Consider the following 57671-nt stretch of genomic DNA (forward strand, 5'->3'; position numbering starts at 1 on the left):
CTTTTCCTGTCTTGTTTTTGTTTATGAAAGGATACACCACCTCTATTTACTTTTTACACTCTTTTTGAGTATAGCTCTGAATTCATTTGGCGCATGGTAGAATAAATGCTAAGTATTACGCTTTAAGGTGATTGGATATTGCAAATGTTATTTGGTTTTTAACATTTCTGTGTTAGTATTTAATCAAATATGAAAAACGCTAAACAAAAGAACTCTAAAATCATAAATAAGATAAAGCATGTTTTCCTGTCTCATCCTGAAATAAAGCTGGTATATCTTTTTGGCTCGCAGGTGAATGGAAAAACAGGGCCAATAAGCGATATTGACTTTGCTTTTTATGCAGATGAGGAGGACAAGAAAAAATTATACGAGCTGAAATTTGTTTTGATGGATAAAATAAGCCGTGCATTAAAAACTGATAATATCGATATAGTTATCCTTAATTTAACTGAAAGCCCAGAGCTTAAATACAATATCATTAAGGATGGAGATTTAATTTATGAGAAGGAGCCTTTCAAGGTTATAGCAGAGCCGAAGATTCTTAACGAGTACTTTGATTTTTATGATATCCTGGCAAGATACAATTTAACCAAATCTTAATAACAAAAAATGACCAATTTAACAGTAATAGAAAATAAAATAAGTGCAATCAGGAAGTATTTAAAAATTCTTGGAAGATATAAAAAATATACCCAGAAAGAAATTGAAAACAATCTTGACCTTAAAGGCGCAGTTGAAAGGTATCTTTATCTTGCAGTACAGGCAACAATTGATTTAGCAGAAGCAGTTATAGCCTATAAGAAACTCCGAAAACCATCAACTCTGAGCGAGTCTTTCTATATTTTAAAAGAAGAAAATATTATCTCCGATAAACTCTCAGAAAAATTGGTGAAGATGACCGGTTTCCGGAATGTAATAGCACACGATTATGACAGATTGGATTACAGCATTGTTTTTGATGTTTTGAAAAACAAACTGAAAGATGTTGAGGATTTTTTAAAGAAAATTTCCAAACTGTAATTTTTCTTATCTTTTTCCTTCCAACATTTATCAAGCAAAACCCGACTGCGGTTTAAAATCTTACAATTTAAAGTTAGATGACTGAACTCTTCATGGAGTTGACATCTTGCTCAATAGTTATCAGCTTGTCTTTTCCCAAATATGCTTTTCCCTGCCGGTTTCAGGGTGGATGTAGAGGTAAATAATTTTTTCTGGCTCAATTTTTAGCAGGCAGAAAGCCTTTAAATATTTCTGAGTCGCTTCTTCCTCAGTTCCTTTCTGGATTATCCCCTGCTTAATCCTGTCTTTAACCATATTGGAAAGGGTGTCATACATTCCCCATTTTTTCATCTTGCTCACATACTCATCAGGGTTGTTTGCCATGCTTACTATGGAAGCCTTTCCAAAATATTGTATGCTTTTATTAACCACACTATGGTCAACCGGCCTGAAGATGCCAACTGAGACATTGGGATTTTCCTTTATATTAACAATCTTTCCTCCAGGTTCTGCCCCAATCCAGATAGTGATTCCTTCATTGAAGAAATCCACAGGAGTGGCTCTTGGAATATTGTTTCGGCTTGTTGCAAGGACACTGGCAATGCCATGCTTTAAAGCGCATTTTGCATTCATATCTCCCTTTTTAGTGCTTCCTTCATCAAGAAACTGAATTATTTCCTTTTCAAGCTCTTCCCTGCTTTTACCCATAATTGATTTCTCCTTTTCTGCTTTCAGCCTTCTAATTTTAACTTGTAATTTCCTGTGGTCTTGCTACAGGGTTAATGCTTTGTCGTCATTCCCGCCGCCTGTCGGCAGACAGGCGAAAGCGGGAATCCATGGTTCGGCAGGCTCACCATGCTGCATCCTGAGCTTGTCGAAGGACTGGATTCCACATCAAGTGCCTGCCTACCGCAGGCAGGCGGAATGACAAAAATCGGTATATAAATTATATTAGATACCCTGCAGTCTTGCTGCAGGGAAATTCATTCAACCCATTAAATAAAATTACTCAGGATGATGAGCAATTGTCAAGCAGCAAAACTTCTAAACGCCTCATCACTTCTTTTCTACTTTGTTCTTGACCGCAACCCGCCATTTTGTTATTAAAAAAACAGAAAGCCGGGTTCTTTGCTTACAGAGTATTTTTTTCTTATAAGCAGGAGACACGCAGGAAAAATAAATTCTTCAATGGCAGGGATTGCTAATCTGACAGTGGTTCTCTTTGCCCTGATATTCTGGAAAAGAATAATGGCAGAAGAGGCTATGACAAATTGCTATTCACTTAATACCTTTCAAGTTTTCCACTCTGTAATATATGTCTGCTTCAAGGGCTTTTGCAATCTTTGCGCCAAGGCAGGGTTTTACATATTTGGCTTTGAATTCTTTTCCAACGATATTAAAAAGTTCAATACAGCAGCTGCTCGTATGGTTTGTGTCTGCTATTGTATAGGGGATAGTGTTTGTGCCTTCTTTGACTGAAAACCGCCCTTCAAGGAAATTGGAGTGAACCGCTGACCAGACTTCAAAAATCTCTTCTAATGGCTCATCAACCCCAACAACATTTTTAAACCCTTGAGCAAGTTTTTCTGCTGTTTCCTTTGGAAACTCAACCCAGCCTTCAGGTTTTTTTCTGTTAAAGATTTCAGAATTTGCAAGAGCTTTTATTTCTTCTTTTGAAGGATATCCCTGAGGCTGGAAGTCTGATTTTGTAATAGTTGTCTCAAGGTATTTTTCAAATTCAGGAGAAAGTGGTTTTGAAGAGAGGACAAGGAATTTTCCGTTTTTGTCTGATGTATTATACCAAGGCGCAGCGTCGTGTTTGCAGGTAACCTTCCAGACTTCAGGTGCAGAATATCCGATTTCTACCCTGAACAATTCACAGGGTACTCTTTGCGCGCAGTAGATTTCTGTTCCCTCTTTTTTAAACATACTTTTAAGGGCTTCAAGCGCTTCTTTATCCATCCAGTAACAGTATTTCTTGAAAACAGGGTTTTCCATATGCTTCTCCTTTCCTGACTATTACCTGTCAGCATGAGTGTTGATTTATTTAAATCCAAATATTCTCTGATTTTTTACTTCAGGACTGCTTCTGTCAACTGCCAAAGCCTTATTATAATATTTTAATGATTCCTGAAAATTTCCTTTTGCAAGATAAATATCTCTCAATATTATAAGGGCTTTTATATTCTTAGCGTCAAGGTTAATTGCTTTATCAAGTTCTTCTATTGCCAAATCAGCCTTTCCTGTATTGTTGTATATGATTCCAAGAATAAAATATGGACTGCTTAAATAGGGGTTAATTTTAATTGCCTTATTCAACTCAATAACAGCTTTATCATATGCCTTGAGGTTTAGATAGGCATTTCCAAGATTGACGTGAGGGCTTGCATATTCCGGGTTCAGTTCAGATGCTGTTTCAAATTCTTTTATTGCTCCTTTTGAATTTCCGGTTTTTGCATATGCAACTCCAAGGTTGTTATGCACACTGGATTCTGTGGGATTAATTCCAATTGCCTTCTTATAATTTTCTATGGCAGGAATCATATTCCCCGAATCAAAAAAAAGATTCCCAAGGTTTACATAGGAACTCTGTGTTTTTGGGTTAATTTTTTGCGCAAATAAGAATTCATTTCTTGCAAGTTCGGGCTTTCCTGAGGCTTTGTATGCAAGTCCGAGGTTGTTATGGGCTATGTAAGATAGAGGAGACTTCAAAACCTGGTCTTCAAAAAGAGTTATCTCATCCTTCCATACATAATTTCTCTTTGCAGCCTGAACACTGAAGAAAATTATTATAAGAACTATTAGCGACACAGGAATTATTTTTATTCTGCCAATCTTGTCTGAGAAAAAATTATTTGTACCTGATAGAACAATCCCTGCCACAATCGAGAAACCTATTGATGGCAGGTACAGGAAATGCTCTGTTTTTATTATTGATGAAAAGGGAATTATATTTGAAACCGGAAGCAGAGATATAAAAAACCACGAAGTGCCAAAGAAGAATTTTTTGGAAATGTTCTTTGATTTTATAAGTAAAACAAAAATTGCAGTTAAAGTTAAGATTGAAAGCATGGTTTTGAAATCAGCAGGATTAGAAACAGTTTTAACCACATACAAGGAATTGAGAGTTACAGGGAAAAACAGGAGTTTGATGTAATCAGAAATAACAGTTAGGATTGTAAGAATTCTTTCCGGTAGTGAGGCTTTGGTTAATAAGGGATAAAAATTATTTTTCAAGGCAACTGTTCTCAGAGTCAGGTAAAGGATTACTGGAAGCATGAAGAGAAAGTTTTTTCTGATAAAAATTTTTATAGCGGAGATAACAGGGATATTTTCTGATAAAAAAAATATTTCATAGAACAGGATTATCAAAGGAAGAACAATTGCTGTTTCTTTTGAGAAAATGCTGAGAGTGAAGTAAAAAACAGAGAGGAGGGAATTGAAAGAATGAGCTTTTCCTGCGCTTTTCAGACAATTCAAATAGGCATTGAAAGAGAGGAGAAGCAGGAGAGTGCAAAGCACATCGGTTCTGCCGGATATCCATGTAACTGATTCTGTATGCACTGGGTGGACTGCAAAGATGAGGCTTGAGAGAAGAGAAAAATTAAAATCAGAAAAAATTTTAAGAAGTATTAAGAAAATCAAAACTGATGAAAGAGTATGTAAAATTATGTTAGATAAATGATAACCAGCGGGATTTGTGTTCCATAGCTTATAGTCAACCATATATGAAAAGAATATAAGAGGGCGGTAAAAAAGAGGGTTTTCCTTGAACTGTACCGGATTGCCAAATGGTGATAGAAAGAGTTCAGGGAGTTTTTTGAAACTTTTTATATCCGGGTTATTTCTCACTAAATCCGTATCATCCCAAACAAAATCATTGTTTAATGAGTTCAGATAGGGAGTAAATGATAAAGCCGCTATTAAGAAAATTGAATATAGTTTTTTCAAGATGAAGTTTAAATTTTTAAAAATTATAATGCCAGCCAAGCAAAAGTTATTATATAATGTTTTAAAAAACAAGAAAAGAAGGGTAATTTTAATTTCCTCTTGCTTTTTTATTTTGCAAGAGGTAATTTTTCCAAAATTTTGAAAATGCACGTCAAGCGAAATTCCCACATTTAGGATGATTGCATGTATGAATGAGAAGCGAGGAGAATAAATTTTGCCAAAACGAACTGATATAAAGAGAATACTTTTAATAGGTTCAGGCCCAATAGTAATAGGGCAGGCGTGCGAGTTTGACTACTCAGGAACTCAAGCATGCAAGGCATTATTAGAGGAAGGTTTTGAAATAGTGCTTGTCAACAGCAATCCTGCCACAATTATGACAGACCCCGATATGGCTCAGAGAACATATGTTGAGCCATTAACACTGGAGGTTCTTGAAAAGATTATAGCCAGAGAAAAACCAGATGCGCTTCTCCCAACAATCGGAGGCCAAACAGGCTTAAACTTAGCAGTGAAACTTGCGGAAAAAGGGGTGCTTGATAAATATAATGTTGAGCTTATAGGGGCAAAGATTGAAGCAATAAAAAAGGCTGAAGACAGGGAGCTTTTTAAAATTGCAATACAGAATATAGGCCTTAGGATTCCAAAAAGCGGTTGTGTGCAAACAGAAGAAAAGGCTTTTGAGATTGCAAAAGAAATAGGGTTTCCTGTAATAATAAGGCCTTCTTTTACCCTTGGAGGCACAGGTGGAAACATTGCATACAACATGGAAGAATTTCAGGAACATATAAGGTGGGGTCTTGATGCCAGCCCGTATCACCAGATACTCATTGAAGAGTCATTGATTGGATGGAAAGAATACGAGCTTGAGGTGATGAGAGACTCAAAGGACAATGTTGTTATTATCTGCTCCATTGAAAACTTTGACCCTATGGGAGTTCATACAGGTGACAGCATTACAGTTGCGCCTGCCCAGACCCTTACAGATAAGGAATACCAGATTATGAGGGATGGGGCAATCAAGATAATAAGGGAGATAGGGGTTGATACAGGAGGTTCAAATATTCAGTTTGCAGTGAATCCAAGAAACGGGGAAATGATGGTGATTGAAATGAATCCCAGAGTGTCCCGTTCATCAGCCCTTGCATCAAAAGCCACAGGATTTCCAATTGCAAAAATTGCAGCAAAGCTGGCTGTTGGATTTACCCTTGATGAGATTCCGAACGACATAACAAAAGTCACTCCTTCATCCTTTGAACCAACAATAGATTACTGTGTTGTAAAATTCCCAAGGTTTACATTTGAGAAGTTTCCAACAGCAGATGCAACGCTTACAACTCAGATGAAATCAGTTGGTGAAGCAATGGCTATAGGAAGGAATTTTAAGGAGGCATTGCAAAAGGCAATCCGTTCTTTGGAAATAAATATGTGGAGCGTAAGCCTGAAGGAAGATGCGTCTGTGAGCGCATCAGATGAAACGGTAAGGGATAAATTAAAAACACCGAACTGGGAGAGGGTTTGGTACATAGGGGAAGCTCTGAGGAGGGGGTTTAAGACTGAGGAGATATACGAGCTTTCAAAAATAGACCCATGGTTTATTAACAATATAAAAGAGATAGTGGAATTTGATAAAGAGATTAAAAGTAAAAGCGAGAATTTTTTCAGTAAAAAGAATAAGGAATTATCTTCTTTTCTGCGAAAGGCAAAGGAGAATGGATTTTCAGATAAATACATATCTCAGATAATGCATGTTGATGAGGCTACATTCAGGAGTTTGAGAAAAAGTTTAAATATTAATCCAGTTTTTAAAAGGGTTGATACCTGCGGTGCAGAATTTGAAGCCCATACGCCATATCTTTACTCAACCTATGAAAACGAGTGCGAATCACTCCCTACAAAAAAGAAAAAAATTGCAATTCTTGGAGGAGGACCAAACCGCGTAGGACAGGGTATTGAATTTGATTACTGCTGTGTCCATGGTGCTTTTGCCCTTAAGGAAGACGGCTTTGAAACCATAATGATAAACTGCAATCCTGAAACAGTAAGCACTGACTATGATACCTCTGACCGCCTCTATTTTGAGCCACTCACGCTTGAAGAGGTGATGAACATCATTGATATTGAGAATCCCGACGGAGTTATTGTTCAGTTTGGAGGACAGACACCTTTAAAGCTGGCTGTTCCTCTTGAAAAAATGGGGGTTAAAATAATTGGAACCTCCCCTAGAGACATTGACATTGCTGAAGACAGGGAAAAATTTAAGGTGCTCCTTGAAAAACTGAAACTTAGTCAGCCATCTAACGGGACAGTAACTGATTTGGATGGGGCGCTCCGGGTAGCCAAGAGAATAAGTTATCCTGTGGTTGTAAGACCTTCCTATGTGCTTGGAGGCAGGGCAATGGAGATTGTCTATGATGATGACAGCCTTAAAAACTATATGCGCAATGCAATCAAGGAATCTCCTGACCACCCTATTCTGATTGACAAGTTTCTTGATGATGCAATTGAAATTGATGTGGATGCTATTTCAGATGGTGAAATATGTGTCATAGGCGGGGTTATGGAACACATTGAGGAGGCAGGGGTGCATTCAGGAGACAGCGCCTGTTCAATACCTCCGTATTCATTAAAAAAAGAGATAATTGAAGAAGTCAAGCGCCAGACAAAGGCTATTGCCTTTGAACTGAAGGTAATAGGTCTGATAAACATTCAGTTTGCTGTTAAGAAAGATGAAATTTATATACTTGAAGTAAATCCAAGGGCTTCAAGAACAATTCCGTTTGTAAGCAAGGCAATAGGGATACCTCTGGCAAAGCTTGCAGCAAGGGTTATGTCTGGGAAAAAACTTAAAGAATTAGGCTTTACAAAAGAAAAGGATATTACACACATAGCAGTCAAGGAAGCGGTTTTTCCATTTATAAAATTTCCCGGTGTGGATACAATTTTAGGACCTGAAATGAAGTCAACAGGTGAAGTGATGGGTATTGATTATTCCTTTGGCAAGGCATATGCCAAAGCACAGATTGCTGCTGGTTCAACTCTTCCAGTCTCAGGTACAGCCTTTATAAGCGTAAAAGACAAAGATAAACCTGCGGTAATGCCAATTGCAAAGAAACTGGCTGAAATGGGTTTTAATCTGGTTGCAACTGAAGGGACAAAGAATGCTCTGGAGAAAAGTGGTATTCCGGTCAGATATGTAAAAAAAGTAAAGGAAGGAAGGCCTCATATTGTTGACCTTTTAAAAAATGGTGAAATTGATTTAGTCATAAACACAACACTTGGAAAGCAATCAGCCGAGGATTCCTATTCTTTAAGAAGGACCACTCTTGTCAATAATATTCCCTACTGCACAACAGTTTCAGGTGCATTTGCAGCAGTAACAGGAATTGAGGAATTAAGGCGGGGTTCGCTTGATGTAATGCCTCTTCAGGAATATTACAAAAAGTGACAAAATTCGTCAATTCATTGCCCAAAACCGTCATTTTTATTGATTGAATTTTTGTTTCTCAAATCAATCTATTTATTCTTTTTCTTTTCGACAAGCTAACAAATTGAAAATTAATGATAAATAAGCATAAGCAATTTTTTCCATTTTTTTAATCATTGGCATACCTTTTGCTACTGCATAAAATAGAAATTCTACAAAGGCTTTATTAGGAGAAAAAAAAGGATTTACTCTGATAGAGCTTATGGTCGTTCATAAGCAACGACGTGTCACAAGGTTAGTAGAACAATTAGTTCTGGCGAACAATATTTAGTGAAAGGAGGTGGAAAAAATATGTTTAGAAAAATGATGGAGAAGAAAGGATTTACTCTGATAGAGCTTATGATTGTTGTTGCTATTATTGGTATTCTTGCAGCTATTGCAATACCAAACTTCCTGAAATTTCAGGCAAAGGCAAAACAGTCAGAAGCAAAGAATAACCTTTCTGCTATATTTACTTCTGAGACAGCCTATTTTGGTGAAAACAACACTTTTGGCAACACATTTGATCTCATTAACTGGGCACCATCAGGAACAACAAAGTATTGGTACTATTTATCTGCTACTGCAACCACTGGTAGCAGTGCCGTGACTGGAACGAGTATGCCTACAGGTGTTGCTGTTACTGCCACTGGTTTTACAGCAGGAGCAATGGGAAACATAGATACTGAGACAGCAGTGTTAGACACATGGACAATCGATGATGCAAAAAACCTTTCAAACACAAACAACGACGTGTCACAAGGTTAATAGTTTCTGCTAGATTTAAAGAAAAGAGGATGCCTTGTAATCAAGGTATCCTCTTTTTATTTTTGGCTCTTTTGAAAAAATGTGTTATAATTGAATATCAATTGGACCCTATCGAATGATAAACCCTGATAGAAAATGTCTGAAAGTAAAAAAGTAAATAAAATTAACATTTTCCTTTTATCTTTTTTGATTCTATTTTCTCCTCTGATTGAAGGCGGGACCACATATTTCCCTGTTACTGTTATTAGAATTCTCTCTCTTATTCTTCTTTCATCTTTTTTTTACAGCTCATTTAAAGAAGGTTCTTTAAGATTAAAGAGAACAGGTTTTGATATTTGTATAGTTTTATTTTTTTTGATTTCAGTCATATCTGTATTTGTTTCTTCGTATAAAAACATAAGTATTCAGTGGATTGTAAGCATTTCTACCTATCTGCTGATATTTTACCTTACCATTAATATTGTAAAAAGTGGAAATGATGAAAAAATTGTTCTTGGTGTGCTGATTGCGGTTCTTGCTTTTCAGTCTGTCTACGGCATTTCCCAGCGTCTTATTCTTGGGGTTGAGAGAGTGAATGGGACATTTTTTAATCCTAATTTTTACGGGTCATATCTTGGTGCAGGAATTTTATCTTTAACAGGTTTTCTGTTTCATCAAAAAGAAAATGCGAGTAAATTTTCAAAAAAGACTGAAATGTTTTTTTTCTCAAAAGTCTTTCTTTCATCAGTTTTAATACTGGCTTTTTTAGCCATATTCCTTTCACAGTCCCGTGGAGCTTTTCTCTCCTTTTTAGCAGGATTATCCTTCATGTTTTTTTATCTTTTTAAATTTAATAAAAAAACAACCCTTGCCTTGCTTTTGGTAGTTTTACTAATTTTGCTCTTGCCGAATCCTCTAAAGACAAGAATCACAAATCTTCAGAAAACAGATATCTATGCGTTTTCCCGCGTAAATATATGGGAAAGTTCCCTGCCAGTTATTCTTGATAATCCATTTGGTATAGGACCGGGGATGTATAAATACTATTTTCCGAGATATAATTTTCCTGTCAGAGAGGCTCTGGCTTTTTACGGAAAGAGGGCTTATACTTCTCACTGTGAGTATATTCAGATTTGCACAGAACTTGGAATTGCAGGGCTTTTGATTTTTCTTTCCGGAATATTCTTTTTCTACAGAAGAGGATTGAAAATAATAAATGGAACTGAATCTTCATATGAGAAAAGTCTGAATGTCTGCTTAATGGCAGGAGTAACTGTGTTCTTATTCCATGCCCTGTTTGATTCAGTTTTTCACGAACCTGCAGTGGTGATTTCAATGGCAGTATTTTCAGGAATGGTTATGAGAAAATCAGGTTTTTTTTCAAGAGAGATTAAGTTTAATCCTAACAAAAAAATAACTTTCCTGATTTTTACGGTTTTGCTGACATTTTCAGCAATGATTTTTGTAACCAGGCTTTATTTGGGATACTATTTTTCTGTTAGCGGAAAAAGTTTGTTAAAAAATAGTAGCTATGTAGAATCAGATAAGGAATTTAAAAAAGCCGTATACTTTAATCCTGCAGATTCATCTTTTTATGACGCAAGAGCCAGCCTTTTTTACAGTGAGTATTTGGATTCAAAAGACCCGGAATTTTTAGAAAAAGCTTCTGATGAGCTTTATTCTGCAATATCCCTTAATCCAAAAAACGCTGCACTTTTTGACCATCTTGGATTTATTTTATCTACCCTTTCAGAAAAAGAAAAAGACAGAGACAAATATTTAAAAAACTCTCTGAAATGCTATCTTGAAGCCATAAAACTTGACCCGTTTAATGCCTATTACAGGGAGAGCGCAGGCAGGACATATTTAAACCTGAATCAAACTGATACAGCAATTAGAGAATTTAAATTTCTGCTTTCTTTAGAGCCTAATTTTTTACCAGCAAGGGTAAATCTGTTAGGGATTTATGAAAAGATTAAAAGGGATGATCTTGCAAAGGAGGAAGCAGAAAGGATTTTAAAAATATATGAAAAATATAAAAGCTTTCCTTTTTCAGGGGATTATGAGAAAGGATTTTTAAAAATTGATATAGATGAGATAAAGGCAAAGGCGAAATGAATTAGACTTAATGGAAAGAATTTTTAATAATGATAGGCTGGGGTTTCTGACCCCGCCTTAGCTAAAGGATTTACCTATACAAAAGCAGCAGGACAAGAATGTCCTGCCTATCGAAACTATGCTTTTAAATGTGTTAAAAAAAAGAATTATTTTTATAGTTTTGTTTTTACTCATAATTTTTTCATTAGTATTTACACAGCTGAGATTGGACCATATGAAGGGAAATTTTAGAAAAGCTGAACAACTTGAACTGCTTCCAAAGCCTGAAGTTGTGAAGCTTATGGTTCTTGGGTATGAACAGATTGTTGCGGATATTTTATGGTTGCGGGTTATTCAATACATTGGAGAGAGAGTTCAGACTGAAAAGGGATGGCAGTGGTTTATTCATTCACTTGACATAATAACATATCTTGATCCGCAGTTTGTATATGCATATCAGTTTGGAGGGCTGATTCTGTCAGTAATTGCATCGAAACCAGCTGAAAGCAACCATTTCCTTCTCAGGGGAATGGAAATTGACCGTGAGCGATGGGTATTTCCTTTTCTGATTGGTTATAACTATTTTGATTATTTCAAAGATTACAGGAAGGCGGCAATGTATATTAGCATTGCATCAAAGCTGGAAGGTTCCCCATTTTTTCTAACTCAATTTGCCGCAAGACTTTATGCCACAGCAGGTACTCCTGAGGATGGAATAGTATTTCTTGAGCAGATGATTAAATCAACAGACAATGAGACTGCAAAAGAGAAACTTGAGAACCGCCTGAAAGAATTGATTATTGAACGAGATATAAATATCCTGGAAAGGTGTGTTAAGAATTTTAAGGATACCTATGGATATGCTCCTGAAGGCCTAAAAAGCCTTGTACAAAAAAAGGTAATAAGATATTTACCAAAAGACCCTTTTGGCGGTTACTATTATTTAGATAAGGATAAGCAGGTGGTTAAAAGCAGTTCAAGACAGGAAAGGTTCAAGGTTTATGAAAGGAAAACAACTGATGAATAAAATCTGCTTTTCTTATTGCTTATCAGCCCCGGAAGGGGCTTTCCCTGCCTGCGGCAGGCAGGCACAGTTGGGAGAAAGCCTTTCAATGCTTGATTTATATAGCGTTCTAAACTATTTTGAATTTTAGTCATTATGGATTTGTTTACCCCGCTTAGAAATTTTAATTTCTAACGGGGTTTAGAATTTAGATATTAGAGTTTAGGATTTAATTTATAACCCAAATTGAAATATAAAAATATAGAAGTTAGATTACATTATGGCTGCCATAAAGACTGAAGGGCTGACTAAAGATTACCGCATAGGTTTTGCACTAAAGAAAATAAGGGCTCTTGAGAACCTGAATCTTGAGATTGAAGAAAAAGAAATCTTCGGGTTTCTTGGCCCAAACGGAGCAGGCAAGACAACTACGCTGAAAATCCTGACAGGGCTGATTTATCCATCCTCTGGAAAGGCTTGGCTGTTTGACAGAGAGATAAGCGACATTTCAGTAAAAAAAGATATAGGGTTTTTGCCTGAGGGACCCTATTTTTATGATTATCTAACAGGAAAAGAGTTCTTAAATTTTTATGGTGAACTTTTTGGGATTGAGAAAAAAAGAATTAAGGCAAGGGCGGATGAACTTCTTGAGACAGTGGGATTAAAAGATGCTTCAAAACTCCAGTTAAGGAGATATTCCAAGGGAATGCTTCAGAGAATAGGGATTGCACAGAGCCTGATAAATGACCCAAAACTTGTAATCCTTGATGAGCCAATGTCAGGGTTAGACCCGATTGGAAGAAAGGAGGTCAGGGACCTTATCTTAAGACTTAGGGATATGGGAAAAACAGTGTTTTTTTCCACACATATCCTTTCAGATGTGGAAATGATATGCGACAGGGTTGGAGTGCTTGTTGGAGGGAAACTTGTTGCTTCAGGGTATATTGATGATTTACTGAAAGAGGAGACAAGCTCTGTTGAGATATGCGCTTCCGGATTAACTCAAAAGGCTTTGGAGAGAATTCGCTGTGCTGAAAGAAGGATAATGACCAGAGGAGATAAAAATTATATTTCTGTTAGAAATGAAAGCGAAAGAGATGAGGTCTTAAAAGTGATTTTTGAGGAAAGAGGGAAAGTTATTTCAATAATACCGCAGAAAAAATCGCTTGAAGCATTATTTTTTAAAAGGTGAAAAATTTAGCGGTAGAAGAAGTCCTGCTTATCGACAGGCGGGGTTTTCTAACCCGGCATTTTAAAATTAATAACCTATGAAATTCCTTATAATAGCTAAAAATACTTTTAAGGAAGTTATCAGGGATAAAATCCTCTACAATATCCTTTTCTTTGCAATTCTTATTATTGGATTTTCTGTTCTTCTCGGGAAGCTCTCTCTTGGAGAGCAGCTTAAGATGATAAAAGATATGGGGCTTTCCTGCATATCTCTTTTTGGAACCATCATTGCCATATTTGTTGGAATAAGCCTTGTCTTTAAGGAGATTGACAAGAAAACAATCTATACAATTATAGCCAAGCCTGTTAGCCGCAAGCAGTTTCTTCTTGGAAAATTTCTGGGATTAATTTTGGTGCTGCTGATAAATGTTCTGATAATGTCAGCAGGTGTTTTGCTGGTCATTCTCGGAATCTCAGGGACTTTTGAATGGAACCTTTTGAATGCAATCTTCCTCATTTTCATTGAACTGATGGTAATAACTTCCATTGCCGTTCTTTTTTCAACCTTTTCTACTCCATTCCTTAGCGGCATATTTACTCTTGCTTTTTTCATAATAGGCCATCTAAGCGAGGATATAAAAAAGCTTGGCGAGAAATCAAACGGGCTTGTAAAGTTTCTGACTTCGGCAGTGTACTATATTCTTCCAAACCTTGATAATTTTAATATCAAGGGGAAGGTGGTCTATGACCAGCCAGTAGGAATAGAGTTTTATGCCTTTAGCATTGCTTACGGACTTCTCTACATAATACTCATAATGACGATTGCGGTGCTGATATTTGATAGAAGGGATTTTAAATAAAATATGAATGCCGAAGGTTCGCTTTCTTTAAGATTTTTTATCCCTGAGGCCAAAATGTGCTGATTTTATTTAAGCTGTTAAAATGGCAGTAAGTATTTACAAGCTCATCAGCCCATTTTTCAAGTGAGTACTTTTCTTCAACTGTCTTTCTTGCTTTTTCCCCCATTTTCTCTCTCAGGTTTTTATCTTCAATAAGAAGTGTAAGTTTTTTTATCCATTCCTCATTGTTTTCTGCCAGAAATCCGTTTTCGCCATCCTTTATAATCTCAGAATTGACTCCAACAGGGCTGCTGACAGTTGGAAGCCCGCATGCCATATATTGAAGAAGTTTTGCTCCGCATTTTCCCTTAGTCCATTCATTGTTCGGCAGAGGCATTATCCCGATATCTGCGCTTCTCAGATCCTTAACCTCATCTTCATAGCTCCATTTTTTAAAAATTATATCAACTCCTTCAATTATTAAATTTTTTGATGAGATTATTTTAAGGCTGATGTTAAATTTCTCAGAGAGGATATTAAAAACTTCTTTTAATGAAAAAAGATAGGACAGGTTATAGGAAAGACCAACCCATGAGATTGTTATCCTTTCAGCCTTGTAACTTTCTTTGCCCTTATACCTGTCTGTATCAATTACAGTAGGAATAACCTTAACTTCATTGTTAAATTTTCTGGCAAATTCTGCTAAGTATTTATTCCCGACAATTGCTCCTGTAACATTTCTTAAGTTTTTCTCCATTTTCTTCCTGTGTAAAAAAGTTAGATAAATTGCATCGTCGAATTCTATTACCATATTCTTGTTCAATCTTTTTACAAGATATTCAGGAAAAGCAGGCAGATACGGAAAGATTTGATGTTCGATAATTACAAGGTTAAATTTTTTTACATCAAAAATATGACTGAGCCTTATAAAAAATCTGTAAGCAGAATAAAAAGTTTTTAAAATTGTCCTGATAATGGGATTATCAATTTCAATTATTCTGAAATATGTTTCTGTGAAAAGCGGTCTAACTTCACAGTGAATCCCGTGTTTGTTTAAATAAGGGATGTACTGGTAAATTCTGTACCTGCTGCTTGGACCAATCTCTGAGGTTTTAGAAAGATATAAGACCTTCATAATATATTATTTAAACTTTTCCTGAACGGCTTTAATGAGAAGCTTGGAATACATATTTTTTTTGTACACAAACCACTGGTGAATATCTAAATCATGGACACTTTTTTTCTCACTGATAAAAGACCTCTTCTCTAAAATTTCAGGAAGGAGTTTAAAGCATGTGAGGAGATTCTTGAAAACATACGGGCTAAAGAAAAGATTTTGTAAAAAATCGAAGAACTCGTATATCAGGATATGATGAATATCTTTCAGAAGATTTTTGATGGAATCATTCTTCATGAGGGTTAAAATGCGGTTTTTAAAAATCAGGGTTTTTTCTGCTTTCTTATCTCTTGAATGCCCCCTCGCATGATAGGCAACTGCCTTAGAATTATAATAGGATTTCCATCCCATAAGCTGGCTTCTCCAGCACAAATCCACATCTTCCCAGTAGGAAAAGAAGTCTTCATCAAAATATTCTCCTTTTATCTTAACTCCTTCAAGCATTTCTTTACGATAAAGAGAAGCTGCAGCACATACACTAAAAACATATCCTGACATATCATACTGTCCCTTATCTTCTTCATTTTCCCCGCGGTCCTTGAAATATCTGCACTTATAGGCAATATGGCCTGTGCTGTCTATTATGGCTGCTGTTTGAGGAAAAGGTTTTTTCAACAACTTCCCTGTTACAGCTCCAATTTTTTTGTCTTCATCAGCCTTACCCAAAAGCTCTTCAATATAATTTCCTTCCATTGCCACATCCGGATTGAGGAGGAGGAGATAATCCCCCTTAGCCATTGCTATTGCCTGGTTATTTGCCCTTGCAAATCCAAGATTTTCTCTGTTTTTTATCAAAGTGATTGGAAGGGGGAAAGAATTTAAGAGTTCAATAGTGTTGTCTGCAGAGGCATTATCAACAACTATTACTTCATAATCCCTGGTAGCTTGAGAAACAATCGAATTTAAACATTCCTTTATACAGTCTGAACTATTCAGCGTTATAATTATTATTGATACCATTTAAAATTGCCGTCAGAAAGCCTCCAAGATTTTTTTTAAAATTTTTTTAACCATTGGATGGTTATTGAAGAAAGGTCTTACTTTGGATTTTAAACTGCTAATTGTACTCCCCTTTATTAATGGAAGCTGTGTTCCCATAGATTCATTAACTGCCCAGTATAAAAATTCATAGTCCACTCCCTTTATCTTGCTCTCAGTAGCATTTCTTCTGAAACTGTCATGACTTTTAATCAGGGAGAGTTTATTTTCTTCACAGTAAGCAAAGAGGTCACTCCCGTGATGAGGGGTAAAAAATGCAGGACTATAGTGATCAGGCTTAATCGCCTTCATCATATTAACTGTATCCATCACCTCTTCTTTGGTTTCTGTAGGAACTCCAAACATATAATTTGCCCATATCTTTATTCCGTATTTCCTGCAGATATCAGCAGCTCTGTAATTATGCTCTACTTTTGTCCCCTTGCGGAGGAAATTTAATATTCTCTGGTTTCCGCTCTCAAATCCTATAAAATAAAGGCTCAGTCCCGAATCTGCCATAAGTTTTACCATATCTTCATTGTTGCAGACAATGTCAGCCCTTGTCTGGCAGGCAAAAGGCTGAGTGAACCTGTTTTCTCTGTATTTCTCACAAAACTCTTTAACCCAGTCCCTGTCCTCTGTGAGACAATCATCGTGGATCATCATACTTTTGAAATTATACTTTTTTCTCAACTCATTAAGTTCTAAGATTACATTGTCCACATTTCTTCTTCTCACTTTCTTCCCGAATAAAATTCTTTCAGCAGGTTGGCAGAAGCTACAATTATAGATGCATCCACGGCCTGCAATTATTGTAACAAAAGGCGGGTTGAATCCTTCAACAGGCAGAGGGAATTCCAAATCTCCAAAAAGCTCTCTGTCTGCAAAGGGGAGGCTGTCAAGGTCAGGTTTTTCGCCTTCAATAATTCTCTGCGAAGAGCCACCGCTTCCAATCTCTTCAAGCAATTTAGTAAAGCTAATCTCTCCCTCTCCGGTTATTATGTAATCTATTTTTCTATCAGTTTTTACTTCATCAACCATTATGCTTGGATGAGGTCCGCCAACTATCACTTTTGTATCAGGGCTAATCTCTTTAATAATCTTAATACACTTCATTGCAGGGTTATAATCTACACTCATCATTGTTATTCCCACAGCATCAGGAGACCTTCTCTTTATCTCCTCAGCAAAGTGCTCCCAGCCCTTAAGTCTCCTTAAATCTATAAGCCCGGGATTGAATCCATGCTTTTTTGCATAGGCACTTATCAAACAGAGGCCATGGCTTATCCATGACTCTTCCATCCCTTTACCGAAGCTGTCAAATCCTACAGCAGATATAGAAGGAAAGATTAAATCTACCTGCATTTTTTCTGTTTCTTTTTAAAAAAACTTGGGCTAAAAAAAAATTTTTCCATATAAGCTTTAGAAACCTTTCTTTTATTCTGAACTTCCCTTCTCTTTTTTACCATTATGGGCAACAATTTTAAAGATAAAAATGGGACCTTTAGCACATAAAAATTCTTTTGATAAAGATGGGACAGATAAAACCATGTTTCTCTGATAAGAATTTTTGGAAGATGTTTTAATATATTGGAGATCAGGCTATTTTTGAATATTGCAAGATACCTGTTTCTATAACCAATAGTATAGTAACCTTTTCTTATCCTTTCATCATCCCTTCTTGTAGCACCCCGCTCGTGATATGCAATTGCCTCTGGCGTATAGATACACCTCCAGCCATAAAGCTGTGCCCTCCAGGCAAGGTCTACATCCTCTACATATATAAAGAAGTCCTCATCAAAATATTCATCACCTACTTTTACATCTTCAAGCATCTTTCTCTTATATAATGGCGCTGCACCTGAGGCGCCAAAAACAAACTCATGTTTTGCAAACTGACCACTATCCAGGGTATTCTCACCCCTGTCAGAGGGATACATATTGTTCATGGTTATTCCGGTGGTGTCCAATATATCAGAAATATTATATTCAAATTTTTTGTATAGTTTCCCTGAAACCATTCCAATATCATTAAACAAATTGGCTGCTTTAAGCATCTCCTCCACAAAGTTAGAAGAAAAAATAATATCGAAATTTAAAATAAGGATATATTCTCCTTTATAAATTTTTATAGCCTGATTATGGGCTTTGCTAAACCCCATATTATCTTTGTTCTCTATAAGTTTTATGCTATGGGAATCAGACTTTAAAAACTCTAGAGAGCCATCAGTAGAATGATTATCAACCACAATTACCTCAATATTTTTATAACTCTGACGTCTCAGGGATTCCAGACATTTTTTTATATCCTCTCCACCATTCCAGTTGACAATGGATATTGAAACCAGCTCTTTGCCGCTAAGCTCAATATTTTCTTGTTCTCTTATGATATGCATCCCAATAAGTTAAAAGATTCAGTTAAAAAATTATCATTGCAAGGATTAAAACACCCCAGAATAAAGCTATAAAAGGGAAGAGAATTAAAAAAAATATTGCTTTTAAACAATACATTAAAAGAGATATTAAAGAGGAAGCAAAGGTTTTTCCTTCTTTATAAATTTTATAAAGTATGGTTTCCTTTACCTTATTAGCAAATTGCTGAAGAGCAAAAATCTCTTTATTCTTTTCTTCTACAATTTTTGAGAGCTCTTCTATCTTTCTTATCATTTCATCTTTTTCTACTAAAAACCTCTTTGATTCATCATTCAGAAAAGAGATCCCAGTCATCTTTATAGCAGAAGAAATTTCTCCCTTGCAACATACCGCAATATGAAATACAGGATTTTTTAATTCATATGAAGAAATTCTTCGGGTCTCAAATTTCTCATTTTCCTTTAAGTTTACCTGAAAAATTTCAGTGGTGTTTTCGTTATTCCTTTCGTCTTCAGCCCATACTATTGAACCACTTACAGGATCCTGCCCGAAAAGAAAAACTTCAGAAAAATGTTCTTTAAGAAGGTTAACAAATTCCTCTCTGTATAATTCCTTTACATGAAATTTATTTAAAATACCTTCCTTTTCTGAAAAAAATCTTTTATCAGGAGAAGAGATTACCAGAATACCATCCCGCGAAAGAATGCGGAAAACTTCCTTTATCATTCCCACTTGGTCTTCAATATGTTCTATAACCTCAAAACTTACTACAACATCAAAGGAATTATTTTTAAATGGAATATACCCGCAACTACCTACTATAAAATTTAAGTTTTCCTTCCGGTATTTAATCTTCGTATTCTGTATAGCCTCTTTTGATAAATCCAACCCTGTTGTTAATGAGGCATTCATTGCAAGAAGGAAAGAGCCATATCCTTCCCCACATCCAAGATCTAAGATTCTCTTGCCCTCGATTAACTTCTGTGCAAAGAGATATCTGTGGAGATGTTCATAAAATATCTGGGCTCCTCCTTTGCCAGGAATAAATCTTTCACCAGTAAATTCCATTATTGTTTTTTTATCTCCTTCCACTCAAAATCTCTCTATAAGTTGCAATAATATCTTGCGGTTTTCCATCACAAACCATCTGTCCTGCGTTTAGAAGGATAGCTCTGTCGCAAAAATTCTCTACCAGATTTGAAGCATGAGATACTAATATTATAGTTTTGCCCGCTTTTTTAAAATTCTCTATCCTCTCATAGCATTTTTTTTGAAATCCCTCATCACCTACACCAAGAATTTCATCAATTATCAATATATCAGGATTAACGCTTGTTGCGATAGTAAATCCAAGCCTCATATACATCCCTGATGAAAAGTTTTTTACCGGAATGTCCATAAACTTTTTCAGTTCTGAAAACTCAACTATTTCATCATAAATGCCTTCAATCTGCTTTCTTGTAAGCCCTAAAATTGACCCGGCAAGATAAACATTCTCCATCCCTGTAAGCTCCTCATGAAATCCTGCGCCGAGCTCTAAAAGAGCAGAAACCTTTCCTCTAATTGTCGCCTTTCCTTCATCTGGGATCAATATCTTGGCAAGTATTTTAAGGAGCGTACTCTTACCAGATCCATTAACCCCAATTATCCCCAACATCTCACCCTTTTTTACCTTAAAGGTAATGTTTCTCAGAGCCCAGAACTTTTCATATCTCCTTTTCCTTCTTAAAAAACTTATTATGGTCTCCTTTAATGTGATATGCTGCTGATGATAGAGCATAAAGAAAACTCCCAGATTCTCTACAGTTATATCAATTTTCTCATTATCTATACTCATATATCCTATATCCTTTTCATCATCATTCTTTCGTTTTTCAAGAAAAAGAAGTTTCCTGCAAAAAAGATAGCCAAGGAGATAAAGAAAAGGTATGCGATAAATCCATTATGTGGAATTGGATAGTCAAGAATTATACCTCTGTAAAGTTCAATGATGGTAACCATTGGATTTAGCATATAAAAGGGTAAAAGATTCTCTGGCACCATCTGGACTGAATAAAAAACAGGTGAAGCATAAAACCATAGAGAGAGAGCAAAGCTTGTAATATATCCTATATCTTTGAAAAAAACATTGGCAGATGATAAAAACATGGCTAATCCGTATACGAGGAGGAATTGAACTAAAACCACAAAAGGTATAAAAACAAGCTTGGGGGAGGGGCTTATATTGAAGAAAAACATTATGGGGATAAAAATTAGAAGGCTTAAGATAAAATTAATAAGATGTGAAATTATCTCAACCAGAAGAAAAACCTCTCTTGGCAGGAAAACTTTTTTTATCAGATTTGCATTGATAAGGAGTGAGTTTGCAGATCTTGTCAGTGAGTCATGAAAAAATCTCCATGGAAGAATTCCTGTTAAAAGAAAAAGAGGATAATTTGCAACAGGGATTTTTACAATAACGGAAAAGATAACAATGAAAACTCCCATTGTCAGCATAGGATCAATGAGGGACCAGAAATAGCCGAGAACGGAACCCTTGTATTTTACCTTGATATCCCGGAGGACAAGATTTTTTACTAACTCAGTGTAGCTGAAAAGAAGGAAAATCCTTCCCATCTTTATACCAATCCCTTTTCTTTTAACTCGCGGGCAGCTTCTTCAAACTTGTCCTCAAAATAAGCTTCCTCAGCCCATACCATCAGTTCCTTCATACCTTTTTCAAATGATACCTTTGGTTTAAATCCGAGTGTTTTTTCTACGAAGCCGCAGTCGCTGTAGCAGTGCCTTACATCGCCCTTTCTGAATTTGTTCACTATGTTTGGCTTTATATCCTTTCCGTAATACCTCGCAAGCTCCTCGGCAACTTCTTTTATTGTTATTGGTTGCCCTGTGCCGACATTGAAGCTCTTGTAATTTGCCTCATCTTTTTCAATAGCCATGATATTTGCCCGGGCTATGTCATAGACTGATATGAAATCTCTTGTCTGCAATCCGTCTTCATAAACAACAGGCTGCTGGTCATTTTTCAACCTGCTCATAAAGATTGCAGTAACTCCTGTATAGGGATTTGACAGGGATTGCCTTGGTCCGTAGACATTGAAATAGCGAAGGGCTACACAGGATATGTTGTATGTTTTCCCAATGTTTAAAACCATATCCTCCTGCATCTTTTTTGTTAGCGCATAGATTGAATTACACTGCTGGAATTTTCCCTCATCTGTTGGAACCGGCTTTAAAAGCCCTTTACACTTTGAACAGAAAAGCTCCCATTCCCCGCTTGAAACCTGCTCTTCTGCGCGAAGTGGCGGATTGACTGTGCCGCACTTTTTGCAACTGTAATTTCCCTCACCATAGCTGCTCATTGATGCGGCAACAGTCATTTTCTCGATGCTGTTTTTAGTATTTACTATGATGTCAAGAAGGTTTGATGTTCCCATCACGTTTGTTTCTACATAGTAATTGATTTTATACTGCGACTGCCCAACCCCAACGACTGCTGCGTGGTGGGAAACAATATTTATTCCCTTTAAAGCCTTTTTGAGCTCATCATAGTTTCTCACATCCCCTTTTATGAATTCAGCATCCTTGTTTAAATGCTCAGGGATTTTTCCATCCGGGTGGACCTGAGGGTCAAGACAGTCAAAGATGCGCACATCATATCCCCTTCTTACAAGTTCGTCCACTATGAACGAGCCTATGAATCCCGCTCCACCCGTAACAAGGACTTTTTTTGCCATTTCTGATTCCTCTCAAATCCCCCCATTCCCCCTTTACAAAAGGGGGGTAAGAGGGGACTTATCATTATTTTCAAAAATTAACATCTCTTTTAGCTCTGTGTCAAGAGAAAGGAAGGGAGGGATATAAAGGTGGCTACATTTTGTTTTTCAATGTTCTGTTTAGAAGGAATGTCAGAGGAGCGATTGCGAGGTTCAAAAGGCAGAGGAGGAAGAAGACGTCTGAGAAGGCAAGCATCATTGCCTGGCGCTGCATGAAATTGTAGGTCATCTGCAAGCCTGTTTCTATCTGGTACATTCCAGCATAGAAGCTGTGTTTTATCATCTCATTAATATTTGAAAGACCTGAAAGAAAGGCAGGGTCATAAGGGGTGAGCTTTTCAACAAGCCTTGACTGATGAAACTGGGTGCGCTGTGAGAGCACAGCCACTACAAAGGCAGTGCCAAAGCTTCCCCCGAGATTTCTGACGAGATTAAAAATCCCTGTAGCGTTTCCCATTTCCTGTTTTGGTATTGTGCTCATTGTTGCTGTCAGAAGCGGCACAAAGAAAAAGGCAACCCCAACTCCCTGCACAATCCTTGGGATGATGATGTTTGTAAATCCTGCTTCAAGGTTTAAGTTTGACATCATGTATATTGAATAACTGCTGACAAGGAATCCTGTAAAAAGGATTTTCCTTGCATCTATGTATTTAAGGAGTATTCCTGCGAGAGGCATAAATATAAGAATGGTTATGCCTCCGGGTCCCAATACCAGTCCTGCAAGTGTCGCAGTATATCCCATCAAGTTTTGCAGAAACATGGGATAAAGGACAATGCTTGAGAACATGCTGAAGAAGCCCAGAAACATCATGAGGTTTCCGCTTGCAAATGATATATCCTTTAAAACCCTTAAGTTGACTACAGGATTTTTAACAAAGAATAATTCTGTAATGACAAAGACTATGAGGCTGAGACTTGCGATTATGCTGAGAGAGATGATGAAATTTGATGTAAACCAGTCCTCCCTTTCACCCTTATCAAGCACTATCTGAAGGCATCCAAGCCCTAAAGCGAGGAATCCAAGCCCGAAGTAGTCAATCTTCCCGCGTGCCTTTCTTAAGTATGGCGGGTCATAAATAAAAAACATGGTCATGATGACTGAGAAAATACATATTGGTATGTTTATATAGAATATCCATCTCCATGTAAGATTGTCTGTTATCCATCCTCCGACAAGCGGCCCAATAATAGGGGCAATAACAACTCCAACACCGTATGCGGCCATTGCCATACCATGTTCTGCCACAGGGAATGTTTCAAGAAGAATTGCCTGTGATAAGGGCTGAAGTGCGCCTCCACCAAGCCCCTGCATAATCCTGAAAAATACAAGGCTTTTAAGGTTTGGAGATATTCCGCACAGAAATGATGAAAGGGCAAAGAGCGTGATACAGAATATGAGGAATCTTTTCCTTCCAAGTATGCTGCTGAGCCATCCTGTTATGGGAAGTATGATTGCGTTTGATACAAGATATGAAGTCAGCACCCATGTTGCTTCATCAAGGGTGGCACTGAAACTTCCCCTGATATGATTGAGAGACACATTTGCAACGCTTGTGTCCATAACCTCAATGAAGGTAGGAATAATAACAGTAAATGCCACAATCCATTTGTTGACATGTTTGGTTGTCATTGAGTCTTTTTAAAAATACGGGGTTAGAAAACCCCGCCTATCGCTGCTTGCCACAGGCAGGGATTAGCAGGACATTCTTGTCCTGCTAATCCCTTGAAAGCAAAGCGTTGCTTTGCAGCTACTAACTAACTACTGTTCACTATTCACTATTTTAAGATACCTTATTCAAGCGGTATACTAACCACACAGGACATTCCAACCCTGAAAATATTGTTTGGGTGCTGCCCTTTATCGAAAACAATTTTTACAGGAATTCTTTGAACAACCTTTACCCAGTTGCCTGTTGCATTTTCAGGAGGAAGAATTGAAAATGCTCCTCCGGTACCTGCCATTATTGATTCCACATAGCCTGAAAATTTTTTACCAGAAAAGGTGTCAACTTCGATTTTTGCCTTCATCCCCGGCTTTATCTTTTGTATCTGCGTTTCCTTAAAGTTTGCTTCTATCCAGATGTCATCAAGAGGAACAATAGCAAAGAGGGGTTGCCCTTCTGAAACACGGTTTCCAACTTCAACATTTTTTTTTGTTATAAATCCGTCAGCAGGTGAGTATATTGATGTGTATTCAAGATTTAATTCTTCCTGGCTTAGCTGTGCAGCTTTTTCCCTTATGAGCGCTTCATCATTTTCAGGAGATACAACTGCCTGCTTTTCCTTTAAATCCTCTTCATCTGCCTTTAACTTGGCTGAGGCAACACGATAGTTTGTAAGAGCTTCATCGTATTTTTCTTTTGGGGCAACCCCTTTTTCAAAGAGTAATTTTGCCCTTTCAAGAGTAATCTTTGAAAGCTCAAGATTTGCCCTTGAAAGTTCAACGTTAGCCTTTGCAGCTTCAACAGCAGCATATCTTCTTTTTACCTCCTGTTTTGCAAGTTCAAGGGATGCCTTTGCTTTTTCAACTGCAGCCTCAAAATCTGAAGGGTCTATTTTAACAAGCAAATCTCCGATTTTAACCTTCATATTTTCTTTTATATAAACCTCTTTCACCGTGCCGTCTATTCTCGAACTTACCATATGCATATGCCCCTTTACATATGCGTTGTCAGTAATTATGTTGCTTGAAAGATATTTCCAGTAAAAATAGGCGGCGGTTCCTCCAATTATGCAAATGATTATAAGTACGATTATTCCCGCCATCCGGTTTCTGGTATTATTATTTTTTTGCACAGGAGATTTTTGTCCGTATGCTGCAAAATCTTCAGTCATGTTGCTGCCTCCATTCACCATCTTTTACAGTTCCTTTTAAAAAAAGTTCTACGAATTCATGAATCACGTGTTTGTGGTTGAATTTTTTTATTTCCCTTTCAAGAAAAAATTCCTGAGTAATAAAATAGAAATAAATCATTCCAAAAAAAGCTCTTGTGACGACCTGATGGTCCAATATTCTTATTCTTTTTAGTTTTGAAATATGTGCAAGGTAGTCCTCAAAATGCCTGAACACTTTTTGTATAAGATTTTTGTGAATCATGCGCGCATATGTCGGATGCGTGTATGCCTCCATTGCCATTATCCTGACAAGATTTTTATTCCTGTAGAGAGAATCAAGAAAGCTTTCTGCGAGAGCGATAAGGGCATTTTTGTAATCTAAATGTTCAAGAGAAGGCTCAAGTTCCTCTATTCTTGCAAGAAAGGAATGATGCTCAATCACCTTTTTAAAAAGGTTTTCTTTATTTCCGAAATAGCGGAAAAGCGTAAGTTCATTGATTCCTGCAGACATGGCAAGCAGTTTGGTAGTACTTCCCCTATAGCCGAACCTTGAGAATACCTTAAAGGCTTTTTTTATAATCTGTTCTTCCCTTAATTTGAAGGATATTTTTCTTTTCTTCATAATTTGACTTTAAGTATATGTAAGTAAGCACTTACATATATTAATCTCTAATGTCAAGAAGAATTATCGTCCTTCAGAAATTAGGGGTAAAGATGAATTTTTAAAGAAATTTCATGTTGAAAAAGGTATAGCGGCAGAAGTTAATATTTGGATGTGCGGGTTTATTTCTTGAGGGCAATCAATAATACCGTTTAGATCTTCTGTCTATTCATACCGCAGAGCGTCAATCGGGTTAAGCTGCGATGCCTTGTATGCAGGGTAAAATCCGAAGGATATTCCGACAAGCCCTGAAAAGCCGAATGCAAGCATTATTGAAAATGGAGATACAATTGTGGGCCAACCAGCAAAGGTTGATACAATCTTTGAAATTGTTATGCCAAGTATTATTCCGACAATGCCTCCGATTAATGAAAGGGTTACTGCCTCAATAATAAATTGAGTTCTGATATCCCATGTTTTTGCGCCAATTGCCATTCTTATTCCTATCTCCCTTGTCCTTTCTGTAACTGAAACAAGCATGATGTTCATAATACCGATGCCGCCGACAAGGAGTGAAACCGAAGCGATGGAACCAAGCAGTAGCGCCATTATCCTGGTTGCTTGTTTTGCAAACTCCATCATTTCCGTAAGATTCCTTACACTGAAATCATCATCCTGTTTTGAAGATATACTATGTCTCTGTCTAAGAAGTTCGGTTATCTGTTTTTCAGCCGTCTCAAGACTCTCAACATTTTTTGCCTTAACAACGATTGTTCTTATCATGCCGGGGAATGTTGTTCCAAAAAGCCTTTTCTGCGCTGTTGTTACAGGGACAAATATGGTATCATCTTGATCCTGCCCCATCAAGTTCTGACCTTTTTTCTGCAAAATTCCAATTACTTTGAACGAAACCCTTTTTATCCTTATAATTTTGCCAATCGGGCTTGTATTTCCAAAAAGATTATCAATAACTGTTTGACCCAATATGCAGACTTTCGTGGCATTTTTGATATCCTGTTCAGTAAATTCTCTTCCAGAAGCAAGCGACCAGTCCCTGACTTTCAAAACATCTGTTGTAGTCCCTGACACAAGAGTTGACCAGTTCTGGTTACTGTAAACAATTTGTGCGGTTCCATTAAGCGACGGGGCAACATTTAATACAGCAGAACATTCCTTCTCTATTGCTTCTGCGTCTCCCATGGTAAGGGTTGGCTGGTTCCCCATGCCTGTTCTTACACCTCCGGTAGTAGTTGTGCCGGGGACAACCATAAGAAGATTGCTCCCGAGACTTGCGACCTGCTCGGCAATTTTCTGGTTTGCTCCTGCGCCTACTGCAAGCATTGCAATAACAGCGCTTACCCCTATAATGATTCCAAGCATTGTGAGGGCAGAGCGCATTTTGTTAACCCTCAGCGCTCTCAGGGCAATTTTTATAGTTGAAGGGATGTTAATCATAAAAAACCCAAATATCAAAATCCAAATTTCAAATAAATGACAAATATCAAAATCCAAATAAGAAATAAGTCCAAATCATAAAATTTAAAGCTAAAAATTCTGTCATTTGTTATTTGTGCTTTTAGTTTGATTTGAACTTTGAGCTTTGTCATTTGAAATTATTATTTTTTTACTGCCTCATTACTTATAATCTTCCCGTCAAGAAACTTTACAATTCTTCTACTGTATGCGGCTATGTCAGACTCGTGGGTTACAATTATTATTGTTATTTTTGATTCTTTGTTCAGTTTGACAAAGAGATTCATTATTTCAGCGCTTGTTTTTGTGTCAAGGTTTCCTGTTGGTTCATCTGCAAGAATAATTGGGGCATTGTTTACAATTGCTCTTGCTATGGCAACTCTCTGCTGTTCCCCTCCTGAAAGCTGGTTTGGGTTATGTCTTTCTCTGCCTTTGAGACCCACAGCTTCAAGTGAGGCCATTGCCTTTGCCCTTCTTTCTTTTGCTGAAATTCCATTATAGAGCATTGGAAGCTCGACATTTTCAATTGCCGTTGTTCTGGGGAGAAGGTTAAAGCTCTGGAAAACAAATCCTAACTTTTTATTTCTTATTCCTGCAAGCTCATTCTTGTTGAACCTGCTAACATCAATTTCATCAAGAAAATATTTACCGCCTGTTGATTTATCAAGGCATCCGAGGATGTTCATGAATGTTGATTTCCCTGAGCCGGAGGGACCCATTACTGAGACAAAGTCCCCTTTTTCTATTGAAAGGGATACTCCGCGCAGGGCATTTACTTCAACATCTCCGATTTTGTAAATCCTGCTGATTTCTTTTGCTTCAATGAGTGGCATGGTTAAAACATTCTCGGCATGCGCGATGAAGAATTATTTTTTCCATTTGATATGGATTCAGTTATTACTTCCTGTCCTTCTTTTATATTTCCCGAAACAAGCTCTGTATAACTTCCATCGCTTATTCCTGTAACGACTTCTATCCTTTTTGGCTTTCCATTTTCAACTGTCCAGACAGTACTGCCCTTTCTTTCTGATGGTTTATTCTCATTTTCAGAAGGCTTAAACCTCAGCGATATGTTTGGTATCTTTAAGACATCTTTTTTTCTGGCGGTGATTATTGAGACATTGGCAGTCATTCCGGGTTTTAGCCGGAGGTCAGAATTATCCACTTTAACCACGACATCATAGGTAATAACATTCTGAATATTTATAGGGGCGTTTCTTACCTGGAAAACAGTTCCTTTAAATGTAAGTTCCGGGTAAGCATCAACAGTAAACTCAACATCCTGCCCGACTATTATTACCCCAATGTCTGACTCATCAACATTTGTGTCTATCTGCATTTCACTGAGGTCGCGGGCAATAGTGAAAAGCGTTGGAGTCTGAAAGCTTGCGGCAACTGTCTGTCCAATATCCACATTCCTTGACACTACAATTCCGTCTACAGGAGACAATATCTTTGTGTATTTGAGGTTTGTTTCAGCATATGATAAGGAAGCCTCTGCCTGAGCGACCTGAGCCTTTGCTGCGCTTAGCTGCGACTTGCCTGCCTCATAATTTGTCTCTGATGTATCAAGAATGCTTTTTGAGATGATGAGGTTTTTCACAAACAGCTCTGTGTTTCTTTCAAGAATTCTTTTTGCATCAAGAAGGGAGGCTTCTGCTTTTTCAACGTTTGCTTTTGCAGACATAAGATTTGCTCTTGCCTGCTCAACCTGCGCTTCAAAGAGAACAGGGTCAATGAGTGCTATCAACTGGGATTTTTTTACAAAAGAGTTAAAATCTGCATATATTTCTTTTATTTTTCCAGAGACCTGTGTGCCAACAAGGATTGTGCTTACAGGGTTTACAGTTCCTGTGGCATTAACAGTTGCCACTATATCTCCTCTGAGAACTTTATCGAGTTTGTATTTTGCTTGATTTTCTTTTTTCCTGAATCCAAAAAAAAGAGCTACTACCAAGATTATTCCTATAACAACTCCAATGAGTATTTTTTTCATCAAGTCTCCTTTAACTTTTTACTGTTCACTGAAAACTATTCACTTCTTCTTCAGCACTTTAAACCGCTTACCAATGCCTGTTCCGTATGATGTCTTTGCTTTGACTAAAATATGTTGTTGAAGAGGAGATTAACAAGGATAAAACTGCGGCGATGAACACATAAAAAAACTTTATGCGGTATGACATAGTTTTCCCTTTTACTAATTTATTTCTATTTAGAGTTTAATTTTTACCATATATTAAATTTTAGTTATAAAATCAAAAATATCAACCTTAATTTTGTTGACAAATATTATTTTATTTTAAAAACTCAAAAAAATTTCAGAAAACACGTTTGTTATCCTGTAAGGAGGAAAATGAAATGGAACTAAAGGGGAGTAAAACCGAAACAAACCTGAAGGCAGCCTTTGCAGGTGAATCACAGGCAAGGAATAAATATACATTTTTTGCAAGTGTGGCAAAAAAAGAGGGGTTTGAGCAGTTATCAGAAATATTTTTTGAAACTGCTGATAATGAAAAGGAGCACGCAAAAAGGATGTTCAAATTTCTAAAGGGAATAGGGAATTCAAAAGAAAATTTAAAGGCAGCAGCAGAAGGCGAGAACTGCGAGTGGACCAGCATGTATCCCGGATTTTCAAAAACAGCAAAGGATGAGGGTTTTACAGAGATTGCAGAGTTTTTCAGCAAACTCTCTGAAGTTGAAAAGGAACACGAGAAAAGATACAATGCACTTCTTGAAAATATAAACAAGGATAAGGTTTTCAAGAGAGAAAATACAGTCAGGTGGAAATGCCGCAACTGCGGATATATTCATGAAGGAAAAGAGGCATTGCAGATTTGTCCTGTGTGTAATCACCCAAAAAGCTATTTTGAGATAGTGGCTGAAAACTATTAAAAGTGAATAGTTGTTAGTGAATAGTGAACAGTATTTAAAATAATGAGAAATGAACAATTAATAATTGATAATTGTTAATTAAAACTATTCACTGACTACTATTTTCTTATTCTATTGACCCTTCAAATACCTTCCGGTGTAGGAGTATTTGCAGGCAATAATGTCTTCAAGAGTTCCCTGTGCAACAATGTAGCCGCCGTCCTGTCCGCCTTCAGGTCCAAGGTCGATTATGTAATCAGCCGCTTTTATGAAATCAAGGTTATGCTCAATTATAAGGATTGAATGCCCAAAATCAACAAGCCTCTGCAAAACCTTTATGAGGGTTTCAACATCAGAGATATGAAGCCCAGTTGTTGGCTCATCAAAAACAAAGAGATATTTTCTTGCGCCCTTGCTCTGTGCAAGAAAACCTGCAAGCTTAAGCCTCTGGGCTTCTCCCCCGCTCAATGTTGATGTTCCCTGTCCAAGCTTCAGGTAGCCAAGCCCTATATCCCGGAGAATTTTCAGCTTTTTAATGATTTCAGGTTTATCAATAAAAAATTTTATTGCCTCTCCAACTGTCAGGTCAAGGATTTCATCTATGTTTTTTCTGTTGTAGCGCACATCAAGGACAGCGCTTCTGAACCTTTTGCCACTGCATTTGTCGCACTTCACCTCTATGTCAGCCATAAAATACATCTCAAGAACAACAGTTCCTGTACCCTTGCACACATCACACCTTCCTCCGTCTACATTGAAAGAAAAATCCCTTGCCTTCAGTCCTTTTGTTTTTGCATCCCTTGCTGAAGCAATAAGTTTTCTGATGTCATCATAGGCCTTTATGTAGGTTACAGGATTTGACCTTACTGACCTTCCGATTGGCGACTGGTCCATCAGTATGATGTCATCTACAAGCTCTGTCCCTTCAATAAAATCAAACCCTCCGGCATCCTGTTCCTGCGAGTGGAGAGGCAGCGGAGTTTTTTTTGCTTTTTTGCTTAGTGTTTTGAATCCTGCATAGAGAACATCATCCAGAAGTGTTGATTTTCCTGAGCCTGAAACCCCGGTTATGCAGGTGAGAACGCCAAGGGGAATACTGACGTTGAGATTTTTTAAATTATTTTTGCGCGCATTGCGAATCTGCAAGAACCCCTTTGGATTTCTCCTGATGGATTTAAAGTCCGTCAGATTCCCATGCTTTAAGAATCTGGCGGTCAGCGACTCTTTTGAGTTCAGGAGGTTGTCAAGGTTTCCTTCAAATACAACTTCTCCTCCAAGCTGCCCTGCTCCGGGTCCCAAATCAATGATTTTATCAGCTCCTTTGATTATGGTCCTGTCGTGCTCAACAACAACAACTGTATTGCCGCTCTCCTGCAGGCTTTTTAAAATATTGAGCAGCCTTGTGCTGTCTCTTGCGTGGAGTCCAACAGTGGGTTCATCAAGGACATAGAGTGTATCTGTCAGGGATGAGCCAAGGGCTGAGGCAAGGCTAATCCTCTGCATCTCTCCGCCGCTTAATGTCCTTGTCTGCCTGTCAAGAGTGAGGTATCCAAGCCCGACATCCTTTAAGTATTTAAGGCGTGATTTTATTTCTTTTATTACAGTTTTTCCTGTTTCATATTCGTGGTTGCTTATTGTAAGATAGTTAAAAAATATTCCAAGGTCACTTATGCTCATCTGGCTTAGTTCAGAAATGTCTTTTCCTACGAATTTTATATTCAAGGCTTCTTTTCTAAGCCTTTTACCATTGCACGCTTCACACAAAGTATAGCTTCTGTACTTTGCAAGCATAACCCTGACATGGATTTTGTATTTCTTGCTTTCAAACCAGTCAAAAAAACCTTTTACTCCAACAAAATCGCCTGCGCCATTTATGATTAAATCTTTTTCTTTTTCTGTTAAGTCCCTGAATGGCTTATCAAGGGGAATTCTGTGTCTTTTTGCAGCTTTCTCAAGGTCATGATACATTTTCTGATATGATGGAGTATTCCAGACTGCTATTGCGCCTTCTTTTATGGAAAGGTTTTTATCAGGAATGACTTTGTCAATATCTATCCCTGTTACCCTTCCAAAACCGTGGCAGACCTGACAGGCTCCGAGAGGGCTGTTAAAAGAAAAAAGAAGCGGCTCAGGTTTCATGAAGCTTTTGTTGCATACAGTACAATTAAATGATGAGTCAAAGTTTATTCTTTCATTTTCGTGTACAATTACAGAGGCTTTTCCCAGTCCAATTTTAAATGCGGTTTCAAGCGATTCATTCAGTCTCGTAAAGGAATTTTCATTAACTTCAATCCTGTCTATGAGGATATCTGTTTTTCCCTTTTTTTCAGAAACGCTGTATTCATCCTCCTCAAGGTTAATGAATCTGCCTTCTTCATATACACGGTAAAATCCCTGTTTTATCAGTTCATCTTTTATTGTTTCAAAAAGCCTTTCATCTTCTGTTCTTAACGTGGAAACAATCAGAATCCTTGTTCCGTGGCAGGTATCAAAAAGATATTTTGCAGCGCTTTCGGGGTTATCTTTTTTAACTTCAATGCTGCACTCAGGGCAGAAGGTCCTGCCTGTTTTTGCATAGAGAAGCCTTAGATAATCATTCAGTTCAGTTGCAGTTCCAACAGTTGACCTTGCATTCTTCACGCTGTTTTTCTGCTCAAGCGCAATTGCAGGCTGGATATGGTTTATGTAATCAACGTCAGGCCTCTCCATCCTTTCAAGAAACAGCCTTGCATATGTTGACATTGACTCAACGTACCTCCTCTGTCCTTCTGCATATAGGGTATCAAAAGCAAGGCTTGATTTTCCTGAGCCTGAAACCCCGGTTATGACTGTTAGCTTTCCTGTTGGTATGGTGCAATTTAGGCTTTTGAGATTGTTTGTCCTTGCACCGGTTATTTCTATTTGTTTATCCATTTTTATCAAATCTCAAATTCCAAACTCCAAACAAATTCAAGATGCAAATAAGCAAAACAGCCATAAGTAATAAGCAGAAAAGTATTGAAGTATCATTCTTATATTTACGGTATTGTTTCAACAATTTTCATGCAAAGTTCGTTGGCATTTCTGGCAAACTCAGCTTCATTCAGATAATAATTCCACAGGGATGTCACAGGGCCTGTTGCAAGGCTTAAAACAGTAGTAATCATATTAGAATATGTTATTCCGGGGAATGTCCCTCCGTAGGTTGTAATTTTATGTTCAGCAGCCCAGAGGGTTTTTCCTGTCCTGGTGTCTTTCATTTCAACAAAAAGCCCTACAGTTTTAGAGGCATAAAAAAACATCCATTTTTTTTTGTAATAAGTTACCTTTCCGTAAATTAATGCATCTGCCTCCAGCATCTTTCCAATTTCTTCTGGATGAGGGCTTCTAAGGGGAGAAGGGTTTTTTATGCGGTTTTTTTTTAACTCAGAATCCACCTTGAAAATTTCGACATCAATGAATTTCTTTGGACTGAACTGGGCATAAAAGATTTTTCTTAAAACATCAGAGGCTTCAGGATTATCTGAAAAATTTTCAAAAGGAAGGATTGCTACTATTTTCGGAGAGGCTTTTTTAAAGTAGGCTGATACATCGTATGTGACATCAAAAAGATTGGTGAAAACAGAGCACGATGCAAGGGATACTGCCAAAAAAATTATTAAAAAAACTTTTTTCAGGTTCATATTTTTTAAAACTATAATTGGCAAAGAATATAATGTCAAATTTAGCTTGATTTAATAATAATGTTTTTCTAATATTTGAAAACTATTTATTCAGGAGGGTTGAAAGATGAATTATGACGGTATCCTCTTTTTGCTCAGGAACGACAAAAAGTTCTGTCCAAACTGCGAAGAACTTCGTTCTATCTGGCTTCAGAATAACCTTTCAAAAAAAATAGAGATAAAGCATATTGACTGGGAAGACAGGTCTGAGGTAATCAAAGCTCTTGGAGAAAAAGGGTGTCCTCAGTTTCAGATTCTGACAGATGATAAGATTCCTGGCATAGAGGTAAAAGAATACAACAGGAACCGTTATCTTACCAGTGTATACGATATCTCCCTGTGGTGGAATAAAAAGTACGGAGCTCCTGTAAGGGCGAGCAAGGAATAGGCTGTCTAATGCCAAATGTCAAAACTCAAAGCTCAAATGGAATCCAAAGCCTGACTGACCAAAATTTTCAGCATTTGGTTTTTGACATTTGGATTTTATTGCATTGAGATTTGGCATTTGAAATTTTTTAAACAAAAAGGAGAAATAATGTATTCAAAAAAAATAGCCGGATGTTTTTTAATTCTACTGTCGTTCATAATAATATTACCGCTTATTGCAGGCGCGGAAGAGAGGAAAAGTCCTGATAAGGTAATTCTGGCAGAAGTGGGCGATAAGAAAATAACCCTTCAGGACCTTAACAGTAAAATCTCTGAGCTGCCTCTTCAGTATAGAGGCTTTTTCTCTGACCCCGGGAAAAAGGAAACTTTTCTGAACTCACTTGTCCAGCAGATTGTTCTTGCTAAAAAAGCAAGGGAGCTAAAGATGGATCAGAAGCCGGAGATTTCTGAGAAGATAAATGATATTACCAATCAGATACTAAGCCAGGAACTGGTAAAAGAAGAAATTCTTAAAAAAAATAATATATCAGATGAAGAGATTAAGAAATATTATGGGAATAATGTTGATAAATACAGAGAGCCTGAAAGTGTAAAAGCAAGCCATATACTCATAAAGGTTGACGAGGATGCAGGCGAGGAGGCGAGAAGCAAATCTGAAGCAAAGGCAAAGGAGATTCTTGAGAAGGCAAAAAAGGGTGAGGATTTTGCTGCTCTTGCAAAGGAATTTTCTGAAGACACTGCAACAGGCAAAAGGGGTGGAGACCTTGGATTTTTCAACAAAGGAAGAATGGTTAAAGAGTTTAATGATGTTGCCTTCAAATTAAAACCAGGCGAGATAAGCGATATTGTTAAAACAAGATTTGGATACCATATAATAAAAGTTGAAGGGAAAAAAAAAGAACACCAGAAGGCTTTAACAGAAGTAAAGTCTCAGATTAAAGAAACTTTATCAAGAGAAGCCCTGAGAAAGAAACTGGATGAATATACAAAAAAGCTTTATGAGGAATCAAAGGTTGTTATGCATCCGGAGCTTTTAAAGGCAGCGGAAAGTGAAGAAAAAGATATTGATGAGATAGAAGAAACGGATGAGGAAAGCGTTGATGAGGATGGTTCAGAGATGGAGTTTGAAGAGGATTAGAGGGAGAAGAGTCCTGGAATGAAATACGGGCAAAAGGCAATAAAGAGCGCAAAGCTTGAAATCTGGGATAACCCCAACCCTGAGAAGAGCTATGAGATTGAAATAGACTTTCCTGAGTTTACCTGTTTGTGCCCAAGGTCAGGTTATCCGGATTTTGCAACAATTAAGGTTAAATATATTCCTGACAAATATGTGGTTGAGTTAAAATCACTGAAACTGTATTTTAACAAATTCAGAAACCATTACATTTCCCACGAAGCTGTTGTAAATAAAATCTATGACCATCTCAGAAGAGCAATTAAGCCGAGATACATTGAAGTTGCGGGAGATTTTAATCCACGGGGAAATGTCAGAACAGTAATCCGCATATCTTCACAGGCTGATCGGGAATGTCATTGATGTGATGAGCAAAACGGTTGCGAGGCTTAACCGAAGCAAACTCAGAGCAGATTCCTCGCTTTGCCCGGAACAGACTCCGCAATCTAATAAAAAATGTTGCAAATAAAGGGCTTGCCATATTAAGAAAATAAAATAAAGTTCAGAGTAAAGAACTATTATATTACCTATAATGAAGGGTTTTATATGAAAATAAAATGGTATGGTCATTCTTCGTTTTTGATTACATCAAAAGATGGCACAAAAATCATAATAGACCCTTATGAGCCCAAGGGTTATGATGGCGCCATAGGTTACGCTCCCATAAACGATATTGCTGATATTGCCCTTGCTTCACACGACCACGCTGACCATGGGTATGTTCAGGGACTCAAAGGGACTCCGCAGGTAATCAATAAAGATGGAGAAACAAAGGCAAAGAATATAACCTTTAAAGGGGTACAGGCTTTTCATGATACAGAAAAAGGAACTCAGAGAGGCGCTATATTAATTTTCAGATTTGAAGTTGACGGCATATCTGTTTGCCATCTTGGGGACCTTGGCGAGCCTCTTTCTGATAAACAGGTTGGAGAATTAAAACCAGTTGATATTCTTCTTATTCCTGTTGGCGGGTTCTTTACAATAGACTCAGAGGTTGTAACCCAGACTATTGAGAAATTAAAACCTGCAATTACAATACCGATGCACTATAAAACCAGCAAATGCGGATTCCCTCTTGCCTATGTTGACGAGTTTTTAAAGGACAAGAAAAAGGTCAGGAAGGCAGGAACTTCTGAAATTGAGCTCTCAAAAGCATCTCTTCCCTCAAGCCCTGAAATAGTCATTCTTGAGCATGCGCTTTAAAAAAACAAAAAAGAGAATCGTAGGGATGTTCCTTATGCAATAAGGCTTGAGGCATTGAGGAGAGAATTACAATAAAAAACCATTTGACATAAATTATAATAAATCATAATAGATTAATAATTAATTTTAAGAAACGGAGATTATTTATGGAGTGGGATTCCAAAGCTGTTGAGGCTTTTATACAGATGCCTTTGTCAGGACTTGCAAAATCAATGGCAAAGGTCTTTGCTGAAAAAAAGGCAAGGAAGAACAAGAGCAGCAAGGTTACAATGAAAGAAATTGAGGAAACAAAAAAGGTTTATTATGAGTCAGTTCCAGAAGTTGTCCGCCGTAAAGAGTGGGAGAAAAGAATTAAGGAAGGCGAAGCTGACCTGATGGAAAAAGTGGAAAAAGAGTCGAGAGAAATTCTTGCAACTGATGTTGACCTTTTTGATGTGGACCTCTGCCATGCCCAGTATTTCCGCTGTGGCTCCCAGATAGTTGAGGTGAGGGAGCTTAAGAAGGAAATTGAGGAAAAACTGAGGAAGCTTAATGTAACTGAAATGGTAGCTGATATGCTTCACGATAACGAAAGGATTCTTCCCCACCACAGGGTAACCTTCTCAGTATCTGCCTGCAGCAATGGCTGTACAGGACCAGAGACAAAGGAATTCGGGATTCACGGAGTCGCAAAACCAGTGGTAACTGACGCCGAGTGCACTGAGTGCTATGCCTGTGTCCTGAGATGCCCTGATAATGCGGTCATTGTCATGAATGGAAAACCAAAGATTGATTATGGTAAGTGCAAGATATGCGAAGCCTGCGTAAGAGCCTGCCCGCAGGGAGTTTTGAAAACAGATAAAAAAGGTTACAGGATTATGGTTGGCGGAAGCTTCGGAAGGCATCACAAAGTCGCCCATGAGCTTTTCAAGATTGCAGATAAGGAGACTCTTTTTAAGGTGATTGATGCGGGGATAAAGGTTATCAGAGAGCAGGCAATTGGCGAGGAAAGCATAACAAGCATAGTTGATAGAGTTGGAGTAGCTCCGATTTTTGAAAAGATGTATAAATAGAAAAAGAGAACCGTTTTAATCAAGAACCTCCCGCACTTTTCTGAGGAGGGCGGTTGGCGAAATGGGTTTTGTGACAAAGCTCAAGCCGTCTTTCAAGATACCTTTTTCCCTGATAATATCTGCCGCATATCCGCTGATGAAAAGCACCTTCATTGACGGGCATATTTTTATTATCTCATCATATGCCTCTTTTCCGTTCTTCTTGGGCATTATAATATCAAAGAGCAGGAGCTGTATGCTGTCCCTGTGCTCAATAAATTTATCCACCGCTTCCTGACCGTCCTGCGCAAGGATTACGGTATACCCGGACTCACTGAGCACCTCGCTCGTCAGCTTCTGAAGCATCTTGTCATCTTCAGCTACAAGCACTGTTTCAGTGCCATTGGGAATTAGCTTATTTTCCATGCTTTTTTCATCTGCGGTTTCTTTTTTTACAAGCGCAAGCGGGAGGTATATCCTGAATGTCGTTCCCTCTCCCGGCTCGCTGTAGACATTGATGTAGCCATCGTGCTGTTTTATTATGCCGTAAGCCATTGAAAGACCAAGCCCTGTCCCCTTGCCAACTTTTTTGGTAGTGAAAAACGGCTCGAATATCTTTTTCTTTGTCTCTTCATCCATTCCAATCCCTGTATCAGTTGCCGACATTATGGCGTATTTTCCCGGTTTTCCGTAGCTATGAGCTATTATGAATTCACTGTCAATCTCTGTCAGTGCAGTCTCAATGGTCAGCATGCCCCCTTTTGGCATTGCATCCCGCGCATTGGTCGCAAGGTTCATTATCACCTGCTCAATCTGGGATGAATCAGCAAGGATGTTGACATCGCTTTCATTCAGTACAATCCTAATCTTTATATCCTCGCCTATAACCCTTACTAAAAACTTCTGCACCTTTCTGATGATTTCATTCAGGTCCACAGGCTTTATATCAGTAATCTGCTTGCGGCTGAAGGTAAGGAGGCTTTGGGTTAGCTGAGATGCCTGTTCTGCGGCTTCAAGCACGTGTTTGATATTCAGGCGATTGGGACTATCCTGCTCCATATTATTCATTGCTATAGAGGCATAACCTATGATTGCCGTAAGCATATTGTTGAAGTCGTGAGCAATCCCGCCTGCAAGCGTGCCCACTGCCTCCATCTTCTGAGACTGGCGGAACTGGTTCTCAATCTGTCTTCGCTTGGTAACGTCAATATCTACACCTCTATATCCCAGAAGGGTTCCTTTGCTATCAAGAACAGGCACGCCGGCTGTTTCTATTATTACTATGTTGCCCTGCTTATGAACACTCTGATTGGAAAATCCTTTAAAGGTTTGTTTGCGGGCAAAATACTCAAAAGCTGCTGTTTTAATCTTCTCTTTTACATCAGGAGCAAAGAAATTATAAAAGTATTTTTTCCCAATAATTTCTTCAGGCTTGTAGCCGAGAATTTTCTCAACAACCGGGCTTATATACGTATATAAACCAACAGCGTTGACTTCCCAAATACATTCTTCTTTGCTTTCGGTTATCTGTCTGAACCGTTCTTCGCTTTTTCTCAGCGTTTTCTCTATCTGGCTGCGCAAGAGCGTAATTCCTACGCTTGCTCCAAGCCACTCAAAGAAATGGATTGTCTCAAGGGTGAAGCGGTTGCGCCGCCGGTCGTTTAATTGCAGAAGCCCGATAATCTCTTTGTCTGAACGCAGGGGTATGAGCGCAACAGATTCGTAGCCCTCGTTGTTGCAGCGGTTTTGCATACGGGCAAGACAATTTATATCAGTAGTTGTTTTCAGGAGGTCTGTGGTGCTGTTTGTCCAGAAACTTCCCCCTTTGGTGAAGAATGGCAGCTTTGCATCGGTCCTGCCGTACAGGATGTTTCCGCACATACATTCAAGGAACGGTTTCCCGTCTTTGTCGCATACAATATTCCCTAACTCATCTCTTGAGTAGAGGGAATTCTCGGCTTGCAGAAAACTCCCGGTAAAGCCATTTGCCTTGTAGTACGGAAAGTCGCTTCCCTCTCGCAGGCGGATTGCAACGGCTTCTATGCCTGTTGTATTTTTGACCAGAAAAAGAATGTCGTTGATTGCGTCCGAAGTTGTCTCGTGACGGTTCAGAATGTCAAGCACATTGTGGGAGAGCCGCTCCCGTTTTTCAGCTTCCTTGCGCTCGGTGATGTCCTGCACAACGGCAATGTGATAGTCGGGGGTATTACCCGATTCCCACATCGGGGACACAGCGAGGCTTACCCACGCAAGCGAGCCATCCTTGCAAATATACCTCTTTTCCATTGTGAACTCGCGAATCCTGCCAGTCTTGAACATTTCCATGTTTTCCATATCTGCCTGCAGGTCATCGGGATGAGTGATGGTCGGAAAATCAAGTTGTTTCATCTCATCGCTGGTATAGCCGACAATTTCACAATACTTTCGGTTGATACGGACAAATCGTCCTGTTGCGGTTTCTATCTCTGCCACGCCGACTGATGCCTGTTCAAAAAGCACGCGGTACCGCTCTTCGCTCTTTCTCAATACCTTAGCCGCTTCATACATTTTTCTGTAAAAACTCATACTTTGTTGCCGCCAGATGAACCATGTTGCCATACCCACACTGATCAGCAGGGTGACAACGAGAATGACTGTGACCCATAGTTGCTCCTGCAATGGAGCGTACACTTCTTCAGAATCCATCCGGGAAACCAGAAACCACGGAGAATCCGGAATGGCACCCACTGCTGCCAGCACCGGTGAGCCTCTATAGTCAATGCCTTCCACCACGCCTTTCTGACCTGAAACTGCCATTACTTCAGGCTGTTTCTTTCTGTTCAAGGAAGCACGAAGAGTGAGGGCGGTATTTTTTTGAAACCTCAATTCATTAAGAAAGACGGCTTCGTTTCCTTCCCTGCGGATTATCAGGGTTTCTGCTGTTTTGCTGGGTGTTGGCCAGCGCTGGATAAAAGGGTAGAGATAGGAATAAGGATTAATCCGCAGGAAGAGGACACCTATCGGTACTCCGCCGGGGCGCGTATCGATAATCGGGACGAGAAGTCCGAGGCGTATATCACGGCTGATATTGTGCCGGTAAAAATCCATGAACCTCATTTGCCCTGAACGCAGGGTTTCAGCAACATGTTGTTTTACAGCAGATGAGAGGGGTTCTGTTGTGGCGGGAACCGATAACCGCACATCTCCATTGGCGTCGAGCAGACGGACCCGGTCATAGTTATAGTTTGCCCGTATTTGACTGATCCATATATGGAGCTCTTTTTGCAGATTCATATTCCCGGGATTTTTGAAATAGCGCTGTACTATTGCTGCGAAGGAGGCATTTTTGTAAAAGATTTCGCCATTATCAAAACGTTCTTTTCTCCACAGCTTAATCTCGCTTATTTTAAGCTCCGCAATGGCGGAAAGCTGGTTTTCCATCTCGATACGGCGGTGTTTTTCGTAATTCCGGCAATAGAGATAACCTGTTGTGATTATGCCTGCGGATAGGATGATAAAAACAAGAATAAGAAAATACGGAGTGCGTTTCTCTTTTATATCTTGAGTTTCCATTGATAAGGTCATCAAGCTTTCTTATTAAAACCAAAATACACTAGACAGCTATCAGGTATTACTGCCATTGTCAAGAAGGAATAAAAGGGGACGGTTCTCTTTTTCAGTTGACACGGCAATGATATGATGATAATAAGAAACTCATGCCAAGGATTGCGAGGATTATCAAGGAAAGCGGAGTCTTTCATGTTATCTCCAGAGGAAACAACAAACAGAATATCTTCCATGACGAGCAGGACTTTGAAAAGTTTTTAGAAATTTTAGACCTTCACAAGAAAGCAAAGCCTTTCTACCTTTATCATTATGCGCTCCTTAATAACCATTTTCATCTGTTGTTAGAGCCAAAAGCCGGTCAGACAATATCAAAGATTTTGCAGGGAATTAAACTTAGCTATGTTTATCACTACCGGAAGAAATACAGCTATTATGGCCACTTATTTCAGGATCGTTTTAAGAGTATCCTTATACAAAAAGAGGATTATCTTCTTTCCTGCGGCGCATATATAGAACTTAACCCTGTGAGAGCCGGAATAGCAAATAAGCCCGAGGGATATCCTTATAGCAGTTATTATTTTTACGCCCATGGTCAGAAGAATCCATTAATAGAGCCAAATCCTTTCTATCCGGGACTTGCTAAAAGCAGTGAAGTGCGGCAGAAACGGTATAAAGAATTTATAGAAAGTCAGCTTAAGAAAAAAGAGAGCTATAGCGCAGGAAATTATATTGGCACAAAGAGGTTTGAGAAGAAGATGAAAGATTTATATGGAATTGAAAAAAACTCACCCAAAAGAGGAAGACCGAAAAAAGATGTCTGAAAAAGAAAACCGTCCCCTTTTTCATGAAGAATTAACTCCTGAAAATATTACCTACAGAAGCCGTCTGGTCTTCTGCGTAATTTCCATTATACCGCTGGTAACAATGACCTATCTGTCCTATAAGTATGTTTTCCCTTTTCTTGATTCAAGAGGAGATGACACGTTAAAAATATCAGCAATAAGCATTATTATACTGTCTGTATTCTTATCTGTTTTTGGCTACCTCTTTTCCCAGAGAGACGGGAACCGTACAATAAAGGCAATGGGGAGAACAAACAGGCAGCTTGCAACGCTCTTCAAGGTTGCAAATTCCTTAAGCAGCACAGTTCACATAGATATAATCCTTAAAGAAATTTTAGAATCAGGCACAAAACTTATTGAAGGGGAATCAGGAACAATTTTTCTCAGGGAGAACGGGAATTTAATCTGCAGGGAAGTTGCTGGTTCTGCAAAAAACAGGAATAAAGGGAAAGAGTTGCCGGTTAATGGAAGCCCTTATGAAAATGTAATCCTGAAAAAAGATATCCTGATTTTTAACAAAACAAGTGATTCAGGAGAAATAAATTCTTTTCCTGCTGGAAAGTTTTCTGACAAGAACGATTGGTTTGATGACTCAGTGAATTCGCTGATATGCTTACCTTTAATTTATAATGATGAAGCTATTGGCATTCTTGAGGTGTTTAACAAGAAGGGAAAAAAGGGGTTTGATGAAACTGATAAAAAACTGCTTGAGAATCTTGCAGTACAGGCATCAATTTCAATCAAAAATGCTGAATTCTATGATAACCAGAATAATTTCTCAATCCATATGCTTGAGCTTCTGGTGAGCGCTATGGAAGATAATGTGGCGTGGGAAGGACACCTGCACAACGTGGCAAGGTATTGCAATTTTATAAGCAGGAAACTGAATCTTCCGGAGAGTGAAAGAAAGAACCTTCATTTTGCAGCCCTCCTTCACGATATAGGAATGCTCAAAATCGAACCTATATCAAGGACAGTTCCTGAAGAATTCCAAAAACATCCTGCGATAGGCAGTGAGATGATAAAACCAATAACAATATGGAAGAAAATCCACCCTATTATTCTGCACCACCACGAAAATTTTGATGGCTCAGGTTATCCGGAAAAACTTAAAGGGGAAGAAATTCCGATTGGCGCAAGAATTATACATGTAGTTGAAGCTTATGATACATTGACAAACGAGGAGACTTACTCAGGAGTATTGAGCCGTGATGAAGCTATGAAAGAGCTTGAAAGATGTGCCGGAACAAAATATGACCCAAAAATTATAAATGTGTTTCTTGCGGTTTTGAAAGAGCAGGAAGCTCAATAGTAAATGTTGTTCCCTCACCAATCCTGCTTTTAACTGATATGTTCCCTCCGTGGTCTCTTACTATTCCGTGGCAAATACTTAAGCCAAGTCCTGTCCCTTTGCCGACATCTTTAGTGGTAAAAAAGGGGTCAAAAATCTTTTTAATATTTTCTTCTGAAATTCCAGTTCCTGTATCAGAGACTTCTATTATTATTTTATCATCAACCTGCTCTGTTTTTATTTTCAAGCTCCTTTCCCCATCCTGTTTTTCCAAAAGGGAATGATGGGCATTCTGGGTAAGGTTTAATATGACTGACTGAAGCTGGTTTAAATCCCCAGCGATTTTAGATATGCCTCTTTTCAACTCTTTTATAACCTTTATACCGCCTGATTCCATTTCATACTGGTTTAAAGCCAATGTGTTGTCTATGACTTCGTTTATGCTGACAGATGTTTTCGTTGTTTCATGTTTTCTTGAAAATTTTAAAAGGTTAGAGATGATATTCTTGCATCTGTTTGACTGCTCATAAATTATTTTTAACCTTTCCGCAGTCTTTGCTCCATGGCTGCTGTCCTTTAGGAGAAGCTCTGAATACCCAATAATTCCTGTGAGAGGGTTGTTGAGTTCGTGGGCAACTCCGGATATGAGTCTTCCTGTTGCAGAGAGCTTTTCTGCCTGGAAGAGCTGTTCCTGAAGCAGTCTCATTTCCCTCATGTCCCTGAAAACAGCCATTACTGCAAAGAAATTGCCGTTTTTATCTTTAAGCAAAGTTCTTCGCGAGCTTGCAGGTATCAGCTCTCCGTTTTTTGCAAACAGGTCTACTTCCCATATTGTATTATCAGATTGTTCTTCTTTGAATTTTGCAAAAGATTTCTTGATATTATTTTTGTTGGTTTTAGGATAATATTTTGTTCCGTATTTTCCAATAAGTTCTTCGCCCTTATATCCCAGCAGTTTGCAGAAGTATTGATTGACCCGGAGGATTTTGCCATTCAAATCAGTCACAACCATTCCATCAGACATAGATGAAAAAACAATGCTTAAAAATTCTTCTGATTTCATTAAAGCGTCCTCTGCATGCTTGCGCTCTTCTTCCACTCCAATTGCTGAGGCGAGAATTCCAATGAGCTTTTTGTCTTCTTCGCTTGGAACGAAGTCCTGTTGAAAAACGACGCAGAGTGAACCAACATAGGCTCCACTAAATTTTACTGCCTTCCCAATGTAGCTCTGCAATTTGTAGCGAGTAACGTAGGGATCTGTTTTTGCGTATGGGCTCTCCAAGAGATTCCGTAAAACGAAAACTTCATCACTGTGCTTATTGATTATGTCATAACAAATGTGTCCCTCAGGGTTATCTGCAGGATTATAGTCAGAAGGCACATTCCATTGTCCCCAAGAGCAGAGGGTTCCTTTATCAAGGCGGTTGTAGAGTGCAGCAGTTGCTCCAAATGATTCTCCACAAAGCGCAGTAAGATGATTGATGTTTTCAAGTGCATTCTTTCCAAAGTTTAAAAAGCACTCATTAACCTTTGCCAGTCGTTCTTCCATTCGTTTCCGGTCAGTAATATCCCGACACAGACTTAATATTTTTTTACCTTCTGGAGTTTCAATTACAGTAGCGTTAATTTCAATCGGTGTTATATTGCCATTTTTGTCCACATAATCAATCTCAAGATTTCTAACAAATCCCTTTAGACCACATTTCTTTACCTCTTCTGCATTTCGCTCCAGGTCATACTCTGCTGTCCATTCGATTACGCTTCGCCCTAATATTTCATCCAGAGAGTGATGCCCTGATAATTTTACATATTCTGAATTTGCATCAACGACTCTGCCCTGTAAATCTACAATCAGATACCCCGTATTTGTAGTTTCAATCAGGGTTCTATACTTTTCTTCACTTTTACCCAGTGTCTTTTCAAACTCGGCGCGCTCCTTTTCCCATTTGCGTATTGCCCATATTGAAAGTATCCACGATATAAAAACAACAATCCCGCCCAGCAGGCTTGTAGCAAAGAAAAACAGACGGGTCTTTTTCGCTTCTCTCAGAGAATCTTTCAACTCTGTTTTCAAATATTCAACTGCCTTATCTATGCCTTGAGAATAAATCCTCTTTTGCTCATTGTATTCTGTTCCGTTAAAGATTTCCAATGCCTCTGATGACCTTCCATTGCGAACCAAAGCAAATGCTTTCCTCTCCATTTCAACAAGTTTCCTGTTTGCATTCTCTGTTTCCTTTATGCAGTCAGCAACCTCAGAGGCTTCCTGGAAGATAGCAATGGTCTTTTTAATCAGCTCGTCTAACTCCTTTTCTGCTTTATTATATCTTTTTTCATATTTAATGTCTCCGGTTGCTGCTGCCATTTTTGCAGACATGGTCAGCATCTCGTCATAAAAGAGAATTTTTTCAGTATTGCCTACAAAGATAAAATTTCTTTTCTGGATTTTCTCATCAGTTTTCTGGAAAGAAAAGAACTCCCATCCAATAACTGCGATAAGGAGAATGGTTACAGCTAATGCTGCTGTGAGGGAGATGAATACTAATCTTTGGAAACCTTTATTGTCCATAATGCTTAGCAGTAAATATTTTTTTGCAGAAGAAAATCCACATTGATTTATTAGATTAAAACAAAATATAGTTGAAGTCAATGAATTTGATATGGCACTATATAAGGCTGATAGATTGAAAAGAAAGACAGGGCTAATATATAATATTTTTTCATTAAGGAGATAATATTTATGAATGAGTTCAAGACAAGTGATATCTGGATGATATTTAAAATAATGGGAGAGTTTGTTGAGGGTTTTGAGCACTTTAAGGATATAGGTCCTGCTGTATCGATATTTGGAAGCGCGAGGCTAAAAAAGAATAATAAATATTACAGGCTTGCCCAGAAGGTTTCTGAGGCTCTTTCAAAAGAAGGTTTTTCAGTCATTACAGGAGGAGGACCGGGAATAATGGAGGCTTCAAACTTGGGGGCAAGAAAGGGGAAAGGAAAATCCATTGGATTAAATATAGTGCTCCCTCAGGAACAGGTTCCAAACAAGTATGCAAATGTGTCAATGACTTTTGATTATTTTTTTGCAAGAAAAGTAATGTTTGTTAAATATGCCTGCGGATATGTGATTTTCCCCGGAGGATTCGGGACAATGGATGAAGTCTTTGAAGCCCTGACTCTCATCCAGACCGGAAAAATATCAAACTTTCCTGTAATTCTTGTAGGGAAAAAATACTGGTCAGGCTTAATAAAATGGATTAAAACAGTGATGTTAAAAGGAGGGACTATTTCAGCTGAAGATTTAAATCTTTTATACCTCACTAATGATCCTCAGGAAGTAATAAAACTTATATCCAATTTCTATAAAGAAAATGGGATTAAAGAAGAATACAAAAGATTCAGGGTTATGATGTGAGTTTTCTGAAAGCCTCAAAGATTACATCTCCGTCCTCGGACCTTTCAGGGTGGAATTGTGTTGCAATCATTGGGTAATCTTTTAACTCTATCATTTCTATTGCTTTGTCTTCAGCCTCAGCGATTGAAATCAGGTTTTCCCCGAGCTTTCCTACTGCCTGATGATGGGATGTTCCGACTTTTAAAAACTCAGCATTGCTCAGTTTTTTAAAGAGGGAATCATTTTTGATTTTAAGCAGATGGGCATTGGGTCTGTTGTCTCTTTTATGGCTTTTAAATCCGGATTTCAGGGTTCCTTGATGAGCAATGTTTATAATCTGTAATCCTCTGCAAATGGCAAGGACAGGAAGATTTTTTTCAACAGATTTTTTGTACAGGAATATTTCAAAATTATCTCTCCGCAAATCAGGCTTGTATGCAGATTTTTTATCTCCTCCGTATAAATCAGGAGTAATATCATTTCCTCCGCTCAGCACAACCCCTCCCAAAAACTCTTTATCAATGAGAGCTTCAGTTTCTTCGTTTGTTAAAAAAGCTGATATGATTATATTGAGTTTCAAGTTTGCAAGTGCAGTTGCTAAATCTTTCCATATTCCATAATAACCTTTTTTATAACTTGGTGTTACGAGGATAAAGGGATAATTGTTTTTAAAAGGAATATCTTTTAAACTCCAGAGAACTTTTTTTTCTTCTGTCTCTTTAAAGGCATACTCCATTTTTGCCCTGTTTGGAATTTTTATTAAGTGAGCCTGTTCTATCCTGTATCCATTTAAGTTTTCCATATCCTGTTCTCGACTATTCAAAAAGTCCTTCCTGTCATTGCGAGACTTGATTTCTTCTCTACTCTGCCTATACTATGATTATGATATAGAGTTCATTACCACAATAGGTGGGACATTCTTGTTCCGCAAGGACTGGGTTAGAAAACCCCGTCTATCGAGGTGATGAATGTTCAATATAGACAATAGACTCATGAGACTAACAAAATTAATAATTTTTATTACCTTAATCTTTTTTTTATTTTCCTTTTCATGTGACTATACTAATGAGAATTCAAACCAGAAGAGTCAAGAAAAAAGCAAGGAAGAAAAAATCAAAGAGAAGGATTATTTTAAGGGAAAACCCCCGGCTCCTTATAAGAAACCAAAGGATTTAGAAGATAAAATAAAAGACCTTTTTACCCCTGATGAGGTTTTTCCAATAAGGGGTTTTGCGAGGAAGGTTAAAAACCTCCTTGAGGAGTTAATCCGGTGGAATTTTGATGTTGAATCTTTCAAAAAAGGGGATGAATCTGAAAAAAAGAAAGAAAAAAAGCAGTAGTGTTAGCAAAGCAAGACTTTGCGGCTACATTTTACAATCTACAATCCAAAATCACTTTTCTACGCTTTATGGACGCAGGTTTCATCCTTGCATTCATCAACACACGCATTTGGCTTGACTCTGACGCTTTTTGCCGGAATTCCGACATTGATGTGGAAGTTTCTTACATCCCTTGTTGCAAGCCCTAATGCTCCAACCATTGCTTCCTGACCAACTTTAACACCTTCCAGAATTGTTGAGTGATATGTAAGCCTTGACCCATTGCCAATTACAGTTTTTCCTATTGTTACATCTCCCTGGTCAAAGATGGAGTGAGAGTGGGAGTAGATGTTGACATAATCAGAGATTGAGGCATTGTCTTCGATGATTAATTCCCCCCTGTCATCAAGAAGGACATTTCTGTGAATTACGACATTGTTGCCTACAGAGATATTGTACCCGTAAGAAAATTCAACATCATGGAATATTTTTAAATTTTCTCCGCATTTTTTAAATATCTTTTTTGCAAGAATTCTTCTGAACGGGAATCCGAGGTAGCAGTTCCTGCCAACAGGAGAGCGGTCAAACATAGTCCAGAGCCAGATAAGAGGTTTTACCCTGTAGAACTTTTCTGCGTCTATTTCCTGATAATACTCAGGCTCAAGGGTTATGTTTCTTGGGTCAAATGATGCTATCAGGCTTTTTCTTGCAAGAGATGCTTCAGGGTCTGCGGTTAGTCTTTCATAGCTTGAGCCCTTTCCTATATAAAGCTCCATCAAAGTATCCCTGCATATGATATTTCTGTCTTCTTTATTGCTGTCAAGCCTTGCTTCAAGATTTGAAAGGAAATTTTCAAATATCTTATTTGCTCTTCTGTCCTGACATATAACCTCTTTTAAAGCTCTTTTTTTGAGTTCATTCTTTTCTAATGCCAATTTTTTTAGTTTCATGGATGCACCTTTTTGAAAAGTCAGTTAATTGTTAGATAGGGTTTAAGGAGTATAGGATTTTAGAACCCTTCAAAAAATCTATTCTTCTGTTCTGTAAAGAATTGTAGATAAATATCTTTCTCCAAAATCAGGAAGAATTGCTACAATCATTTTGCCTTTGCTTTCTTTCCTTTGAGCATAGTTGATTGCAGCGCTTGCAATTGCCCCTGAAGATATTCCAACAAAGATTCCTTCCTCCTTTGCAAGGTGTCTTGATGTTTCAATGGCTTCTTCAAGGCTTGCTGAATATACATCATTAAAAATTTTTATATCAAGAACTGCCGGGATAAATCCTGCGCCTATGCCCTGAATTTTATGTGGTCCGGGTTTTCCCCCTGAAAGTACGGGAGAGTCTTTTGGTTCAACTGCTATTATCTTTATGTCAGGGTTCTTTTCGCGCAAAAACTTTCCTGCTCCTGTAATGGTTCCACCGGTTCCGACTCCTGCAACCAGTATGTCTATTTTCCCGTCGGTGTCTTTCCATATCTCAGGTCCTGTTGTTTTGTAATGAATTTCAGGGTTGGCAGGGTTATCAAATTGTCTTGGTATAAAAGCCTTTTTATATTTTTTTGCGACCTCTTCAGCTTCTGCAACGGCCCTTCTCATTCCCTCTGGCCCCGGAGTTAAAATTATTTCTGCGCCAAGGGCTTTAAGAAGCATTCTTCTTTCAATGGACATGGAGTCAGGCATTGTAAGAATTAGTTTGTATCCTTTTGCAGCGCAAACAAAGGCTAATCCTATTCCGGTGTTTCCGCTGGTTCCTTCAACTATTACAGTATCTTTGTCAATAAAGCCTTCTTTTTCTCCAGCAGAAATCATTGCTGCGCCGATTCGGTCTTTTACGCTCAGGAATGGATTATACGATTCAAGCTTTACAATTACATCAGCATCAATTCCTTTGGTAATTTTTTGAAGCCTAACAAGAGGCGTGTTGCCAATTAGCTCTGCCATATTATTTTTTATATTTGCCATTACAATTACTCCTTAGGAAACTTTACTTTAAAACTAATTAATATATTTAATCATGTCAAGGGAATAAAAATTATTAAACAAATCAAAGAGATTATATATTATAAATTTACACAGGTATATTAGCTTATTTCCCCTTTTATATAACTTATGGTTTTTGGATTCTTAGTTTAGGGATTTTGAAAAGAAGATTTAAGAGATAAGTTAAAAAGATTTTTTATTATTCCCTGAAGACTGCAACAACAATTACTATAACCGCAAAGACAAAGCGGTAATATACAAAAATGTCATAGCTATTTTTTGAAATATATTTGAGAAGGTATTTTATGCTTAAAAATCCAAAAATGGCTGAAGCTAAGAGCCCTGAGATTATTGCAATGTCAATTCCGTTATTGAAAAGCTTGGGGACTTTTAGGAGGGATGCTCCAGCTATAATCGGGGTTGAAAGCAGGAATGAAAATCTTGCAGATGTTTCCCTGTCAAGTTTTCTTGCAAGTGCTGTTGTGATGGTAATTCCTGACCTTGAGACTCCGGGTATTATTGCGATTGCCTGTGAAAGACCAATCAGGAAGCTGTCAAGAAAAGAGATGTTCTTGATTTTTTTATTTCCTTTAGAGGTTCTGTCTACCCAAAATAAAATTCCTCCCATAAGAATCATCATTCCTGCAATGAGCAGAGGATTTCTGAAAGTTGTTTCAGCCATATCTTCAAGTAAATAACCAATAGCAGCTCCGGGTAAAGAGGCTATCATAATAAACCATACAAGCCTGCGGTCAATATCATCTCCAATTTTTCTCTCTGCTAAACTCATAAAAAATGCTTGAATAAGTCTTGTCCAGTCTTTCCAGAAGTAAAAAAGCACTGCAAAAAGAGTTCCCAGATGGAGGGCAACGTCAAAGGAGAGCCCGGGGTCTTTCCAGTTAAAAAGCCATGGAGTGATAACAAGATGTGCTGAACTCGAGATTGGCAGAAACTCACCAAGTCCCTGAACAATACCTAAAACGATTGATTGAATGATAGTCATAGTTATCTATTTTTCATGTTTAAGTTGAGATAAAGGTTTAGTTTTCCTTATCGATTGTGCTGTCATTGCGAGGAACGATAGTTCCGAAGCAATCTCATAATTTATCGTATAAATCGTCCCAGTTTGGGTTCATACTATTAATCAATTCGATTTTCTTACTCCTTGAACCTGCCTTAATCCGCTTTTCCCTTAAAATAGCATTTTCTATATCATCATATATTTGATAGTAAACCAATTTATTAATATTATATATTTTTGTAAATCCTTGAAGAAGTCCGGTTCTATGCTCGTAAACTCTTCTTATTAAATTATTAGTAACTCCTGTATAAATAACTTTATTCCATTTATTGGTCATTATATAAACGAAATGTTGTTTTCCCACTCATTTGCAGAATTTATTAAAAGACTTTTGAGATTGCTTCGTCGGCTATGCCTTCTCGCAATGACATTGCGACACAGCCTTTAATGACACCTTTAAATCTTTTTTTTATCCCCTAAAAAACAGAAACCATACAACTGCAAAAATCGGAATCAGGATTGGCAGAGAATATTTTATGATATAGCCAAAAAAACTCGGGCACTTTGCCCCAGCCTGCTCTGATATTGATTTAACCATAAAATTGGGTCCATTCCCAATATAGGTAATTGCACCAAAGAAAACAGCGCTAATTGAAATTGCCTGAAGATACTTCCAGTGCTCTTCAATAAAAATCTTCATGTGAACAGGGTTATCAAGCTGAAGGCTATGCAGTCCAAAGGATGCGCTCAAAAAGTTAAGATATGTTGGTGCATTATCAAGAACGCCTGATAAAATCCCGGTACTCCAATAGAATTGCCCGGGAGTTCTAATACCGAGCGTTCCTGCATTAAGTTCAAGCCAGTCAAGGCAGGGTACCATTGTTGCAAAGATGCCTGCAAAGAGTATTGCCACTTCATTAATAGGTGCGAAATGGAAATCATTCCTTTCGTGGACTTCTTTTTTTGTTGTAAAATATGAACCTGCGGCTGCTGCTATCATGATTATTTCTCTGAGAAATTTAGGTTCGTTTATAAAAACCGCCAAAAGGATGATGATAAGGAAGATAATGTTATGAAGCCCTGAAGCTCTTGCTTCTTCTCCTTTTGCTTCAACTTCTTCACGGAGTTTTTCTTTAACTTTTCTGTAATAATGAAGGTCAATAAAATAAAAGATTGCCAGAACAAGACCAATGGTAAAAGCCCAGATATGCCATGCTTTTCCAATTAACCAGAAAAACGGGACACCTTTTAAATATCCAAGAAAAAGGGGTGGGTCTCCTATGGGAGTCAGGGCGCCACCAATGTTGCTTACAATGAATATAAAGAAAACGACGTGATAGCCGCTAATACGATATTTATTTGCTTTAAGATAGGGTCTTATAAGGAGCATTGAGGCGCCTGTTGTTCCAAGAAGATTTGAGATAATTGCGCCAACAGCCAGCAGAATTACATTTGCGTGAGGTGTTGACCTTCCCATGATGGTTATATGTATACCGCCTGCAACAACAAAAAGAGAGCCAATAAGAGTGATAAAACTAATATATTCAAATCCGGTATGCGCCATTCTGGAAGCATTTTTTAGAAAAAAGGTATAATAAATGATTGGAATAATTCCTAACCCAAGTGAAGGAATAGTGTAATTATTATCCCACCATTCCTTATTAATTAATGGAACTACTGCTATTGAAAGCAACAGCAGGGCAAAGGGGATAATCATTAATGGGTTAACAGGGAGTATTGTTATGTTTTCCATTGGATTTACTGAACTTTAAAAGCCATAAGCTATAAGTGATATATGACAAAATAGGGAGGCTAAATCCTCCCCTGCCCTCATAGAGGTTGTGACTGCCTTCCCATACAATCTAATTTTATCCAAAAAATTCAGATAACTTAATAAAAATCTTTTAATGAAGTCAAGGAATATGGTATTAGAAAGTATAAAGTGTAAATTTAAAAGTGCAAAATTGAAAGATGAAAAATATTTTACTTGCTGGCCAGCCCGGCGTTGGCAAAACCACAACAATCAAAAAGATACTTGAGTATGTAAAAATTTTTGCAGGCGGTTTCTACACTCAAGAAATCAGGCTTGGAGGCGGAAGAATCGGGTTTGAGATTGTCACTCTTAAAGGAGAAAAAGCTCCGCTTGCCAACAGGAATGTGAGAAGCAAGCATGTGGTTGGAGATTATGGAGTTATACTTGAAAACATTGAGAAGGTTGCAGTGAAGAGCCTGATAGATGCTTTAAAAGAAAACAAACTCATAGTCATAGATGAAATTGGGAAGATGGAGCTTTTTTCAGAGGAATTTAAGAAAGCAGTTCTTTCATGCCTTGATTCTGAGAAAATAGTCTTAGCCACAGTAACAGAGGCAAAGATTCCATTTGTGAATGAAATTTTAAAAAGAGATGATGTGGATATATTCCAGATTACCACTAAAAACAGAAACCAGATGTCAGGGGATTTGAGGGATATGGTATGGGAGATGGTGAAGGAGGGTTTGTGATCCTTGGAAAAGTTGAAAGAAGTGAATAGTCGTAAGTGAATAGTGAACAGTGAAGAGTAAAACAACGTTTCAATAATAAATGTTTTCTTGACTAATTCTTCCCATAGGTCTAAAGCGCTGGAAAAACCTATATGACTCTAAAAATAAGGGCAAGGAGGCAGTTATGAAAATTCTTATAGCTGATAAATTTCCTGAGAAACACCTTAGCGAAATTAAAAAGATGAAAACAGAACTCGAATATGCACCTAAATTAAAAGCCGAGGAACTTCCTGAAGCAGCCAAAGAAGCAGATATACTAATTGTCCGTTCAACAGAAGTATATGCTGACTGTATTGAAAAAAGCCATAAATTAAGTCTCATAATCCGTGCCGGAGCCGGGGTAAATAACATAGATATGAAAGCTGCGAGTGAACGGGGAATTTATGTGGCTAATTGCCCCGGGAAAAACAGTATTGCAGTAGCAGAGTTAGCCATGGGGCTAATCCTTTCTCTTGATCGCCGCATTCCTGATAACGTCATTGATATGAGGGCTGGAAAATGGAATAAAGGGAAATACTCCAAAGCAGATGGTATCTTTGGCAAGACGCTGGGAGTAATCGGTGTTGGGCAGATTGGAAAAGAGGTAATCAGAAGGGCAATACCTTTTGGTCTCAAAATAATTGCCTGGTCAAGGTCTCTAACACCGGAAATAGCAGCAGAGCTTGGAGCAAATTTCAGTTCCACAATAAAAGAGCTCATTCCCAAATGTGATATCATATCAGTACATTTAGCTTTAAAACCTGAAACCAAAGGGCTAATAAACAAAGAACTCATTGCAACCATGAAACCAGGGACAATATTTATCAATACTGCAAGGGCAGAGATTGTAGATGAAAACGCACTTGTTGAGGCTGTTAGGGCAGGCAGGATTTGTGTTGGTCTTGATGTCATGAAAGATGAGCCTGAGGCAAAAGAAGGGCAATTTACAGGAGCGATTGCAAAACTGCCTGACATTTATGCAACCCATCATATTGGCGCTTCAACAGAACAGGCGCAGGATGCTGTCGCATCAGAAACGGTTAGGATTCTTAAAGAGTATGTTAGCCAGGGAACTGTGCAGAACTGGGTCAACAGATGCAAAAAGACAAAGGCATTGTGGCAGCTTGTCGTCCGCCATTATGATAAGCCCGGAGTGCTTGCCAATGTTTTAAATGAATTAAAGTCTGACGGGATTAATGTTCAGGAAGTAGAGAATGTTATTTTTGATGGAGAGAAAACAGCCTGCTGCACAATACGGCTTGATTCAAAACCGTCTGATGGAGCAATTGCAAAAATTGGGAACAGGCAAAGCGAAGTCATAAATACAACACTTATTGAACTTAATTAAAGTTGACATTTGTCCCCTTCAATTCAGAATCTTCAATGCACTGTCAAGCTGGGCGTGGCTGCCAAGAATGACAAGAATGTCGCCTGATGAAACATTAAAATCAGCATGGGGATTTGTTATTGCCCTGCCGTTTCTGATAACTGCAATAACTGAGGCTTCGGTTTTTTTCCTGAGGTCAAGCTCGCCTAAGGTTTTTCCGTTTGCAGGTGAATCATCTGTTACAAGAAAGCTGTAAGTAATGGTTGCAACAAGGATTTTTGAGAGGTCTGCCAGTCTTTCTCCTGCCTCTGCTGGTTTTCTGAGCATTGCGTATCCTTTGTTTCTTATAATATTGACCTGATTCAGAATGAGATTTGTGGGAACATAGTGTTCTTTTAATACCCTTGAAAAAATCTCAATGGAGGTTTCAAATTCTTCGGGAATTACTTCGTTTGCTCCAAGTTTATAAAGCTCTTCAACCTCGCTTATGTAGCGGGTTCTGACAATAACAACTATTCCGGGGTTTAATTCCTTAGCAACCTTTACAACAGCCCTTGTTGCCAGAGGGTCAGAGATTGCTATGACAATGGTGTGTGCCTCAGAGATATTAAGATTTTTTAAAACTTCATATTGAGCTGCGTCTCCGTAAAGAACCTGGTGATTCTCCTTTTTTGCAGCATCAACCTTTTCTGAGTTGATTTCAAGAATAAGGTAAGGAATTCCTGTTTCCTTGAGCACACGGGCTAAGTTTTCTCCATTAAGCCCGTACCCAACTATTATTACATGTTTTTTAATTTTATTTATTCTTAGCTCTGCTTCTGAAGTTGATTTTTCAGAATAACGAATCTTTTTTGTTATAAAAATGGAAATGGCAGATGCCTGTTTGATAAGAATGGGAGTTAAAAGCATTGTAAAAAATGCGGCAGAGAGAAGAATTTGATATGCTTCAAAAGTAAGAAGCCCTAATTCCCTGCCTTCATTGAGTAAGATAAAGGAGAATTCTCCTATCTGAAAAAGCCCTAAGGCAACCATCAAAGCAATCCTCAGGGGAGACCCGAGAAGCAGGATTATAAATGTGAGAACTGAAACCTTTAAAATAAAAACAACAAAGGAAAGACCCACAATGGAAAGGAAATTTTTCAAAAAGAAATCCAGATTGAAAAGCATACCAACTGAAATAAAAAATATGCTGTTAAACACATTTTTAAAAGGGAGAATTTCAGCAATTATCTGATGGGAGTATTCTGATTCTGAGATTACAAGCCCTGCCACAAAAGCTCCGAGGGCCAGAGACAAGCCAAAGCTTGATGTGAGCCATGCTGTTCCAAGGCATAACAGGAAAATAGTGAGTGTAAATACCTCTCTGTTATTTAATCTGACAACCTGCTTCAGGATTTTTGGTGCTAGAATATATGAAATAAGAAAGATTGCAGTTGCAGAGAGCAGTGCTGTAATAAGAGTTTTAATCACAAGGAAAAGAGAGGATGAAGAACTCTTTGAGAGTAACTGGATAGAAAGTAACATTGGTATAACGGCTAAATCCTGAAACAAAAGAATTCCCGTACTGAGATTTCCCTGTGGTGAATCAGTAATCCCATAGTCAGAGTAAAGCTTAAGGATGATTGCTGTGCTGCTTAAGGTTATAAGAAATCCAATGAGCAATGAATTGGGCAGTGGATGGTTTTGGAAAAATAATGGAATGGAAACAAGCCCTGTGGTTAAAAAAACCTGAAGCCCGCCACCCAAAAGCCAGGACTTTTTTGATTTCATCATTCTTGTGATTGAGGATTCAATTCCTATTGAAAATAATAACAGAACTACACCTATTTGTGCTAACAGTTCAACTGTTTGAACTTCATGGATAAGCTTTCCGCCATATGGTCCAATAATGACACCACTGATTAGAAAACCTATAACAGGAGGAAGTTTAAGGTAATGGAAGATTATGCTGACTGGAACAGAGACAGCGAGAAGGATTATTAAGTCAATCAGCAAAGGAATTTGTTCCATAAGTATTAACTATATTCTTCCAAACAGAAAGATTCCAAGATAACATCGGGCTACACATTATGTCATTGCCTGCCTACCGCAGGCAGGCTTTAGGGCTACCTGTCTGCCGACAGGCAGGAAGCCCTTCGCAATGACGAGCGAGGGACCTGCTCGCAATGACAACCAGAAGATAGCAGTTCTCCATTGGAAAGTTCAAGGAGTTTTTGCAATGAAGGATTTATCTTGAAATTTAAAGCTAAATAGCCTAATTAAATAGATAATAAAAATCTGCAAGAAAGGAGATAATATAATGGTGAATATGAAATTCAGAATGTATCTTTTATTAGCCGTTCTATTTGCAATAGTCTACGCTATTATTACAGTAGGAGGTACTTTTTTAGGGATTGGAAACTTTTATTTCTACTTAACAATATCCATTGGGATGATGCTTGTTCAATATATGATAGGTCCAAAGATTGTTGAATGGTCAATGGGAGTAAAGTACATCAATAAAGGAGAATATCCAAAATTGGACAGGATGATTGATGAGCTTGCAGTGAGTGCAAAAATTCCAAAACCCAGAATCGGCAT

Annotated in this window: 49 protein-coding genes (1 of these 49 running past the window's edge); 21 read left to right on the forward strand and 28 right to left on the reverse strand. The window is 38.0% G+C overall.

Annotated elements, in window-relative coordinates; genetic code table 11:
* The first annotated feature begins 189 nt into the window (after positions 1-189).
* Positions 190-600 carry a hypothetical protein gene (locus tag A3H37_05035; protein ID OGL48338.1) on the forward strand — a complete coding sequence of 137 codons (411 nt, stop codon included), beginning with the start codon at positions 190-192 and terminating at the stop codon, positions 598-600.
* 9 nt (positions 601-609) lie between these two features.
* Positions 610-1020 carry a hypothetical protein gene (locus A3H37_05040; protein OGL48339.1) on the forward strand — a complete coding sequence of 137 codons (411 nt, stop codon included), beginning with the start codon at positions 610-612 and terminating at the stop codon, positions 1018-1020.
* Between the two features lie 120 nt (positions 1021-1140).
* Here the strand turns inward: A3H37_05040 and A3H37_05045 are convergent, their stop codons facing one another.
* From A3H37_05045 to A3H37_05055, 3 genes are all read right to left on the reverse strand, one after another.
* Positions 1141-1707, reverse strand: coding sequence for a hypothetical protein (locus tag A3H37_05045; GenBank protein OGL48340.1), 567 nt, complete (start codon positions 1705-1707; stop codon positions 1141-1143).
* A 570-nt stretch (positions 1708-2277) separates the two neighbouring features.
* Positions 2278-2997: a hypothetical protein gene (locus A3H37_05050; protein ID OGL48341.1), complete on the reverse strand. Its 720-nt coding sequence runs from the start codon at positions 2995-2997 to the stop codon at positions 2278-2280.
* Positions 2998-3042: 45 nt separating this feature from the next.
* Positions 3043-5118, reverse strand: a complete 2076-nt coding sequence (locus tag A3H37_05055) for a hypothetical protein (GenBank protein ID OGL48342.1) — start codon at positions 5116-5118, stop codon at positions 3043-3045.
* Positions 5119-5164: 46 nt separating this feature from the next.
* On the opposite strand from A3H37_05055, the gene A3H37_05060 reads away from it, so the two are divergent.
* The 6 genes from A3H37_05060 to A3H37_05085 all read left to right on the forward strand — a co-directional run bounded on the left by A3H37_05060 (position 5165) and on the right by A3H37_05085 (position 14293).
* Positions 5165-8398: a carbamoyl phosphate synthase large subunit gene (locus A3H37_05060; GenBank protein OGL48343.1), complete on the forward strand. Its 3234-nt coding sequence runs from the start codon at positions 5165-5167 to the stop codon at positions 8396-8398.
* 330 nt (positions 8399-8728) lie between these two features.
* On the forward strand, positions 8729-9184 hold the full coding sequence (locus A3H37_05065; GenBank protein OGL48344.1) for a hypothetical protein: 456 nt from the start codon (positions 8729-8731) through the stop codon (positions 9182-9184).
* Positions 9185-9319: 135 nt separating this feature from the next.
* Positions 9320-11281 (forward strand): hypothetical protein, encoded by a 1962-nt coding sequence (locus A3H37_05070; GenBank protein ID OGL48345.1) that lies wholly within the window; start codon positions 9320-9322, stop codon positions 11279-11281.
* A 118-nt stretch (positions 11282-11399) separates the two neighbouring features.
* Positions 11400-12287, forward strand: coding sequence for a hypothetical protein (locus A3H37_05075; GenBank protein ID OGL48346.1), 888 nt, complete (start codon positions 11400-11402; stop codon positions 12285-12287).
* A gap of 256 nt (positions 12288-12543) precedes the next feature.
* Positions 12544-13455, forward strand: a complete 912-nt coding sequence (locus tag A3H37_05080; protein ID OGL48347.1) for a hypothetical protein — start codon at positions 12544-12546, stop codon at positions 13453-13455.
* Between the two features lie 76 nt (positions 13456-13531).
* Positions 13532-14293 (forward strand): hypothetical protein, encoded by a 762-nt coding sequence (locus A3H37_05085; protein ID OGL48348.1) that lies wholly within the window; start codon positions 13532-13534, stop codon positions 14291-14293.
* Positions 14294-14330: 37 nt separating this feature from the next.
* Here A3H37_05085 and A3H37_05090 read toward each other — a convergent pair whose 3' ends face one another.
* From A3H37_05090 to A3H37_05155, 14 genes are all read right to left on the reverse strand, one after another.
* Positions 14331-15407, reverse strand: a complete 1077-nt coding sequence (locus tag A3H37_05090; protein OGL48349.1) for a hypothetical protein — start codon at positions 15405-15407, stop codon at positions 14331-14333.
* A gap of 6 nt (positions 15408-15413) precedes the next feature.
* Entirely contained in the window at positions 15414-16409 is a 996-nt protein-coding gene (locus A3H37_05095; GenBank protein OGL48350.1) for a hypothetical protein, read from the reverse strand.
* A 12-nt stretch (positions 16410-16421) separates the two neighbouring features.
* The gene (locus A3H37_05100; GenBank protein OGL48351.1) at positions 16422-17792 is read right to left on the reverse strand and encodes a hypothetical protein; all 1371 of its coding nucleotides are present in this window, start codon (positions 17790-17792) and stop codon (positions 16422-16424) included.
* Complete coding sequence (locus tag A3H37_05105; GenBank protein OGL48352.1) at positions 17783-18823, reverse strand: hypothetical protein; 1041 nt, start codon at positions 18821-18823, stop codon at positions 17783-17785. The genes A3H37_05100 and A3H37_05105 overlap by 10 nt, the downstream gene beginning before the upstream one ends.
* 22 nt (positions 18824-18845) lie before the next feature.
* A complete protein-coding gene (locus A3H37_05110; GenBank protein ID OGL48353.1) occupies positions 18846-19892 on the reverse strand; it encodes a hypothetical protein in 1047 nt (348 codons plus the stop codon).
* Complete coding sequence (locus A3H37_05115; protein ID OGL48354.1) at positions 19879-20637, reverse strand: hypothetical protein; 759 nt, start codon at positions 20635-20637, stop codon at positions 19879-19881. The genes A3H37_05110 and A3H37_05115 overlap by 14 nt, the downstream gene beginning before the upstream one ends.
* A 5-nt stretch (positions 20638-20642) precedes the next feature.
* Entirely contained in the window at positions 20643-21416 is a 774-nt protein-coding gene (locus tag A3H37_05120) for a hypothetical protein (GenBank protein ID OGL48355.1), read from the reverse strand.
* Between the two features lie 2 nt (positions 21417-21418).
* Complete coding sequence (locus A3H37_05125) at positions 21419-22537, reverse strand: nucleoside-diphosphate-sugar epimerase (protein ID OGL48356.1); 1119 nt, start codon at positions 22535-22537, stop codon at positions 21419-21421.
* 133 nt (positions 22538-22670) lie between these two features.
* Positions 22671-24206 (reverse strand): EmrB/QacA family drug resistance transporter, encoded by a 1536-nt coding sequence (locus A3H37_05130; GenBank protein OGL48357.1) that lies wholly within the window; start codon positions 24204-24206, stop codon positions 22671-22673.
* Between the two features lie 161 nt (positions 24207-24367).
* Positions 24368-25432 (reverse strand): hypothetical protein, encoded by a 1065-nt coding sequence (locus A3H37_05135; protein ID OGL48358.1) that lies wholly within the window; start codon positions 25430-25432, stop codon positions 24368-24370.
* Positions 25404-26033 carry a hypothetical protein gene (locus A3H37_05140; protein ID OGL48359.1) on the reverse strand — a complete coding sequence of 210 codons (630 nt, stop codon included), beginning with the start codon at positions 26031-26033 and terminating at the stop codon, positions 25404-25406. Before A3H37_05140 ends, A3H37_05135 begins: the two co-directional genes overlap by 29 nt.
* A 204-nt stretch (positions 26034-26237) precedes the next feature.
* Positions 26238-27467 (reverse strand): multidrug ABC transporter substrate-binding protein, encoded by a 1230-nt coding sequence (locus A3H37_05145; protein ID OGL48420.1) that lies wholly within the window; start codon positions 27465-27467, stop codon positions 26238-26240.
* 161 nt (positions 27468-27628) lie between these two features.
* Positions 27629-28318, reverse strand: a complete 690-nt coding sequence (locus A3H37_05150) for a macrolide ABC transporter ATP-binding protein (GenBank protein OGL48360.1) — start codon at positions 28316-28318, stop codon at positions 27629-27631.
* A 2-nt stretch (positions 28319-28320) separates the two neighbouring features.
* Positions 28321-29481, reverse strand: coding sequence for an efflux transporter periplasmic adaptor subunit (locus A3H37_05155; protein ID OGL48361.1), 1161 nt, complete (start codon positions 29479-29481; stop codon positions 28321-28323).
* Positions 29482-29843: 362 nt separating this feature from the next.
* Here A3H37_05155 and A3H37_05160 point away from each other — a divergent pair, with 362 nt between their 5' ends.
* Positions 29844-30377, forward strand: a complete 534-nt coding sequence (locus A3H37_05160) for a rubrerythrin (GenBank protein OGL48362.1) — start codon at positions 29844-29846, stop codon at positions 30375-30377.
* 111 nt (positions 30378-30488) lie between these two features.
* Here the strand turns inward: A3H37_05160 and A3H37_05165 are convergent, their stop codons facing one another.
* Positions 30489-33269, reverse strand: a complete 2781-nt coding sequence (locus tag A3H37_05165; protein ID OGL48363.1) for an excinuclease ABC subunit A — start codon at positions 33267-33269, stop codon at positions 30489-30491.
* 104 nt (positions 33270-33373) lie between these two features.
* Complete coding sequence (locus A3H37_05170) at positions 33374-34057, reverse strand: hypothetical protein (protein ID OGL48364.1); 684 nt, start codon at positions 34055-34057, stop codon at positions 33374-33376.
* Positions 34058-34124: 67 nt separating this feature from the next.
* On the opposite strand from A3H37_05170, the gene A3H37_05175 reads away from it, so the two are divergent.
* The 5 genes from A3H37_05175 to A3H37_05195 all read left to right on the forward strand — a co-directional run bounded on the left by A3H37_05175 (position 34125) and on the right by A3H37_05195 (position 37873).
* A complete protein-coding gene (locus A3H37_05175; protein ID OGL48365.1) occupies positions 34125-34445 on the forward strand; it encodes a hypothetical protein in 321 nt (106 codons plus the stop codon).
* Positions 34446-34592: 147 nt separating this feature from the next.
* Positions 34593-35582 carry a hypothetical protein gene (locus A3H37_05180; protein ID OGL48366.1) on the forward strand — a complete coding sequence of 330 codons (990 nt, stop codon included), beginning with the start codon at positions 34593-34595 and terminating at the stop codon, positions 35580-35582.
* Between the two features lie 18 nt (positions 35583-35600).
* Positions 35601-35981 (forward strand): NADPH-dependent 7-cyano-7-deazaguanine reductase QueF, encoded by a 381-nt coding sequence (locus A3H37_05185; protein OGL48367.1) that lies wholly within the window; start codon positions 35601-35603, stop codon positions 35979-35981.
* A 183-nt stretch (positions 35982-36164) separates the two neighbouring features.
* Positions 36165-36821, forward strand: coding sequence for a hypothetical protein (locus A3H37_05190; GenBank protein ID OGL48368.1), 657 nt, complete (start codon positions 36165-36167; stop codon positions 36819-36821).
* Between the two features lie 146 nt (positions 36822-36967).
* Positions 36968-37873 (forward strand): hypothetical protein, encoded by a 906-nt coding sequence (locus A3H37_05195; protein OGL48369.1) that lies wholly within the window; start codon positions 36968-36970, stop codon positions 37871-37873.
* 15 nt (positions 37874-37888) lie between these two features.
* Here the strand turns inward: A3H37_05195 and A3H37_05200 are convergent, their stop codons facing one another.
* Positions 37889-41416 (reverse strand): hypothetical protein, encoded by a 3528-nt coding sequence (locus A3H37_05200; protein OGL48370.1) that lies wholly within the window; start codon positions 41414-41416, stop codon positions 37889-37891.
* 131 nt (positions 41417-41547) lie between these two features.
* Between A3H37_05200 and A3H37_05205 the strand changes: the two genes are divergently transcribed.
* Both A3H37_05205 and A3H37_05210 read left to right on the forward strand, forming a co-directional pair.
* Positions 41548-42219 (forward strand): hypothetical protein, encoded by a 672-nt coding sequence (locus A3H37_05205; GenBank protein OGL48371.1) that lies wholly within the window; start codon positions 41548-41550, stop codon positions 42217-42219.
* A complete protein-coding gene (locus A3H37_05210) occupies positions 42167-43552 on the forward strand; it encodes a hypothetical protein (protein ID OGL48372.1) in 1386 nt (461 codons plus the stop codon). Before A3H37_05205 ends, A3H37_05210 begins: the two co-directional genes overlap by 53 nt.
* Here the strand turns inward: A3H37_05210 and A3H37_05215 are convergent.
* A complete protein-coding gene (locus tag A3H37_05215; protein ID OGL48373.1) occupies positions 43506-46100 on the reverse strand; it encodes a hypothetical protein in 2595 nt (864 codons plus the stop codon). The two genes, A3H37_05210 and A3H37_05215, sit on opposite strands and share 47 nt — an antisense overlap.
* A 171-nt stretch (positions 46101-46271) precedes the next feature.
* On the opposite strand from A3H37_05215, the gene A3H37_05220 reads away from it, so the two are divergent.
* Positions 46272-46946, forward strand: a complete 675-nt coding sequence (locus A3H37_05220; protein ID OGL48374.1) for a Rossman fold protein, TIGR00730 family — start codon at positions 46272-46274, stop codon at positions 46944-46946.
* Here A3H37_05220 and A3H37_05225 read toward each other — a convergent pair.
* The gene (locus A3H37_05225) at positions 46936-47727 is read right to left on the reverse strand and encodes a hypothetical protein (GenBank protein ID OGL48375.1); all 792 of its coding nucleotides are present in this window, start codon (positions 47725-47727) and stop codon (positions 46936-46938) included. The genes A3H37_05220 and A3H37_05225 overlap by 11 nt on opposite strands.
* A gap of 166 nt (positions 47728-47893) precedes the next feature.
* On the opposite strand from A3H37_05225, the gene A3H37_05230 reads away from it, so the two are divergent.
* A complete protein-coding gene (locus tag A3H37_05230) occupies positions 47894-48265 on the forward strand; it encodes a hypothetical protein (protein OGL48376.1) in 372 nt (123 codons plus the stop codon).
* Between the two features lie 59 nt (positions 48266-48324).
* Here the strand turns inward: A3H37_05230 and A3H37_05235 are convergent, their stop codons facing one another.
* The 5 genes from A3H37_05235 to A3H37_05255 all read right to left on the reverse strand — a co-directional run bounded on the left by A3H37_05235 (position 48325) and on the right by A3H37_05255 (position 52997).
* The gene (locus A3H37_05235; protein OGL48377.1) at positions 48325-49194 is read right to left on the reverse strand and encodes a hypothetical protein; all 870 of its coding nucleotides are present in this window, start codon (positions 49192-49194) and stop codon (positions 48325-48327) included.
* Positions 49195-49272: 78 nt separating this feature from the next.
* Positions 49273-50205 carry a cysteine synthase A gene (locus A3H37_05240; GenBank protein ID OGL48378.1) on the reverse strand — a complete coding sequence of 311 codons (933 nt, stop codon included), beginning with the start codon at positions 50203-50205 and terminating at the stop codon, positions 49273-49275.
* Positions 50206-50422: 217 nt separating this feature from the next.
* The gene (locus A3H37_05245; GenBank protein OGL48379.1) at positions 50423-51226 is read right to left on the reverse strand and encodes a UDP-diphosphatase; all 804 of its coding nucleotides are present in this window, start codon (positions 51224-51226) and stop codon (positions 50423-50425) included.
* 94 nt (positions 51227-51320) lie between these two features.
* On the reverse strand, positions 51321-51581 hold the full coding sequence (locus A3H37_05250) for an excinuclease ABC subunit C (protein ID OGL48380.1): 261 nt from the start codon (positions 51579-51581) through the stop codon (positions 51321-51323).
* 132 nt (positions 51582-51713) lie between these two features.
* On the reverse strand, positions 51714-52997 hold the full coding sequence (locus tag A3H37_05255) for a sodium:proton antiporter (protein ID OGL48381.1): 1284 nt from the start codon (positions 52995-52997) through the stop codon (positions 51714-51716).
* A 218-nt stretch (positions 52998-53215) separates the two neighbouring features.
* Between A3H37_05255 and A3H37_05260 the strand changes: the two genes are divergently transcribed.
* Positions 53216-53746 (forward strand): hypothetical protein, encoded by a 531-nt coding sequence (locus A3H37_05260; GenBank protein ID OGL48382.1) that lies wholly within the window; start codon positions 53216-53218, stop codon positions 53744-53746.
* A 163-nt stretch (positions 53747-53909) separates the two neighbouring features.
* The gene (locus A3H37_05265) at positions 53910-55112 is read left to right on the forward strand and encodes a hypothetical protein (GenBank protein OGL48383.1); all 1203 of its coding nucleotides are present in this window, start codon (positions 53910-53912) and stop codon (positions 55110-55112) included.
* A gap of 18 nt (positions 55113-55130) precedes the next feature.
* Here A3H37_05265 and A3H37_05270 read toward each other — a convergent pair whose 3' ends face one another.
* Positions 55131-57101 carry a hypothetical protein gene (locus A3H37_05270; protein OGL48384.1) on the reverse strand — a complete coding sequence of 657 codons (1971 nt, stop codon included), beginning with the start codon at positions 57099-57101 and terminating at the stop codon, positions 55131-55133.
* Positions 57102-57390: 289 nt separating this feature from the next.
* Between A3H37_05270 and A3H37_05275 the strand changes: the two genes are divergently transcribed.
* Positions 57391-57671, forward strand: the beginning of a protein-coding gene (locus A3H37_05275) for a peptidase (protein ID OGL48385.1). Its footprint extends 691 nt past the window's final position; only the first 281 of its 972 coding nucleotides appear in the window; the start codon lies at positions 57391-57393; its stop codon lies beyond the right edge, outside the window.

Source organism: Candidatus Schekmanbacteria bacterium RIFCSPLOWO2_02_FULL_38_14 (genome assembly GCA_001790855.1).
GTDB lineage: Bacteria > Schekmanbacteria > GWA2-38-11 > GWA2-38-11 > GWA2-38-11 > 2-02-FULL-38-14-A.

What these genes read in the sequence shown, in the direction of transcription:
- A3H37_05090 (OGL48349.1), bottom strand. Translation starts at nt 15,407, where the DNA reads ATGAAGGTCTTATATCTTTCTAAAACCTCAGAGATTGGTCCAAGCAGC.
- A3H37_05245 (OGL48379.1), bottom strand. Translation starts at nt 51,226, where the DNA reads ATGACTATCATTCAATCAATCGTTTTAGGTATTGTTCAGGGACTTGGT.
- A3H37_05050 (OGL48341.1), bottom strand. Translation starts at nt 2,997, where the DNA reads ATGGAAAACCCTGTTTTCAAGAAATACTGTTACTGGATGGATAAAGAA.
- A3H37_05150 (OGL48360.1), bottom strand. Translation starts at nt 28,318, where the DNA reads ATGCCACTCATTGAAGCAAAAGAAATCAGCAGGATTTACAAAATCGGA.
- A3H37_05235 (OGL48377.1), bottom strand. Translation starts at nt 49,194, where the DNA reads ATGAAACTAAAAAAATTGGCATTAGAAAAGAATGAACTCAAAAAAAGA.
- A3H37_05145 (OGL48420.1), bottom strand. Translation starts at nt 27,467, where the DNA reads ATGATTAACATCCCTTCAACTATAAAAATTGCCCTGAGAGCGCTGAGG.
- A3H37_05115 (OGL48354.1), bottom strand. Translation starts at nt 20,637, where the DNA reads ATGAGTATAGATAATGAGAAAATTGATATAACTGTAGAGAATCTGGGA.
- A3H37_05120 (OGL48355.1), bottom strand. Translation starts at nt 21,416, where the DNA reads ATGGGAAGGATTTTCCTTCTTTTCAGCTACACTGAGTTAGTAAAAAAT.
- A3H37_05215 (OGL48373.1), bottom strand. Translation starts at nt 46,100, where the DNA reads ATGGACAATAAAGGTTTCCAAAGATTAGTATTCATCTCCCTCACAGCA.
- A3H37_05255 (OGL48381.1), bottom strand. Translation starts at nt 52,997, where the DNA reads ATGGAAAACATAACAATACTCCCTGTTAACCCATTAATGATTATCCCC.
- A3H37_05165 (OGL48363.1), bottom strand. Translation starts at nt 33,269, where the DNA reads ATGGATAAACAAATAGAAATAACCGGTGCAAGGACAAACAATCTCAAA.
- A3H37_05095 (OGL48350.1), bottom strand. Translation starts at nt 16,409, where the DNA reads ATGGTATCAATAATAATTATAACGCTGAATAGTTCAGACTGTATAAAG.
- A3H37_05155 (OGL48361.1), bottom strand. Translation starts at nt 29,481, where the DNA reads ATGAAAAAAATACTCATTGGAGTTGTTATAGGAATAATCTTGGTAGTA.
- A3H37_05140 (OGL48359.1), bottom strand. Translation starts at nt 26,033, where the DNA reads ATGAAGAAAAGAAAAATATCCTTCAAATTAAGGGAAGAACAGATTATA.
- A3H37_05190 (OGL48368.1), top strand. Translation starts at nt 36,165, where the DNA reads ATGAAAATAAAATGGTATGGTCATTCTTCGTTTTTGATTACATCAAAA.
- A3H37_05205 (OGL48371.1), top strand. Translation starts at nt 41,548, where the DNA reads ATGCCAAGGATTGCGAGGATTATCAAGGAAAGCGGAGTCTTTCATGTT.
- A3H37_05160 (OGL48362.1), top strand. Translation starts at nt 29,844, where the DNA reads ATGGAACTAAAGGGGAGTAAAACCGAAACAAACCTGAAGGCAGCCTTT.
- A3H37_05210 (OGL48372.1), top strand. Translation starts at nt 42,167, where the DNA reads ATGGAATTGAAAAAAACTCACCCAAAAGAGGAAGACCGAAAAAAGATG.
- A3H37_05250 (OGL48380.1), bottom strand. Translation starts at nt 51,581, where the DNA reads ATGACCAATAAATGGAATAAAGTTATTTATACAGGAGTTACTAATAAT.
- A3H37_05230 (OGL48376.1), top strand. Translation starts at nt 47,894, where the DNA reads ATGTTCAATATAGACAATAGACTCATGAGACTAACAAAATTAATAATT.
- A3H37_05045 (OGL48340.1), bottom strand. Translation starts at nt 1,707, where the DNA reads ATGGGTAAAAGCAGGGAAGAGCTTGAAAAGGAAATAATTCAGTTTCTT.
- A3H37_05220 (OGL48374.1), top strand. Translation starts at nt 46,272, where the DNA reads ATGAATGAGTTCAAGACAAGTGATATCTGGATGATATTTAAAATAATG.
- A3H37_05180 (OGL48366.1), top strand. Translation starts at nt 34,593, where the DNA reads ATGTATTCAAAAAAAATAGCCGGATGTTTTTTAATTCTACTGTCGTTC.
- A3H37_05085 (OGL48348.1), top strand. Translation starts at nt 13,532, where the DNA reads ATGAAATTCCTTATAATAGCTAAAAATACTTTTAAGGAAGTTATCAGG.
- A3H37_05040 (OGL48339.1), top strand. Translation starts at nt 610, where the DNA reads ATGACCAATTTAACAGTAATAGAAAATAAAATAAGTGCAATCAGGAAG.
- A3H37_05265 (OGL48383.1), top strand. Translation starts at nt 53,910, where the DNA reads ATGAAAATTCTTATAGCTGATAAATTTCCTGAGAAACACCTTAGCGAA.
- A3H37_05035 (OGL48338.1), top strand. Translation starts at nt 190, where the DNA reads ATGAAAAACGCTAAACAAAAGAACTCTAAAATCATAAATAAGATAAAG.
- A3H37_05240 (OGL48378.1), bottom strand. Translation starts at nt 50,205, where the DNA reads ATGGCAAATATAAAAAATAATATGGCAGAGCTAATTGGCAACACGCCT.
- A3H37_05270 (OGL48384.1), bottom strand. Translation starts at nt 57,101, where the DNA reads ATGGAACAAATTCCTTTGCTGATTGACTTAATAATCCTTCTCGCTGTC.
- A3H37_05195 (OGL48369.1), top strand. Translation starts at nt 36,968, where the DNA reads ATGGAGTGGGATTCCAAAGCTGTTGAGGCTTTTATACAGATGCCTTTG.
- A3H37_05225 (OGL48375.1), bottom strand. Translation starts at nt 47,727, where the DNA reads ATGGAAAACTTAAATGGATACAGGATAGAACAGGCTCACTTAATAAAA.
- A3H37_05260 (OGL48382.1), top strand. Translation starts at nt 53,216, where the DNA reads ATGAAAAATATTTTACTTGCTGGCCAGCCCGGCGTTGGCAAAACCACA.
- A3H37_05125 (OGL48356.1), bottom strand. Translation starts at nt 22,537, where the DNA reads ATGGCAAAAAAAGTCCTTGTTACGGGTGGAGCGGGATTCATAGGCTCG.
- A3H37_05185 (OGL48367.1), top strand. Translation starts at nt 35,601, where the DNA reads ATGAAATACGGGCAAAAGGCAATAAAGAGCGCAAAGCTTGAAATCTGG.
- A3H37_05080 (OGL48347.1), top strand. Translation starts at nt 12,544, where the DNA reads ATGGCTGCCATAAAGACTGAAGGGCTGACTAAAGATTACCGCATAGGT.
- A3H37_05075 (OGL48346.1), top strand. Translation starts at nt 11,400, where the DNA reads ATGCTTTTAAATGTGTTAAAAAAAAGAATTATTTTTATAGTTTTGTTT.
- A3H37_05135 (OGL48358.1), bottom strand. Translation starts at nt 25,432, where the DNA reads ATGGTGAATGGAGGCAGCAACATGACTGAAGATTTTGCAGCATACGGA.
- A3H37_05175 (OGL48365.1), top strand. Translation starts at nt 34,125, where the DNA reads ATGAATTATGACGGTATCCTCTTTTTGCTCAGGAACGACAAAAAGTTC.
- A3H37_05200 (OGL48370.1), bottom strand. Translation starts at nt 41,416, where the DNA reads ATGACCTTATCAATGGAAACTCAAGATATAAAAGAGAAACGCACTCCG.
- A3H37_05130 (OGL48357.1), bottom strand. Translation starts at nt 24,206, where the DNA reads ATGACAACCAAACATGTCAACAAATGGATTGTGGCATTTACTGTTATT.
- A3H37_05065 (OGL48344.1), top strand. Translation starts at nt 8,729, where the DNA reads ATGTTTAGAAAAATGATGGAGAAGAAAGGATTTACTCTGATAGAGCTT.
- A3H37_05070 (OGL48345.1), top strand. Translation starts at nt 9,320, where the DNA reads ATGTCTGAAAGTAAAAAAGTAAATAAAATTAACATTTTCCTTTTATCT.
- A3H37_05105 (OGL48352.1), bottom strand. Translation starts at nt 18,823, where the DNA reads ATGCATATCATAAGAGAACAAGAAAATATTGAGCTTAGCGGCAAAGAG.
- A3H37_05100 (OGL48351.1), bottom strand. Translation starts at nt 17,792, where the DNA reads ATGCAGGTAGATTTAATCTTTCCTTCTATATCTGCTGTAGGATTTGAC.